Source organism: Sphingomonas sp. URJC2, from assembly GCF_059803575.1.
The window spans coordinates 1-47,810 of sequence record NZ_JAPFGX010000023.1; the positions used below are offsets into that span (position 1 = coordinate 1).

The window sequence follows — 47,810 nt, forward strand, 5'->3', positions numbered from 1 at the left end:
CCCCCACCCGGCCTCCCAACGGCAGGTTACGCTATGGGAGGCCGGGTGGGGGTGCGGGCCGGTGCCGTTCTTCCCAAACGAACAACTTCCGGTGCCGCTGTTACCAAGCGAACACGCGCGACTGTCCGCTTCAGCCGATGCTCTGGCCCGACTTGGCCCAGTCGGCCAGAAAGCCTTCAATGCCCTTGTCGGTCAGCGGATGGCGGACGAGCTGGCGGATCACCGAGGGCGGCATCGTCGCCACATCGGCACCGATGCGCGCCGATTCGAGCACATGCACCGGGTGGCGGACGCTCGCGACCAGGATCTCGGTGTCGAAACCGTAATTGTCGTAGATCAGCCGGATGTCGGAAATCAGCTGCATCCCGTCAAAGCCGTTATCGTCATGCCGGCCGACGAACGGCGAGATGAAGGTCGCGCCCGCCTTGGCGGCGAGCAGCGCCTGATTGGCGGAAAAGCACAGGGTGACGTTCACCATCGTGCCCTCCTCGGTCAGGCGGCGGCACGTCTTCAGCCCGTCGAGGGTCAGCGGCACCTTCACCGTCACATTGTCGGCGATACGGCGCAGGATATCGGCCTCGCGCATCATGCCGTCATGGTCGAGCGCGACCACTTCGGCCGACACCGGGCCGGGGACGATCGCGCAGATCTCGCGCACCACGTCGAGGAAATCGCGCCCTGCCTTGTGGATCAGCGACGGGTTGGTGGTCACGCCGTCGAGCAGGCCGGTTTCGGCCAGTTCGCGGATGTCGGCGGTATCGGCGGTGTCGACGAAGAATTTCATGGGGTGCATCCTGCTGCTGGGCTGGCCGGGCCATAGCCGCGCCCCGGCCCGGCGAACAAGCAGGATTGCGTCCGGGGACAATCGCAGAAGAATGATTGCCGGGCGCGTCCCCCCGATTATGGTGACGGCATGGCAAGCATGACGATGGACGGCCGCGTCGCCCAGCTGGTGAACGCGGCGCGGCAGGCGCAACAGGCGGGGCGGCTGGACGAGGCGGCGCAGCTGATGGAGCAGGCGCTGGCGCTGGCGCCGGACGATCCCCGCATTCTCAATGCGCTGGGCACGATCCGGCTGGGGCTGGGCCAGCCACAGGCAGCGCATGGCCTGTTCACCCGCGCGGCGGCGGCCGATCCGGGCGAACCGATCCTGTGGCTGAACGTCGCCCGCGCCTGCCGCGACATGGGCGACCATGGCGGCGAACAGGAGGCGCTCGACCGGGTGCTCGCCATCGATGCGCGCCATTTCGTCGCGCTGATCCGCAAGGGCCATCTCGCCGAACGCCGGGGCGAGGACAGCCGCGCGGCCGCGCTCTACGGTCAGGCGGCGGCCGTCGCCCCGCCCGAGACGCAGCTGCCGGCCGAGCTTGCCGCGCTGCTCGCCCATGGCCGCGATTTTGCCAGCGCCCGCCAGAGCGCGTTCGGCGCGGTCATCGACACGGCGATGGCAGAGGCGATGCAGGACCGCCCCCCGGCAGAGACGCGCCGGGTGCGCGCCGCGATCGACCGGATGCTCGGCCGCCGGCAGATCTACGCCAATGACTGTGCGGCGATGCACGTGCCGTTCCTGCCCGCCGACGAGTTTTTCGACCGCAGCCATTTTCCGTGGCTGGACGAGCTGGAAGCGGCGGCACCGGCGATCCGCGCCGAGCTTCAGGACCTGCTGGCGCATGGCGACACCGGGTTTGCGCCCTATGTCCAGTTTCCCTCCGGCTATCCGGAGAGCAAGTGGAGCGAGCTTGACCATTCCAAGCGGTGGAGCGCCTATTTCCTGTGGCGGCACGGCAAGAGGGTCGATGATCACTGCGCCCGCTGCCCGCAGACGGCGGCGCTGCTCGACCGGCTGCCGCTGGCCGACCATGCCGGGCGCGCGCCGACAGTGTTCCTCTCGCTGCTCCATCCGCGCACGCGCATCCCGCCGCACACCGGCGTCACCAATGCGCGCAGCATCGTCCATCTCGCGCTGATCGTGCCCGAGGGCTGCGGCTTCCGCGTCGGCGGCGAAACCCGGCAATGGGTGGAGGGCGAGGCGTTCGTGTTCGACGACACGATCGAGCATGAGGCGTGGAACGACAGCGACCAGCTGCGCGCGGTGCTGATCCTCGATACCTGGAACCCGCACATCCGCGCCGATGAGCGCGATCTTATCAATCGCTTCTTCGCCGCCGCCGACACCAGCGGCATGGACCCGTTTCCCGAAGAACACTGATCGCGGCGGCCGGGGGCGGGGCCGGCGGAAAGATCAGCCCGGCAAGGCTTCGGCGGCGGCGACCAGCCGGTCGCGCAGCTGCCCCAGCGCGGTGCGCAGCGCCCGCAGCTCGTCGACCGGGCAGCCGGTCGCGGCAAAGACGTGCAGCGGCACCCGCCCGGCCCGGTCGGCCAGCGCGCGCCCGGCCTCGGTCAGCGCCACCCGCACCTGCCGGCCATCGGCGGCACCGCGCCGGCGGACGATCAGCCCGGCCCGCTCGATCCGCTGGAGCAGCGGGGTGAGCGTGCTCGTCTCCAGCATCAGCCGCTCGCCGATCGCGCCCACCGTCTGATCGTCCTCGGCCCAGAGCACGAGCATCACCAGATATTGCGGATAGGTCAGCCCCAGCCGGTCGAGCAGCGGCTTGTAGAGCCGGTTGAACGCATGGGCGGTCGAATAGACGGCAAAGCACAGCTGGTTGTCGAGCGCGAGCGCCGTGCGCGCGGGATCGGCATCGGACATGGCAGGATCGGGCGGAACGGCATCGACCATCGCCCTATCCTATCGCCGCCGCCCCGGCTTGGCGAGCGGCACGGGCGGGACGGGGAATGTCCGGACGGGCGCGATCCGGGGACGGGTCTTGAAATGTGTCGTGCACGATATATCTTGCAGGCAGCGGCGGGCGGCAGGCCCGCGCCCCACCCCGATCAGGGAGATTTTCGATGGCCATTCTCTACACCGCCCATGCCAGCGCCACGGGCGGCCGCACCGGCAGCGCGCGCAGCGACGATGGCGCGCTCGATGTCCGGCTCGACACGCCGCGCGCGCTCGGCGGTCAGGGCGGGGCCGGCACCAATCCGGAGCAATTGTTCGCCGCCGGCTATGCCGCCTGTTTCCTGAGCGCGACCCGCTTCGTCGCCCAGCAGCAGGGCATTGCGGTTGCCGAGGATGCAGCGGTTGCCGCCAGCGTCGGCATCGGCCCCAATGCCGCGGGCGAAGGCTTTGGCCTGACGGTGGCGCTGTCCGTCACCCTGCCCGGCATGGAGCGCGCCGCCGCCGAGGCGCTGGTCGCCGCCGCCCACCGCGTCTGCCCCTACAGCAACGCCACGCGCGGCAATGTCGAGGTCAGCCTGACCATCGCCTGATCGCGGCATCATGTCAGCGCTTTTGCTGCGCGCGGCTTTGTAACCGCCGCGCGCAGCGCTATCTGCGGACGGCGATGTCGCGCGCCCGCATCCTCCTGACCAACGCCGCCCTCGGCCCGCTCGATTACCGGGTGCCCGCCGGCATGGCTGCGCCGCCCGGCACGATCGTGGTCGCGCCGCTCGGCCCGCGCCAGCTGACCGGGGTGGTGTGGGAGGCCGAGCACATGCCCTCGGCCGGCGAAGTCGGCGACAACCGGCTGCGCAACCTGATCGGCGTGCATGACGCGCCGCCGCTGCGCCCGGCGCTGCGCCGGCTGATCGAATGGACGGCCGATTATTATCTCGCGCCGCCCGCCGCCGTGCTGCGCATGGCGCTGCCCTCCACCTCGGCGCTGGATGGCGGGCGGACGGTGCTCGAATACCGGCTGACCGGCACCGCGCCCGACCGGCTGAGCCCGCAGCGCGACCGCGCGCTCGCCCGGCTGGTCGGCCGGCAGGGGCTGGTGCGCGAACTGGCCGCCCATGCCGAGGTGTCGGACGCGGTCATTCGCGGGCTGATCAAGGCCGGCGCGCTGGAAGCGGTCGAGGTCGCGCTCGACGCGCCCTATCCGCCCCCCGATCCCGACCATGCCCCGCCCGTGCTGTCGCCGGTGCAGGCCGAGGCGGCGGGGCAGCTGGCGGCGGCCGTGGACGCCCGCGCCTTCCAGCCCGTGCTGCTCGACGGCGTCACCGGATCGGGCAAGACCGAGGTCTATTTCGAGGCGATTGCGGCGGCGCTGCGCGGCGGGCGGCAGGCCTTAGTGCTGCTGCCCGAAATCGCGCTGACCGAGCCATTCCTCAAGCGCTTCGCCGCCCGGTTCGGGGTGATGCCGGTCGCCTGGCATTCCGATCTGCGCCAGTCCGAACGGCGGCGGGCCTGGCGGGCGATTGCGCAGGGGCAGGCCAGCGTCGTCGTCGGCGCGCGCTCGGCCCTGTTCCTGCCCTATGCCGATCTGGGCGTGATCATCGTCGATGAAGCGCATGAAACCAGCTTCAAGCAGGAAGAGGGCGTCGCCTATCACGCCCGCGACGTCGCGGTGATGCGCGGGCGGTTCGAGGCGATTCCGGTCATTCTCGCCTCGGCCACCCCGGCCATCGAGACCCGCCATCAGGTCGAGCTGGGCCGCTATCGCGAGCTGCGCCTGCCCGGCCGGCATGGCGGGGCGGAACTGCCCGCGATCACCGCCATCGACCTGATCGCCCAGCCGCCGCCGCGCGGCAGCTGGCTGGCCCCGCCGCTGGTCACCGCGCTTGGCGAGACACTGGCGCGCGGCGAGCAGGCGCTGCTGTTCCTCAACCGCCGCGGCTATGCCCCGCTCACCCTGTGCCGCAGCTGCGGCCACCGGTTCCAGTGCCCCAATTGCACCGCTTGGCTGGTCGAACACCGGCTGATCCACCGGCTGCAATGCCATCATTGCGGGCTGGTCGCGCCGCCGCCCGCCCAATGCCCGGAATGCAAGGCCGAGGACAGTCTGGTCGCCTGCGGGCCGGGCGTGGAACGCATCGCCGATGAGGTCGCGGCCCTGTTTCCCGATGCGCCGCGCGCCGTCGTCACCTCCGACACGCTCTGGTCGCCGGCGCGGGCGGCGGAGTTCGTCCGGCGGATGGAGGCGGGCGAGATCGCGGTGGTGATCGGCACCCAGCTGGTCACCAAGGGCTATCATTTCCCCAACCTCACGCTGGTCGGCGTGGTCGATGCCGATCTGGGGCTGGCCGGGGGCGATCTGCGCGCGGCCGAGCGGACGTTCCAGCAGATCGCCCAGGTCGCCGGGCGTGCCGGGCGCGGGGCCAAGCCGGGGCAGGTGTTCATCCAGACCCATGATCCGGCCGCCCCGGTGATCCAGGCGCTGGTCAGCGGCGATGCCGACAGCTTCTATGCCGCCGAAACCGAGACGCGGCGGCTGGCCGGGGCGCCGCCCTTTGGCCGGATGGCGGCGATCATCGTGTCGTCCGAACAGGCCAATGCCGCAGTCGAGACGGCGCGGATGATCGGCCGCGCCGCGCCCGATGACGGGCAGATCCATGTGTTCGGGCCGGCCCCCGCGCCGCTGGCGATGCTGCGCGGCCGCCACCGCCACCGGCTGCTCGTCCATGCGCCGCGCAGCGCCGATCTGCAGGGGATGATCCGGGGCTGGCTGGGCGGGCTGAACTGGCCGGGGAGCGTGCGGGTGGCGGTCGACGTTGATCCATACAGCTTTCTTTGACCGCGCACCCGGCCTAGAAGTGGCGGCGCAACCCATGGAAAAGGCCGACCGATCATGCGTCACCTGCTTGCCGCCCTTGCCCCTGTCGCCATTCTGGCGAGCGTCGCTGCACCGGCGGCCGCCGCCCCCTTCGCCTCCGACCGGATCAGCGTGACCGTCAGCGGCAGCGGGCCGGACGTGATCCTGGTGCCGGGGCTGACGTCCAGCCCGCGCATCTGGACCGATCTGACCGCGGCCCTGCCCGGCTATCGCTATCATCTGGTGCAGGTGCGCGGCTTTGCCGGCACGCCGGCCGGCGGCAACCAGAGCGGCGAGGTCGTCGCGCGCGTCGCCGACGAGGTCGCCCGCTATGCCGCCGACCAGAAGCTGACCGCGCCCGCGCTGATCGGCCATTCGATGGGCGGCACCATCGGCATGATGGTCGCCGCCCGCCATCCCGGCCGTATCGGGCGGCTGATGGTGGTCGACATGGTGCCGTTCATGGGCACGTTCATCGGCGGCCCGGCGGCGACGGTCGAGAGCATCCGGCCGATGGCGCAGCAGATCACCGCGCAGATGGCCAAGGCCCCGCCCGAGCAGCGCCGCCAGAATGCGGTGATGACGCTTGCCACGATGATCAAGACCGAGGCCGCGCGCCCCGGCCCGATCGAGGACAGCGAGAAGAGCGACCCGGCGGTGGTCGCCAGCGCCTATGCCGAGCTGATGCTCACCGATCTGCGCCCCGAACTGGCGCGCATCGCGGTGCCGACCACGGTGCTGTATGTGAAGCCGCCGCAGCTGCCGATCACCGACCAGCAGATGGCGTCGTTCTACGAAACCCAGTTTGCCGGCATTTCCGGGGTGAAGCTGGTGCAGGTGCCCGACAGCTATCACTTCATCATGCTCGATCAGCCGCAGCGCTTCCGCGAGGATGTGAAGGCGTTTCTCGCCAACTGACGGCACGGGTGACGGCGATGTTTCCACAGCGGCGCGGGTGGCGGGCGATGCGGCTGGCCCCGGCGCTGCTGCTTGCCCTGCTGCCGGGAATGCCGGCACGGGCGCAGGACAATCTCGACGTGCAGGCGGCAAGCCGCAGCGTCGTGCGCGTCGTCGTCGTCGGGCTTGAGGGCGGCAGCCCGAGCGGCATCGGCACGGGCAGCGGCGTTGCCGTCGCGCCCGACCGGATCCTGACCAACGCCCATGTGCTTGCCGACGCCGCCGATGGCAATGCGATCATCGGCATCGTGCCGTCCGAGGGGCGGCAGCGTTTCACCGGCCGGCTGGTCGCCATCGACACACGCCGCGATCTGGCGCTGATCCAGCTGACCGAGGGGCGGGTCGAACCCGCGACCATCGCCACCGGGGCGGTGCCCGACGGCGCGGCGGTGGCGGCGGTGGGCTATCCCTATTCGGTCGACCGGGCGCGCGAGCTGTCCGCCGAAGGCTTTGTCACTCCTCAGGCTCCGGTCAAAAGCTGGGGGCGGGTGTCGTCGGGCGCGTCGTCGCAGCGGTTCGACACCGTGCTCCACGACGCGTCGATCGGGCGCGGCAACAGCGGCGGCCCGCTGGTCGACAGCTGCGGCCGCGTGGTCGGCATCAACAGTTTCGTGAGCAATTCCGAAGGCATTGACGCGGTGTTCGGCTTTGCGGTGTCGGCGCGCGAGTTGGTCCCGTTTCTGCGCGAGGCCGGGGTCAAGCCGCGCACCACCGCGATTGGCTGCCGCTCGGCAACCGAACAGGCGGCGCTCGACGACCGGCTGGCGCGCGAGGAAGCCGAACAGGCCGCCGCCGAGCGCGACCGGGCGGATACGGCCGAAGACCGGGACGAAGCCCGCCGCCAGACGATCCGCGACCGGATCGCGGCGGAGCGCGAGGCGCGGATCGGCATCGCGATGCTCGCACTGGCTTTTGCGACCTTCGGGGCCAATGCGGCGCTGATGATGGCGCTGCAGCGCGACCGGCGGCTGGCGCTTGCCGCTCTGGCCGGCACCGGGCTGATGCTTGCCGGCGGGGCGATTGCCTGGGGCACGCGCCCCGATTTCGACGAGGTCGATGCAAGGCTGGCCGCCGAACGCCGGACGGCCACGCCCCCGGCCCGCGCCGCCGCCGCGCCCGGCGGCACCGGGCCGCGCCGGTGCCGGCTCGACCTTGCCCGCAGCCGGGTGACGATTTCCGACCCGGCCGATTTCACGCTCGACTGGGGGGCGGCAGGCTGTGCCGATGGCAGCAGCCAGTTTGCCGAGGTCGAGGGCACATGGCTGCGCGCCGAACTGCCCGCCGGGCAGGCGGCGGCCGATATCCGCAGCTTCGATCCCGCAACCGGGGGCTACCGCATCGACCGCTATCTGCTGTCGGCCGATCAGGCGGCGGCGGCGCGCGCGCTTGCCGCCCGCTATCCGGCACGCACGTGCAGCCCGGAGACCGTCGGAATGGTGGCAACGCTCGCCACCGCGATCCGCGACGTGCTGCCGCCCGCGCCCAATGAACGGCTGATCTATCGCTGCGACACGCAACAAGGGGCTGGACCGGCAAAACCGGCGCGCTAATCTCTTCCCCGGGGATGGGGGAGATTAGGGGCATGCTGCGCGCGGTTCTGCTTGGCATTTTTCTGTCAATTTCGGCACATGCTGATGCCGCATGGAATATCTCCAGATCGGATCATTTTACGATCTACTCTGAAGATTCACCGGAAAAACTCCGCAGATTTGCCGAAGATCTTGAACGCTTCGACGCCGGGATGCGGCTGCTGCGCAATATTCCCCAATTCGCTGACAGCCCGTCCAACCGCCTGACGATCTTTCTCCTCGGCTCCACGAGCGAAGTGGCGCAGCTTTACGGCAAGGGCGGATCATATGTCGCGGGCTTCTACGTCGCCCGCGCCGGGCGCTCGTTTGCCGTCGTGCCGCGGCGAGGCGGGCTGGAGGAAGAGGATCTGACCACGACGAACGTGCTGCTGCACGAATATGGGCATCATTTTCTCGCGCGACAGACGGTGGCAGCGCTGCCGGCCTGGCTCAAGGAAGGGCTGAGCGAATTCGGTTCGACCACCAAGTTCGCCGACGATGGATCGATCGAGGTCGGGCGCCCCGCGGTCCACCGGGCGGCGGAGCTGATGGGCGGTCCGCGTGTGTCCATCGCCGATCTTCTTTCGGGCAGCTTTCGCGGCCTGCATCCCGATCAGCTGGCGACAGCCTATGGCCAGGGCTGGCTGCTGACCCATTTCCTCACCTTTACCGACACGCGCCAGGGCCAGCTGGTCGACTATTTGAAGCGGATGAATGCCGGCGAAGACCCCGTGGCCGCGGCCAGGGCGGCATTTGGCGACATCAAGCGGCTGGGCATCGAGTTGCAGAAATATCTGACCAACAACCGGTTCCGGTATCTGCGCATCCCCGCCGAATCGCTGAAGATCGGACCGGTCTCGGTCGAGCCGCTGTCCGCCGGGGCCTCGGCGATGATGCCCGTCTACATGCGGGTGCGGCGCGGCGCGGAGGGGCCGCGCGCGGCAGAGCTCGCCACCCGTGCGCGGGCAATCGCTGCCCTTCATCCCGACGACGCCTTCGTCCAGCTGGCGCTGGCGGAAGCGCTGCTCGGCGCAGGAGACGCCGCCGCCGCCGAGCAGGCGGCGGAGCGGGCACTGGCTGCCGAGCCGAAATCGGTTGCAGCGCTGATCGCGCGCGGATCGGCGGCACTGGCGCGACTGGCCGAAGCGGCCAAGGCGGGAGCCCCCGCTCCGGATGCAGCGCAGTGGGACAGCGCACGGCGCTGGTTGTTGCGGGCGAACCGGATCGAACCGGATTCGCCCGAAACGCTGATGCTTTTCCATCGCAGCTTCCGGATGCAGGGCATCGAGCCGCCCGCCAATGCCGCCGACGCGCTCTACCGTGCCGCCGAGCTTGCCCCCGAGGACCGCCTTTTGCGGCTGGTGGTCGCCGCGCAATATCTGGCGGCCGGGCGCCCTGCCGAGGCGCGGCGGGCGCTGGCCACCAGCGCAAATGATCCGCACCCAGGCCAGCTCGGGGCCTTTGCCGGCCGGCTGATCGAGGCGATCGACGGCAACAGGCCCGGCGAGGCCGCCCGGCTGGCCGCCATGGTGGACGGCACGCCTGCCGGTCAGGCGGATGAAGGGGCGGGAGAGAGCACGGGAGACGGGGCGAAAACCGGCGACGGGCCGGCGGATTGATTAACGGCTTGCCGCAGGTGCAGGCCGGGATGAGCCACCTGGCCGGGCCAGCGCGACACCGCCGTGCCCGACTGCTCAATCCAACTCATCAGTCCGGCGCATCCCCGGCCTCGCCGCGAACCGGCGCGCCTTCGCGCACCAGCAAGGCCGCTTTGCGGTCCAGCCCCCAGGCATAGCCGCCCATGCTGCCATCGCCGCGCAGCGCGCGGTGGCAGGGGATGAGCACGGCGACCTGATTGGCCCCGCACGCGCTGCCCGCCGCGCGTGCGGCACCGGGGCGACCGGCGCGCGCGGCGAGGGCGGCATAGCTGACCGTCTCGCCCGGGGGCACGCGCGCCAGTTCGCGCCAGACGGCCTGCTGAAACGCGGTGCCGGCGATGTCGAGCGGCAGATCATGCGCCGCCCCGGGCCGGGCGACCGCTGCCACCGCCGCCGCGACCAGCCCGTCAAGCGCCGGCCCGCCCGGTTCGATCACCGCATGGGGAAAGCGCGCGCGCAACGCGGCTGCATCCTCTTCGAACGCCAGCCGGCAAATCCCCCGGTCGGTGGCGGCGAGCAGCATCGGCCCCAGCGCCGTCTCCGCCACGGCCCAGCGGATGGTGACGCCGCGCCCGCCATCGCGCCATGCGCTCGGGCTCATGCCAAGCCGGTTCTTCGCATCGGCATAAAAGCGGCTCGGGCCGGAATAGCCGGCTTCGTAAATCGCATCGGTCACGCGGGCGTCTCCGAGAAGGGCGGCTTCGGCGCGGCGGGCGCGCAGGGCGCGGGCATAATCGGCCGGGGTGATCCCGGTCGCGCGCCGGAACAGCCGGTGGAAATGGGCGGGCGAATAGCCGGTGGCGGCGGCCAGCGCGGCCAAGGGCACCGGCGCATCGGCCGCCGCGATCACATCGACTGCGCGGGCGAGCGCCGCCGCATCGCGCGCCACCTCGTCCGGGCGGCAGCGCCGGCACGGGCGCAGCCCCGCCGCCCGCGCCGCCGCGCCATCGCCGAAGAAGCGGACATTGGCCCGCCCCGGATGCCGCGCCGTACAGCTTGGCCGGCAATAAATGCCCGTGGTCAGCACGCCGGTCACGAACCGCCCGTCAAAAGCCCGGTCGCGGCGCAGCACGGCGGCCCAGGCAAGGTCGGCGTCGATCGGCTCCGCGCCCGATCCGGCGGGCAGGTCGACAGGAACTTTGGCAGGCGCGGACATGACCGCGCCCTTGTGCGCCGCCGCCGGTCGGGCGGCAAGCGCGCAGGGGGCGGTGGGCAATGGGGCCGGCGGGCGACGGTTGGGAGCGGACATGGCGGCGACCCTTTGATTGAGCGGGCGTCCGTGATGCCCGCCCGGCGCGGCCGCCGCATCCCGCGGCTTGCGGTCAAAAGAAACCGGCCGGGATCAGGCCGCCCTGACCGACGCCATCAGATCCTGCACCTCGCGGCTGAGCAGATCGGACTGGCGGGCGATTTCCTCCGACAGCGCCGACAGATCATCGGCATTGCGGCGTGCGGCAAGCGCGCGGCCCTGCAACTGGCCCATGCCGGCGGCGACATTGCTCGTCCCCTGTTCGACATCGGCGATGGCGGTCGAAATCGCCGCACTCGCCCCGCTTTGCTGGGCGACAGCCTCGGCGATCCGGCACGCCGCCCCGTCCAGCGCCTCGACCAGTCGCTGCACATCGCTGCTCGACTGGACGACGCCGCGCGCCATGCCGTCAATCTCGCGCAGCCGGGTGTCGATCTGCGCGGCGGCGGCCTGGGTCTGGCGGGCCAGCGCCTTCACCTCATCGGCGACGACCGCAAAGCCGCGCCCCGAATCGCCGGCGCGGGTCGCCTCGATGGCGGCGTTGATCGCGAGCATGTTGGTCTGGCTGGCAATCGCGCCGATCAGCGACAGCACATCGGCCACCTCGCGCAGCAAAGCATCGAGCGCGGCGGCGCGGGCGCGATTCGCCGCCGTCTGGTCGCGCACCACCGCGACATGGCCGCGCGTCTGATCGGCCTCGGCACTGATCCCGCCAATCGCCTCGACCAAGGCGGCGGCATTGGTCGAAATCACCCGCATCCCCGCCGCCGTATGCCCGGCCATGTCGGCAGCGAGCCGGGCGCTCGCCTCGGTATCGTCGGCGCGTTGCAGCGTGGCGGAGGCGGCCTCGCGCATCTGCCGGCCGGCCGCCGCCAGCGTGCCGACGATGCGCGCCAGATCCTGCCCGAAACGCGCGAACAGCGCATCGAGCCGCGCCGCGCGTTCATCGCGCGCCAGCAGCGCCGCGCGCTCGCGCTCGGCCAGGTCGCGGGCCATGCGCTCGCGCTGCTTTTCCAGCCGCCGCGCCTCGATCGCCCGGTCGCGGGCATAAGCCAGCGCGCGCGCCAGCTCGCCAATCTCGTCGTCACGGTCGAGGAACGGGATCGGCTGGTCGCGCGAATCGATCCGCCGCGTCGCCTCGGCAATCGCGGCCAGCGGGTCGCTGATCCGCCGCCGCCCGACCCCGGCCGCCCACCACGCCACCCCCGCCGCCCCGGCGAGCAGCACCGACACGGCAATGCCGGCGATCAGGAAAAACCGGTTGAGCCGCGCCTTTTCATGCGCGGCATCGGCGCGCAGCGCGGCGATCAGCAGCCCGCTCGACACGGTCAGCGGGTCGATCCCGGCATAAAGTTCGCCGTTCACGAAGAAATCCAGATCCTCGACCTGCCCCCGGCGCAGCATCTTGAGCAGCGCCCGGGTCGCGGCGCGGGCGGTGACGATATCGTCGCTGACCAGCCGAACGGCGTTGCGATGCGCGCGCGGCATCGGCCGGGCGGCAAAGCGCCGCCACTGCGCATCGATGCGCGGCAGCGAGCTGTTGATCGCGCTGATCGCCCCCGCAGGTGCCAGCAGCCCGCCCTTAACCTTGTGGGCGAGCGCCAGTGCATCGGTATAGCCGTCGACCACCGCCTGAAGCTCGCCAATCGGCTCGATCCGGTCGTCGACCAGCGTGTAGAGCGTGTGCCGCGCGGTCAGCGTGCCGGCCGCCAGCGCCAGCGCGAGCAGCGCCTGAAGCGCGATCATCGCCGCCGTCAGCCGGGCGATTCGCCCGCGAATGGACCGGTCGCGGACAAGTCTGGTCAAGATTGCGTTCACCGCATTCATGCCCCGTCCCTGCCGCGCCAATGGCCAATAAAGCGTTATCCGGGCGTGACGATTTGATGAAAGGCGCGAACCCCGGCGGATGCGCGCATCGGCGGCCGCCGACGCGAGCGGCTTGCATCGCGGGGGGCGCTTTGCTAACCGCGCCGCGACCTCGCCGGGCGCGTCCGCGCGCACCCTTTGTCGCGGGGAAGCTATCCTGTCTTGGAGGACATTGAGCGCGTGGAGACATCCGGCGGCATTGGGGCCAGCCTCGCAGGGCGCTATGCGACGGCATTGTTCGAGCTTGCGCGCGAACAGGATCGCATCGGCCCGGTCGAAACCAGCCTGGCAACGCTCAGCGACGCGCTCGCCCAGTCGGCCGAACTGCGCGCGCTGACCACCAGCCCGGTGCTGTCGCGCGCCGACGCGCTGAAGGGCGTGGCGGCAATCGCCGCGCCGCTCGGCCTTGATCCGCTCGCGGCCCGCTTCCTCGGCGTCCTCGCGCAGAATCGCCGGCTGGCTGAACTGCCGGCGGTGATCCGCGCGTTCGGCATCCTCGCCCGCCAGCATCGCGGCGAAACCAGCGCCGAGGTCGTCTCGGCCCATCCGCTCGACGACGCGCAGGTGGCAAGCCTCAAGGCCGAACTGGCCCGGCGGGTCGGCCGCGACGTCTCGGTCTCGCTCAAGGTCGATCCTGCCCTGCTCGGCGGTCTGGTCGTGCGCATCGGCAGCCAGATGATCGACAGCTCGATCCGCACCCGTCTCTCCTCCCTCGCGCACGCGATGAAAGGCTAATCATGGATATCCGCGCCGCAGAAATCTCGAAGGTCATCAAGGACCAGATCGCCAGCTTCGGCACCGAGGCCCAGGTTTCGGAAACCGGCCAGGTGCTGTCGGTCGGCGACGGCATCGCGCGCGTCTGGGGTCTGGACAATGTGCAGGCCGGCGAAATGGTCGAGTTCGCCAACGGCATCCAGGGCATGGCGCTCAACCTTGAAGCCGACAATGTCGGCGTCGTGATCTTCGGCTCCGACGCCGGCATCCGCGAAGGCGACACCGTCAAGCGCACCGGCACCATCGTCGACGTGCCGGTGGGCAAGGGCCTGCTCGGCCGCGTGGTCGACGGCCTTGGCAACCCGATCGACGGCAAGGGCCCGATCGAGTTCACCGAGCGCCGCCGCGCCGATGTGAAGGCGCCGGGCATCATCCCGCGCAAGTCGGTGCACGAGCCGGTGCAGACCGGCCTGAAGGCGATTGACGCGCTCGTCCCCGTCGGCCGCGGCCAGCGCGAGCTGATCATCGGCGACCGCCAGACCGGCAAGACCGCCGTCGCGATCGACACCTTCATCAACCAGAAGACGGCGAACGCCGGCACCGACGAATCGAAGAAGCTGTATTGCATCTACGTCGCCGTCGGTCAGAAGCGCTCGACGGTCGCGCAGATCGTGCGGATGCTCGAAGAAAATGGCGCGATGGAATATTCGATCGTGGTCGCCGCGACCGCGTCAGACCCCGCCCCGCTGCAGTTCCTCGCGCCCTATACGGCGTGCGCGATGGGCGAATATTTCCGCGACAACGGCATGCACGCGCTGATCGTTTACGACGATCTGTCGAAGCAGGCGGTTGCCTATCGCCAGATGTCGCTGCTGCTGCGCCGTCCGCCGGGCCGCGAAGCCTATCCGGGCGACGTGTTCTACCTGCACAGCCGCCTGCTCGAGCGCGCCGCCAAGCTCAACGACGACAATGGCAATGGCTCGCTGACCGCGCTGCCGATCATCGAGACGCAGGCGGGCGACGTGTCGGCCTATATCCCGACCAACGTGATCTCGATCACCGACGGCCAGATCTTCCTTGAAACCGACCTGTTCTTCGCGGGCATCCGCCCGGCGATCAACGTCGGCCTGTCGGTCAGCCGCGTCGGCTCGTCCGCGCAGACCAAGGCGATGAAGAAGGTGTCCGGCTCGATCAAGCTGGAGCTGGCCCAGTATCGCGAAATGGCCGCCTTCGCCCAGTTCGGCTCGGACCTCGACGCCTCGACCCAGAAGCTGCTCAACCGCGGCGCGCGCCTGACCGAGCTGCTCAAGCAGCCGCAGTTCAGCCCGCTGCCGTTCGAAGAGCAGACCGTGTCGATCTTTGCCGGCACCAGCGGCTATCTCGACGCGATCCCGGTCGATGCGGTCACCCGCTATGAAGCCGCGATGCTGGCCGACATGCGCGCCAACCATGCCGGCATTCTGGCGGCGATCCGCGACAGCCGCGATCTGGGCGACGATGTGAAGACGAAGCTCAAGGCCGCGCTCGACCAGTTCGCGAAGACCTTTGCGTAAACTCTGAACGGGAGGGGCGTTCCCTCCCGTTTGCGGCAGGCGGCCGGGGCGACAGCGCACCCGGCCCGCCCGCCAGACCGGAAGCTTGACCAGATGGCCAGTCTCAAGGCGCTCAAAATCCGCATCGGCTCGGTGAAGTCGACGCAGAAGATCACCAAGGCGATGAAGACCGTCGCCGCCGCCAAGCTGAAGCGCGCGCAGGACGCGGCCATGGCCGGCCGCCCCTATGCCGAGCGGCTGGGCGCGGTGATGGCCTCGCTTGCCGGGCGGGTGACGATCAGCGCCGCCACGCCGCGGCTGCTGGCGGGCACCGGCCGCGACGCCGTGCACCTGATCGTCGTCGCAACGTCCGAGCGCGGGCTGGCCGGCGGCTTCAACACAAACATCGTCCGCCTCGCCCGCCGCAAGGCCGAGGAGCTGATCGCGGCCGGCAAGACGGTGCGGTTCTACATTGTCGGCCGCAAGGGCCGGGCGGCGATCCGCCGCTTCTTCCCGTCGATGATCCTTGCCGATCACGACATGAGCCATGCCAAGACCGCGCGGTTCGACGATGCGCAGGCAATCGCCCGCGACCTGATCGCCCGCTTCGACGCCGGCGAGTTCGATGTCGCGCACCTGATCTTCTCGCGCTTCCAGTCGGCGCTGGTGCAGGAACCGGTCGCGCGGCAGATCATCCCGGCGGCGATCGACACCGGCGGCGCGGCCGCGGGGGCCGGCGCGTCGGCGGCAGTCGAATATGAACCCGACGAGGAAGCGATCCTCGCTGATCTGCTGCCCAAGAATGTGGCGATCCAGATCTATTCGGCGCTGCTTGAAAACCAGGCTGGCTTCTTCGGCGCGCAGATGACCGCGATGGACAATGCGACCCGCAATGCCGGCGACATGATCAACCGCCTGACCATCCAGTATAACCGCACGCGCCAGGCGGCGATCACCACCGAACTGGTCGAAATCATCTCGGGCGCGGAAGCCCTGTAACTTTAGCGAACATCCCCTGCCGCACCGGCACGGGGCGACAGGAACGAAGGCAAGGACAACGCGATGGCTAGCGCAGCAGCAGAAACCACCCCCAATGTCGGCCGCATCTCGCAGGTGATCGGCGCCGTCGTCGACGTCGCCTTCGATCAGACGCTGCCGGCGATCCTGTCGGCGCTGGAGACCGACAATAACGGCCAGCGCCTCGTGCTCGAGGTCGCCCAGCATCTGGGTGAGAATCTCGTCCGCACCATCGCGATGGACTCGACCGAGGGCCTGACCCGCGGCCAGCCCGTGACCGACACCGGCGCGCAGATCCGCGTTCCCGTCGGCCCCAAGACGCTCGGCCGCATCATGAACGTGGTCGGCGAGCCGATCGACGAGCGCGGCCCGATCGGTGCCGACACCCATGCCCCGATCCATGCCGAGGCGCCGGCGTTCATCGACCAGTCGACCGAGGCGAGCATCCTCGTCACCGGGATCAAGGTCATCGACCTGCTCGCGCCTTATGCCAAGGGCGGCAAGATCGGCCTGTTCGGCGGCGCGGGCGTCGGCAAGACCGTGCTCATCCAGGAGCTGATCAACAACATCGCCAAGGGCCATGGCGGCACCTCGGTGTTCGCGGGCGTGGGTGAGCGCACCCGCGAAGGCAATGACCTGTATCACGAGTTCCTCGATGCCGGCGTCATCGCCAAGGATGCGGACGGCAACCCGACCAGCGACGGCTCGAAGGTCGCGCTCGTCTATGGCCAGATGAACGAGCCGCCGGGCGCGCGTGCCCGCGTCGCCCTGTCGGGCCTGACCATCGCCGAATATTTCCGCGACGTCGAAGGCCAGGACGTGCTGTTCTTCGTCGACAACATCTTCCGCTTCACCCAGGCGGGTTCGGAAGTGTCGGCGCTGCTCGGCCGCATCCCCTCGGCGGTGGGCTATCAGCCGACGCTCGCCACCGACATGGGCGCGCTGCAGGAACGGATCACCTCGACCAACAAGGGCTCGATCACCTCGGTGCAGGCGATCTACGTGCCCGCGGACGACCTGACCGATCCGGCCCCGGCCACCTCGTTCGCGCACCTCGACGCGACGACCGTGCTCAGCCGTGCGATTTCGGAACTGGGCATCTACCCGGCCGTCGATCCGCTCGATTCGACCAGCCGCGTGCTCGAACCGCGCGTCGTCGGCCAGGATCATTACGAAACCGCGCGCGCCGTGCAGTCGATCCTGCAGAAGTACAAGTCGCTGCAGGACATCATCGCCATCCTCGGGATGGACGAGCTGTCGGAAGAGGACAAGCTGACCGTCGCCCGCGCGCGCAAGATCCAGCGCTTCCTGTCGCAGCCCTTCCACGTCGCCGAAGTGTTCACCGGCATTCCGGGCAAGTTCGTCCAGCTGGAAGACACGATCCGGTCGTTCAAGGCGGTGGTCAACGGCGAATATGACCATCTGCCGGAATCCGCCTTCTACATGGTCGGCGGCATCGACGAGGCGGTCGAAAAGGCCAAGAAGCTGGCTGAAGCGGCGTAATGGCAGCGGCGGTTCTGTTGGCGCTCGCCGCGTCGCAGGCCGCCCCGGCCAGCGGGCCTGCTGCCCCGCTGGAAGCGTTCAGGTCTGCGGCCGCATTCTGTGAGGGTGCAGTCCAGACCTCGGACGTCACGGTCCCCTTTGACGTCGCCGAGTTCTACGTCGGCAACTTCCAGAGCGGGGTCGTCAAGCCAGTCTCCAAGGTACCGCCGCTCGTGCAGCGGTTCGCGGCGGCTCAGCCGGCGGCGCGAGCGTATCCGTTGCAAGCCTATCTTCGCTTTCCCAGCACGGCGGGATCGGCCTGGGCGGTGCTTTATGCCGGCGGCGCGTGCGACGTGATGCTGACCGGCGCGGACGACGCACCCGCGCTCGGGCGGCAACTCGGCGAACAGCTGACCGGGGCGGGGTGGACGCTGTTTAAATCGGTCGAATCCGGGCCGGGTGTCGCTATGGTGCAGTGGCTTTGGTACAAGCGTCTGCCGAGGCCTGATGAGCCGGCCTTCGGCATTCGAATGTTGATGCAATGGCCGACTCTGACGGCCGAAGAACGCGATGTTGTCCAGCTGGAAGTCAGCTTCCTGGCGGGTGACCTCAAAGTGTCCAACCAGTCCAACTGACAGGTCTTTCCATGCCCCTGCGCTTCGAACTCGTGACTCCCGAAAAGCTCGTCCGTTCGGCGGACGTGCATATGGTGACGGTGCCCGGCACCGAGGGCGACTTCGGCGTGCTCGAAGGCCATGCGCCCTTCGTCTCGACGCTGCGCGACGGTGTGCTGCTGGTGTTTGCCGCGCCGGGCGCCGAGCCGGTGGCGATCCCGGTCGAGGGCGGCTTTGCCGAGATCAACGATCGCGGGCTGACCGTGCTCGCCGACCGGGCGGGCTGAACCGCCGCGCCCGGCGGGGCCGCGCCACGGTCCCGCAGCCGGCCCAGAGCATTTGCAAGCCGGGTAGACTCACCCGGCGACCCGGAAAATGCGGCAAACCAAAGGCCTGGAGCGGCCGATCCGATGCAATCGGATCGGAGACCTTTCTCGGGCGGCGCATCTGTCCCGTGGCGGTGCAGTGCCGCCGGCCGTCATCAAAGCTTAACCATTTTCCTTGCCAGCGGCGTGATCGCTCCGCACCTTTTCTCCCGAAAACAACAAGGAGAGGAGGACGATCATGATCCGTGCCCTGAAGATGGCGGCCACAGCCTGCGCAGCTTTGCTGGCGGCCCATGGCACTGCCGCTACGGCAAACCCGCGATTCTCGTCGCTTTATGTGTTCGGCGACAGCCTGGTCGATGCCGGCAACATCGCCGTCGTGACCGGGGGCGCGACGCCGAATCAGGCCGCCGGCTATTTCCCCGGCCGGTTCACCAACGGCTATAACTATGTCGATTACATCAACTATCAGCTGTTCGGCACGGCCACGACCGCATCCCTGCGCGGCGGCAATAATTTCGCGTTCGGCGGCGCGCGGATCGTCAGCGACACGACCGACACCATCCCCGACCTGACGCCGCAGCTGGGCGCATATATCGCACGACAGGGGGCAGCTGCCGGCGATGCTAACGCGCTCTACATCCTCAACATGGGGGGGAACGACATCTTCGCGCTGGGCCGCTTTGCCGCGGGCAACCCCAATGCGCTCAATCCGATCGGCGATGCCGAGGCCTATATCGAAGCACTGGTCAGCATCTATGCCAATGCGGTGACGACGCTTGACCAGCTGGGCGCGCGCAACATCCTCATCACCGGCATCCCGAACTCGACCGATCCGCTGGCGCTGAAGGTCGACCAGCTGCTTCAGGCGCGGCTCGACGGGCTGACGCTGGCGTCCGATACCAACCTGATGCGCTATTCCTATATCGACTTTTTCGGCCGGGTCGCGACCGATCCGGGCTCGCTGGGCCTGCCCAGCCTGCGCACCGACACGACCTGCATCCAGGCCCGCGCCCAGGCGACCGGCTGTGCCGGCATCTTCTCGTTCGACGGCGTCCACCCGACCGCCGCCGTCCAGTCGGCGCTGTTCCGCGACATGGTCACCCAGTTCAACCTCGCCCCGGTGCCGGAGCCGGCCAGCTGGGCGATGATGATCGCGGGCTTTGGCGTGGTCGGCACCGCGATCCGGCGGCGTCGGACCGGCATGGCCGCCGTGAAGGCTCCCGCCTTCGCGCGCGCGCACGCGTAGAGGCCCCCCGCTTCCCCCGCTTTGTCCGCCTGATCCCGGTTAGCACTTCCGTAAAAGTTTCCGGTCTATTCACCGGGACAAGCATGGAAGGTGACGCACGGGGATGAGCGCTTTTGGCAAACGCGGGGGAGCGGCCGGCCTGCCCAGCCGTCCCGCTTTCGGGGTTGCCCGGCCGATGCAGGGGGGCGCGCCCGCGCCCGCACCGCGCCCGGTCGAGACCCCACCCAGCGCCGAGCAGTTTCCGCCGCTGCCCAGCATTGACGGCGATGCCCCGCCGCCGGTGCAGATGGACGCGATGGCCCGGCTTGCGAGCCGCGAGGCCGCATCCGGCGAGGCCGCCGCATCCCGCCAGGAAGGGTTCGAGGCCTCGATCCACCGCATCAAGGAACAGGTGCTGCCGCGCCTGCTCGAGCGTGTCGACCCTGAAGCCGCGGCCGCCCTGTCCAAGGACGAGCTGGCCGAGGAGTTCAGCCCGATCATCGGCGAAGTGCTCGCCGAGCTGAAGCTGACGCTCAACCGCCGCGAGCAATTCGCGCTCGAAAAGGTGCTGGTCGACGAGCTGCTCGGCCTCGGGCCGCTCGAGGAGCTGCTCGCCGATCCCAACATCTCCGACATCATGGTCAACGGCCCCGACCAGACCTTTGTCGAGCGCAAGGGCAAGCTGGAAGTCGCCAACATCCAGTTCCGCGACGAGGAGCATCTGTTCCAGATCGCGCAGCGCATCGTCAATCAGGTCGGCCGCCGCGTCGACCAGACGACGCCGCTCGCCGATGCGCGCCTGAAGGATGGCAGCCGCGTCAACGTGATCGTGCCGCCGCTGTCGCTGCGCGGCACCGCGATCTCGATCCGCAAATTCTCCGCCAAGCCGATCACGCTCGACATGATGGCCGGCTTTGGCTCGATGAGCCCGAAAATGGCGACCGCGCTCAAGATTGCGGGGGCGTGCCGGTTCAACATCGTCATCTCGGGCGGCACCGGCTCGGGCAAGACGACGATGCTCAACGCCTTGTCCAAGATGATCGATCCGGGCGAGCGCGTGATCACCATCGAGGACGCGGCCGAACTGCGGCTCCAGCAGCCGCACTGGCTGCCGCTTGAAACCCGCCCGGCCAATCTGGAAGGTCAGGGCGCGATCACCATCCGCGATCTCGTCATCAACGCGCTGCGTATGCGCCCCGACCGGATCATCCTGGGCGAAATCCGCGGCTCGGAATGTTTCGACATGCTCGCGGCGATGAACACCGGCCATGACGGATCGATGTGCACCCTGCACTCCAACAGCCCGCGCGAGGCGCTGGCGCGTATGGAGAACATGGTGATGATGTCCGACATCAAGGTGCCGAAGGAAGCGATCAGCCGCCAGATCGCGGATTCGGTCGACCTGATCGTGCAGGTGAAGCGCCTGCGCGACGGCTCGCGCCGCGTGACCAACATCACCGAGGTGATCGGGATGGAAGGCCCGGTGATCGTCACCCAGGAATTGTTCAAGTTCGAATATCTGGACGAAACCGCCGACGGCAAGATCATCGGCGAATACCGGGCGATGGGGCTGAGGCCCTATACGCTGGAAAAGGCCAAGCAATTCGGCTTTGAACAGCCCTTCCTCGAGGCCTGTCTGTAACGCGAAGGTTTGCCCCGCCACATGCGTTGAGGCATGCGGAGGTGACATGATCCGGACCATCGCTCCCGCCCTGATGCTCGCGCTCGCCCTGCCCGGCTGTGGCGGCGGCGGCGCGCCTGCGCCCTCACCCGCGCCGGCACCAGCCCCCGCCCCCGCACCACCGACGCTGCCGCCGCCGACCCTGCCCCCGCCCGGGCCGACACCGGCCCCGTCGCCTGCCCCCTATCCAGCGGGGCTGAGCGCGGCGACGATCCGCGTCGACGGGGTCGAGCGCAGCTTTCTGGTCCATATGCCGCCGACCGGGCGGCCGCGCGCGCTGGTGCTGGTGCTGCATGGCGGCGGCGGCAGCGGGCTGAACGCGGCCACCCAGTCCGCCCAGTCGGTGTTCCGCACGGTCGCCGACCGGGCCGGCTTTGCCGCCGTCTATCCCAGCGCGATTGACGGCAATTGGAACGACTGCCGCAGCGACGCCCCGGCGGTGGAGGAACAGGCGCGCGACACCGCCTTTCTCGACGCGCTGATCGCCCGGCTGCAAAGCGAGCTGGGGCTGGGCGCGGGGGCGGTGTTCATGACCGGCCATTCCAATGGCGCGCTGATGACCTTCCGCTACGCCTTTGAACGCGCCGACCGCATCGCCGGCATCGCCACTTCGGCGGGGCAGCTGCCCGAGCGGCCGGAAGCGGGGCTGTGCACATCGGGGCCGCAGCGCGCGGTGCCCGCGCTGATGACGATGGCGACCGGGGATACGGTGCTGATGCCCTATCCGGGCGGCTGTGTTGCCGATGCGCCGCTGTGCGTGCGCGGGCGGGTGATTTCGGCGGTGGCGACGCGCGACCGGTTTCTGGCGATCAACGCGCTTACCGGCGTCACGCCGGTCATCCGCACGGTCGACCGCGATACCAGCGATGGCGGCCCGGCGGTCGAACATGTCTATGCCGGCACCGCCCCGGTGATCTGGTGGCGGCTCGACGGCGGCGGCCACAAGGTGCCAAGCCTGTCGGTGCGCCAGGATGCCGACACCGCGCCGCAGAATCGCGACATCGAGTTCGCCGAGGAGGCCTGGGCGTTTTTCGACCAAAGGATGCGCTGACCGACAAACCGCACCGGCCCGCCTTGCAACTGTCATGGCCAGACACCAATGTCGGCCGCACAGCGATAATGGAGGAATGCCGATGCGTGCGAAGATCATCGCGGCCCTGCTTGCGGCCGTTGCCCTTGGCGGGGCCGGAGCGACCATGGCCGGGGCCGCGGCCAAATCGGGCGTGGAGCGCAAGGCGCTGGAACTGGCGGCGGCGGGCGCGCACCGCAGCGCCGCCAACCGCGCGCGCGACCAATATCGCCACCCGGTCGAGACGCTGAGCTTTTTCGGCGTGAAGCCGACCGACACGGTGGTCGAAATCTGGCCGATGGGCGGCTGGTATAGCGAGATCCTGGCCCCCTATCTGGCGGCCAAGGGCAAGCTGATCGGGGCGCAGCCGCTGCGCGCGGCCGACCGTTATGCCAAGTTCCTCGCCACCGACGCCGCGCTTTACGGCAAGGTCGGCCAGGCGAGCTTTCCGGGCTTTCTGGGCGGCACCCCGGTTGCGCCCGGCACCGCCGATGTCGTGCTGACGTTCCGCAACGTGCATAACTGGCGGATGGGTTCGGGCGATCCGGCCAAAGCCGATTATGCCGAAAAGGCATTCCGCGAGATGTTCGAGATGCTGAAGCCGGGCGGCGTGCTGGGCATTGTCGAGCACCGGCTGCCCGAGACGGCGGATGCGGCGCGCGAACAGTCGAGCGGTTATCTGAAGACCTCGACCGTCCGCCGCCTTGCCGAAGCCGCCGGTTTCCGCTTTGCCGGTGCGTCCGAGGCCAATGCCAATCCCAAGGACACCGCCGATTATCCCAAGGGCGTGTGGACGCTGCCGCCGAGCTTTGCCGAAGGCGACACCGACCGCGCCCGCTATGCCGCGATCGGCGAGAGCGACCGGATGACGCTCAAGTTCGTCAAGCCCGCCAAGTGACGCAAGGGGCCGGGCCGCGCACGACATGCTGCGGCCCGGCCAACCCTGACGCGGCTGGCCATGATGCCGCCGCACCCGCTGCTTCGGGGCCGCCATGATGATCGCCTGGGACGATTTCGAACGCGTCGACATCCGCGTCGGCACCATCGTTTCCGCCGAGCCGTTTCCCGAAGCACGCAAGCCCGCGCTCCGGCTGGTCATCGATTTCGGCCCCCAGCTGGGGCGGAAAAAATCGAGCGCGCAGATCACCCGCCATCACACCCCGGAGCAGCTGATCGGCCGGCAGGTGCTGGCGGTGGTCAACTTTCCCCCGCGCCAGATCGGCCCGATGATGTCGGACGTGCTGACGCTCGGCCTGCCCGATGCTGAGGGGGCGGTGGTGCTGATCGCCCCCGACCGGCCCGTTCCGGACGGTGGGCGGTTGTTCTGAACCGCAACCCCCTTTAGCAGATGGGCAAAGCGACAAGCAGTGGGACAGGGGGGATAAACCGCGTGGCAAGCCTGGCAGCCCGACCGGCGGAGGAACTGAGCACCAGCGATGTGCGGCTGGTGATCACCGCCTCCGCACTCGGCACCGTGTTCGAATGGTATGATTTCTTCATCTACGGCACGCTGGCCGCGATCATCGGGCGCACCTTCTTTCCCGCCGACAGCGAGGTCGCGCAGCTGCTGCTCGCGCTGGCGGGCTTTGCCGTCGGCTTCGGCGTCCGGCCGCTGGGCGCGGTGCTGTTCGGCTATCTGGGCGACCGGCTGGGGCGCAAATACACCTTCCTCGTCACCATCACGCTGATGGGGCTGGCGACGGCGGCGGTCGGCATGGTGCCGTCGGCCGCGACCATCGGGGTGGCAGCGCCGGTGATCCTGCTGCTCCTGCGCGTCGTGCAGGGGCTGGCGCTGGGCGGCGAATATGGCGGCGCGGCCATCTATGTCGCCGAACATGCCAGCGCCGCGCGGCGCGGCTTCTACACCAGCTTCATCCAGGGATCGGTGGCCGGCGGTTTCATCCTGTCGCTGGCCGTGGTGCTGGCGACCGAGGCGGCGCTGGGCGAGGCGGCGTGGAATGCCTGGGGCTGGCGCATCCCGTTCCTGTTCTCGCTGGTGCTGCTGGCGATTTCGCTGTGGATGCGGCTGAAGCTGTCGGAAAGCCCGGTGTTCCGCGCGATGAAGGAAGCCGGGGAAACGGCGCAGAACCCGCTCAAGGAAACCTTCAACTATCCGGGCAATGGCCGGCGGCTGTTCGTCGCCCTGTTCGGCATCGCGGCGGGGCTGACCGTGATCTGGTACACGGCGATGTTCCAGGCGCTCTATTTCCTGCAAAATGCGATGAAGCTCGAACCGGCGGTCGCGCAGCTGCTGGTCGGGCTGGGCGCGGCGGCGGGGCTGATCTTCTTCGTGCTGTTCGGCTGGCTGTCGGACAAGGTCGGCCGCAAGACGCCGATTCTGGTCGGCTATCTGCTGACGCTGCTGTTCCTGTTCCCGATCTTCACGATGATGGGCAATGCCGCCAATCCGGGGCTGTCGGATGCCGCGCGGCGCGCGCCGATCGTCGTCGGCGGGGCCGATTGCCGCTACAATCCCTTCGCCAAGACGCAGGCGACGCCGTGCGGGCAGGCGCTCGACATGCTGTCGAAACGCGGCGTCCCCTATGCGACCGATGCCAGCCTGACCGGCGTGATCATCGGCGATGCGCGGATGAGCGCGGGCGACTATCCGACCGCCGACGAACTGGACAGGGCGCTGGCCGAGGCCGGCTATGATCTTGGCCGGGTGCGGCCGGGCACCGCCGACATCCTGATCATCCTTGCCGGCATCATGGCGCTCAGCGCGCTGTCGGGCATGACCTATGGCCCGGTCGCGGCGCTGCTGACCGAGCTGTTTCCGGCGCGCATCCGCTACAGCTCGATGTCGATCCCCTATCATATCGGCACCGGCTATTTCGGCGGCTTCCTGCCCTTTGTCAGCCAGCTGATCATCGCCAAGACCGGCGATCCCTATTCGGGCCTGTGGTATTGCTGGGCGGTGGTGGCGATGGCGGCGCTGGTGACGGCGCTGTTCCTGAGGCGCGGCGATCTCGACCTGCATGGCTGAGGGGACGGGACGGCAGCGCCGCGCCGGCCCGACCCGGCACAGCTGCCCCCTCGACCTTGGGCGCTCTGCGCGCTAGCGCCGGGGGTGTGACCATCCCCGCCCCGCTCCGCCTGCGCCTCGACGGTGCCGCCCTTGTCGCCAATTGGCGCTGGCTGCGCGCACGCGGCGGTGCCGCGGCCTGCGGGGCGGCGATCAAGGCCGATGGCTATGGGCTGGGCGCGCGGGCGGTCATGGACCGGCTGGCGGCCGCCGGATGCCGCGATTTCTTCGTCGCGACCTGGGCCGAGGCGGCGGCGCTGATGCCGTTGCCGGAGGGCGTGACGCTGTCGGTGCTGCACGGTGTCCGCGTCGAAGACATGGCGCTTGCGGCAAGCATCTCCGCGCGGCCGGTGCTCAACAGCCCCGAACAGGTGCAGCGCTGGCGCGCCGCCGGGGGCGGGCCGTGCGACGTGATGGTCGATACCGGGATCAACCGGCTGGGCCTGTCGCCGGCCGATATCGCCGCCGGGCTGCTCGACGGGATCGCCGCCGACACGCTGATGAGCCACCTCGCCTCGGCCGATGAGGACCGGGCGTCGAACGCGGCGCAGCGGGCAGAGCTGCTCGCCGTCGCGCCGCGCGTCGCCCATCAGCGGCTGAGCCTTGCCAACTCGGCGGGCATCTGTCTGGGGCCGGATTATGCGCTGGACCTGACCCGGCCCGGCCTTGCGCTCTATGGCGGCGTGCCGCGCGGCGAGGCGGCCGGAGCCATCGCGCAGGTCGCCTTCCCCGAAGCGCAGATCCTCCAGCGCCGGCGCGTGCCGGCGGGGGCGGGCGTCGGCTATAACGCGCTGTGGACCGCGCCCGGCGACAGCGAGATCGCGATCCTCAATCTCGGCTATGCCGATGGCTATCCGCGCGCGCTGACCGGGCATGGCACGGCGCTGGCCGGCGACCGGCGGCTGCCGCTGCGCGGGCGGGTGTCGATGGATCTGGTCGCGGTCGACGTGACCGATGCGCCCGAGCTGCGCGAGGGCGACTGGCTGGGACTTGATTTCGCCCTCCCCGCCACTGCTCAGGCAGCAGGCGTCAGCCAATATGAGCTGCTGACCGGGCTGGGCGACCGTTTCGCGCGCATCTGGGGCTGATCCGGTTTTGCCGTCGCCCCGCCGCGGTGGGGCGACGCCTGTTGCCCGCCACGTGCCGGAATAGCGGGGCAACGTATTTCGCAGCTGACTCCGCGTTTTCCAGACCGCCGAGCGATACAGCCCGGCATGCAGACCCTCCGTCGCCGGGCGCAAAAAAGAAGGGGCGCGCCTCGCGGCGCGCCCCCTGCCCTTGGGCATGATGCCAGAGCTTAGAAGCGGACGTTTGCCGACAGCTGGAAACGCCGGCCGATCTGGTCGAAGAACGCGCCCTGGAACAGACCGATATCGTCATAGAAGCGCTGGTTGGTGAGGTTGAACACCACCCCCTGCAGCATGATCTTGTCGGTCACGTTCACGCCCACCGCCAGATCGAACTGGCTGATCGACGGATAGGTGTTGAGCGGATTGTTCTCGATCGTCGCCGGCGCACCGTTGACGAAAATCCGGGTCTTCTGACGCCAGTTCCAGGTCAGCTGGGTGAACAGGTCCTTGCGCTCATAGCGGACACGGGCCTGGGTTTCCCACTTCGGCCGGTTGAACGTCCCGTCGGAGCGGATCACGTCGGTGAACGTGCCGGCCGCCGACTCGGCGAACCGCCGCAGATGATAGGCGTTCCCCGACAGGTTCAGCCTGCCCAGATCATTCGGCAGGTCGAAGCCATAACGGGCCGAGATGTTGAACGCCCGCAGCCGCGTCGCCGCCAGGTTGATGAAGCCCGAGGAGAAGCCCGGCGCGACCTGGAAGTCAGCCTGACGCGAGAAGAAGTTGCAGGTGTTCGAACCGGTCTGCGCCGACGAATCCGGGAAGGTCGCGGAGTCGTAGCAGAAGTTGAGCGCCTGGGTCAGGTTGGTCGGCTGGATGATGTTGCTGAGGTTGAGGTGGAAATAATCCACCGAGACCGTCAGCCCCGGGATGAAGCGCGGCGCGAGGATCGTGCCGACCGTCCAGGAGCGGCTGCGCTCCGGCGACAGGCCGGTCCCACCAGAGAAGGTGCCCGGCAGCGAGGCCGTGTTGGGCACGAAGGTCTGGAGGAACGAATCCGCCGCCGTGGCCGAGCCGGCGAGGCCGGCCGCGATCACTGCCGCACGGCAGTTGGCCCGGCGATTGGCCGCGCTCGACCCGCCGCCGATATTGTTCGGGCCGCACGGATCGGTCGGCGCGGCAAAGGCCGGCTGACCGCCCAGGAACAGCTCGACGATCGACGGCTGGCGGATGGCGCGGGTGATGTTGCCGCGCAGCGTGATGTCCGGGATCGGACGCCAGGTGCCGGCAATCGTCCAGATGGTCGCCGGATCGCCGCTCGACCGCGGCGTCACCAGCTGGCCGGCCAGGTTGCGATATTCGGCCGCAGCCCCGCTCTGCTGGGTCACGCGGATGGCGGGATCGATCGACAGATCGCCGAGGAAATCCAGGAAGCCGTTGCCGGTGATCGGGATCCGCATTTCACCGCCGGCTTCCCACACTTCGATGCGGCCGTTGGTCTGTGCCGACGGCGCCGCGCGGTAACGGCCCAGCCGGTTCAGTTCGTCCGACTGGAAGTCCATGGTCTCACGGCGATATTCACCGGTGCCCGAGATGCCGACCGGGCCGGCCGGCAGGTCGAACAGGGTGGTGGTGAACGACGCCTGCAGGAACAGCTGTTCAGCCACGTTGCGGAAGCGGACATCGCCCCGGACATAGCTCTTGGCCGCTTCGCTCATGTTGTTGAAGCCGAACGGATTGAGCGGCTGGCACCCGTTGATCAGATCCTGGGTGACGGTCGGCGTGATGACGACTTCGCGCGGGATGCCGTCGGCACCGACCACGCGGGTCAGGTTCGAGGCGATGCCGGTCGGCGTCCGGCCGAGGAACGAGGCCGGATCGACCTGGGCGCGGCAGCGGATATTGCCGCTGGCATCGCGCACCGTGTCCACGGCCAGAACATATTCGAGGTCGCGGATCTGGCTGGTCTTGGTCTGCGTCGTCACCCGGCCATAGGTGGCGGACAGTTCGGCGGTCAGCTTGCGGCCGAACAGTTCGCCCTCGCTGCGCACCCCGGTCGAGGTGCGGAACGTCTCGGCGGTGTTGGTGAACGGATTGTCGCCGAAGATATCCTGATTCTGGCGGGTGATCAGGAAGTTGCCATTGTTGACCGCCGACGAGATGCCGGCCTGGGCCAGCGTCGCGCGCGACGCGTCGCTCAGGAACGGATTGTTGACGTTGACGATCAGCGGCGCATTTTCATCCCCGGTCGACAGGAAGTTCTGCGACGTCGCGTTCCGCTTCGAAATGCTGCGCGTATAGGCGTAGATGTTTTCGGAGAAGATCGTGATGTCCGGCGTCAGCTTGAAGTTGATGAAGCCGTTGGCAATGTAACGATCCTGCTGCACGCGCAGCACGGTGTTGCGCAGATTGGGTGCAAAACCGCCGGTCGGGTTGCGCGCCGAACCGAAGGTGCCCGGCTCGTTCGGGCCGAAGGTGGTCGACAGGTTGAACTGGCGCACAGAGCCGTCGGGATTGAACTCCAGCGGCACGGCGACGAACGGCAGCACCTGGTTGACCGGCACCTGCACGGTGGTGCCGCCCGGGCGGCCGACCGTGACCAGCGTCGTGTCGGTGTTGGCGATGCGCGGCAGCTGCGGATTGAACGTGCCGGCGAAATAATTGAGCGGGACGTTCGGGTTGGCGGCGAAGAACTCACGCGCCGTCGGCCGGTTGGCCTGCAGCACATTGACCGCCAGCGCCGTCAGCTGGGCCGCCGTCGCACCGGCCGGCGCGGTGACCCCGAACTGGGTGAACACCTGGGCCGGCGTGACGCCGGTCGGCAGCGCCGTGGGCGCGAAGGTGGTGAAGGGCAGGCCGGTGATCGGCGTGGTGCGGCCGTTCAGACCATTGCCGCTGATCGCGCTGCCCGCGGTGGTGAAGGTCAGCGGCGCGCCCGGCAGACCATTGACCAGCTGGGCATTGGGCACGTTCGGATTGAACTGGTTGAGCGCGGCGATGCCGTTCTGGGCAGCCACGACCGGTCCGGTTGCACGGAAAATCGTGCCCGGGAAGCTGATCGTGGTGTTGATCAGGCCGAACGCATAGGCGTTGGCCGGCACACCGTCGTCGCTGTTGCGCAGGAACGCGGCATTGTTCGCGCCGACCGCATCGATGATCGCCGCCGCAAAGGCCGGGTTGCGCCGCGCGCCATTGGCGAAGTTGTTGATCACCCCACCACGGCGCAGGCGGAAATCGCGGTCAAAGGCATCGAGCGCGTCGATGCGGTTATATTCGAACGACAGGGTCAGGTTCAGGCGGTCGTCGAAGAAGTTCTTCCCCCACAACCCGCGCAGATTGACCTGCGGCGCATCGCCTTCCTGGCTGATCCCGGCCAGAGCGTTGACTTCAGCGCCTTCATAGTCGTTCTTGAGGATGACGTTGACGACGCCCGCAATGGCGTCGGCGCCATAGGCCGCAGCACCGCCGACGGTCAGCACGTCGACGCGCGCGATCATGCCGACCGGAAGGCTGTTCAGGTCGACCTGACCGCCCGTGGTGTTGCCTTCGACGAACAGGGTCGCCGAGTTGCCCGAAACGAAGCGCCGGCCATTGACCAGCGTGACGGTGCGGTTTGTGCCGAGATCGAGCAGGTCGACGAACGACGCCCCGAGGCTCGCGGCCTGGCCGCCATTGTTGCCGTTGAACGACGCGCCGGGACCGACCAGCGGCAGATCGTTCAGCGCTTCGAGCACGTTGGTGAAGCCGCGCGTCTGGAGCTGCTGCGAATCGAGCTGCACGCCCGGCAGGATGCCGTCAAACTCCGGCCGCGGAATGCGCGAGCCGGTGATGGTGATCAGCTTGGTATCGTCGTCATCCGCCGCTGCCGTGGCGGGCGCGGCCTTGTCGGCCGCCTGCGCAAGGGCAGGGCTGGAGACTGCAATCAGCGAAACGCTGGCGAGCGCCGTGGCCGCCAGAAAGCGATAAGATGACATAAAACCCCCGGACTTAAGCAGCGCAGCTGCGCCACGTGCGGGGAGAACGAACGAAAATTTCACAAACATTGCAAGATCGTGAATCCGGGCAAATTCACAAAGCGTTCATAACCCGTCGAAGTGTTGCATTTCGGCAACGCAAAACGCCCCGGCCGCGCAGGGGCGCGACCGGGGCGACATTCAAAAACAACAACTTAAGTTAAGGCCTGCTGCCAATCGCAGCAATCAGCGACATCAATGCATCAGCGCTCGACGCAGAGCGCGACGCCCATGCCGCCGCCGATGCACAGCGTCGCCAGCCCCTTGCGCGCATCGCGGCGCTGCATTTCGTGCAGCAGGGTGACGAGGATTCGCGCGCCGCTCGCGCCGATCGGATGGCCGATGGCGATTGCGCCGCCATTGACGTTGACCCGTTCCGGGTCCCAGCCCAGCTCGCGGCCCACCGCCAGCGCCTGGGCGGCGAACGCCTCGTTCGCCTCGATCAGGTCGACATCGCCGATGCTCCAGCCGGCACGGGCGAGCGCACGGCGGCTGGCCGGGGCGGGGCCGATGCCCATCACCGCCGGATCGACGCCCGCCGACGCCCAGCCGGCGATGCGCGCCAGCACCGGCGCGCCGCGCCGTTCGGCCTCGGCGCGGCTCATCAGCACCAGCGCCGCCGCGCCGTCATTGAGGCCCGAGGCATTGCCCGCGGTGACGCTGCCGTCCTTCTTGAAGGCCGGGCGCAGGCCCGACAGGCTGTCGGCGGTCACGCCGTCGCGGATGAACTCGTCACGGTCGACCACGACATCGCCCTTGCGCCCCTTGACGGTGACCGGCGCGATCTCGCCCGCGAACCGGCCTTCGGCGCGGGCGCGCTCGGCCTTGTTCTGCGACTGGGCGGCAAAGGCATCCTGCTCCGCGCGGCCGATCTGGTAGCGCTCGGCCAGATTTTCGGCCGTGATGCCCATGTGATAGCCGTTGAACACATCGGTCAGGCCGTCCTTGATCATCGTGTCGACCAGCTCGACCGCGCCCATCTTCGCCCCGGCGCGCAAGGCCTGGGCATGGGGGCTGAGCGACATGTTTTCCTGCCCGCCCGCGACCATGATCGTCGCATCGCCGGCAGCGATCATCTGGGCGGCGGTCGCCACCGCGCGCAGGCCCGACCCGCAGACCTGATTGACGCCCCATGCCGGCACTTCCTGCGGGATGCCGGCGGCCATCGCTGCCTGACGGGCCGGGTTCTGCCCCTGGGCGGCGGTCAGCACCTGGCCCAGAATCACTTCGGACACATCCTCCCCGGCCACCCCGGCATCGGCGAGCGCGGCGAGGATCGCCACCCGGCCCAGTTCATGCGCGGGCGTGGCGGCAAAGCTGCCCATGAAGCTGCCGACGGGCGTGCGCCGCGCGGCGGTGATCACAATGTCCTGATTGCGGTCGGTCATGGCGAGGGTCCTCAAGCGTTCGGTGCGGCAATCTGTTGTCGGCCGGCCGCGTATCAGCTTTGTCGCACCTGCGAAAGCCAGTCGGCCAGCGGCTCCCACAGCATCGCCCGCGCCCGCCCGCCGACGATCATCCCGACATGGCCGAGATCGATCTGCCGCGCCCCCGCAAGCCCCGCCGCCGCGCCGGGCGGCACGATCCGGTCGGTCTGCGACACGAACTCGGTCATCGGGCAGGTAATCGCATCGGGTGTCACCGCCATGCCGCCCACCCGCCAGCGGCCGCTGCCGGGCAGATCGGCGGCGTAGAAATCATCGAACAGTTCGCGCCCGGCCGCAAAGGTCAGCGGCGCGCCGCCATTCGCCCAGTCCTCGAGCGCGATGAACGCCCGCGCCGCGGCGCTGTCCGGCGGCATCGCGGCAAAGCGCGCATATTTGGCAACCGTGCGGACCGGATCGAGCCGCCAGAAGCCGGTTTGCAGCACCTCGACCGGCACCAGCCCGAGCGCCGCACAGGCCGCGTGCGCGGCATCCCACAGCGCCGAGATCGCCGCCCGCGCGCCATCGTCATAGCCGGCAAAACGCCAGGGCGCGGCGATCAGCGTCAGGCTGAGCGGCCGGGCATGCACCGCCGCCGCCAGCGCCATCGTGCCGCCCAGACAATAGCCGGCAAGATGCAGCGGCGTGCCGAGCGCGGCGATCAGCGGCAGCAACAGCGCCTCGACATGGCCGGCAATGTCATGCGGCTCATGCGGCGCGGGCGTGCCCCAATCGACCAGCAGCGGGCGCACGCCCCGGCCTGCCAGCCCCCGACCCGCCAACCAACGCAGCAGCGACTGGTCCGCCGTCAGGTCGAGGATCGTCGGCGGATTGATCAGCGAGGGCACGAACAGCACGGGCGCACCCGCACCGCCATAATCGCGGATGCAGGCACGGCCGACCCGCGCGACCTCGGGCATGGCGGGCAGCGGCGCGGCGCGCGGCGCGGCCTGAAACGCGCGCAGCCCGGCGAGCGCGGCGGCCAGCTGCGCCGCGTCCGCCCCCAGCTCGGCGCGGAGCAGATCGATAAACAGAGGTAATGGACGCGGGCCATGTTGCGCCGCATCAACAGCCGGTGCTACCGGGCCTGAACCTTCTTGCGGGACAATCTGCATGGCCAAGAATCCGAACCGCGCCCAGGGCGTTGTGATCATCAAGAAATACGCCAACCGCCGGCTCTACAACACCGAAACGTCGAGCTATATCACGCTCGATCATCTGGCCCAGATGGTCCGCGACGGCCGCGACTTCGAAGTCCGCGACGCCAAGAGCGACGAGGACATCACCCACAGCGTCCTGACCCAGATCATCATGGACGAGGAACAGCGCGGGCAGACGATGCTGCCGGTCAGCTTCCTGCGCCAGCTGATCGCCATGTATGGAGATTCGATGCAGGCGATGGTGCCGCAATATCTGGAAGCGTCGATGGAGGCGTTCCGCCGCAATCAGGCGCAGTTCCACAAGGCGATGCAGGGCGCATTCGCCGGTGGCCCGTTCGCCGAAATCGCGCGCCGCAACATGGAAATGTTCGAAGCCGCCGCCAGCGCCTTCCAGCCCCGCCCGGACCAGGACGACGCCCCGGCCGGCGCGCGCAAGGACGACGACATCGCCGCGCTCAAGGACCAACTCGCCGCCCTTCAGGCCAAGATCGACCGGCTGAGCTGACCCCTCTGCCGGCCCGACCGGATGGCGGCGTCACTCGACGGTGACGCTCTTCGCCAGGTTGCGCGGCTGATCGACATCGGTGCCCTTGGCGACCGCGACGTGATAGGCGAGCAGCTGCACCGGCACCGCATAGACCAGCGGGGCGATCAGCGGGTGGACGCGCGGCATTTCGATCGAGGCGAGCAGCCCGTCGCCCGCCTGCGCCAGCCCGTCGGCGTCGGAGATCAGCACCACCTTGCCGCCGCGCGCGCGGACCTCCTGCATGTTCGACACCGTCTTGTCGAACAGCGGCCCTGACGGCGCGATCACCACCACCGGCACCTGATCGTCAATGAGCGCGATCGGGCCGTGCTTCATCTCGCCGGCGGCATAGCCTTCGGCGTGGATGTAGCTGATTTCCTTGAGCTTCAGCGCCCCTTCCAGCGCCAGCGGGTAATCCGGCCCGCGCCCCAGATACAGCACGTCGCGCGCGCCCGCGATGGTCGGGGCCATCGCCTCGATCTCCGCGTCATGGGCGAGCGCCGCGTTCATCGCCGCCGGCACCTCGGCCAGCTGGCGGACGATTTCGGCTTCCTCGGCCGCATCCAGCCGCCCGCGCGCGCGGGCGAGATTGACGGCCAGCGCCGCCATCACCGCCAGCTGGCAGGTAAAGGCCTTGGTCGAGGCGACGCCGATTTCGGGCCCGGCATGGGTCGGCAGCAGCAGATCGACCTCGCGCGCCATCGAGCTGGTCGGCACGTTGATGATGCCGGCCACCGTCACCCCATGCGCCTTCATGTGGCGCAGCGCAGCGAGCGTGTCCGCCGTCTCGCCCGACTGCGAGATGACGAGGCCGAGCATGTCGGGGCCGAGCACGGGATCGCGGTAGCGGAACTCCGAGGCGACATCGACCTCGACCGGCACGCGCGCCAGCTGCTCGATCCAGTATTTGCCGATCGCGCCGACATAGGAGGCGGTGCCGCAGGCGACGATGGCGACGCGGCCGATGCGGCCGAGATCGAAGCCGAGATCGGGCAGCGCCACCTGTTCCTCGACCGGGCGCAGATAGGAGCTGAGCGTCTGGGCGACGACGACCGGCTGCTCGTAAATCTCCTTCTGCATGAAATGGCGGTGATTGCCCTTGTCGATCAGCGCGCCGGTGATGCCCGACAGCGTCACGGGGCGATCGACCGGGCGGTTGTCGCGGTCATGGATGGTCGCGCCGCCGCGCCGGATCACCACCCAGTCGCCTTCGTCGAGATAGGCGATTTTCTGGGTGAGCGGGGCGAGCGCCAGCGCATCGGAGCCGAGATAGATTTCGCCCTCGCCCTCCCCTTCGCCATAGCCGAGCACGAGCGGCGAGCCGAGCCGCGCGCCGATCAGCAGATCGGGATGATCCTGGAACAGCACGGCGAGCGCGAACGCGCCGTGCAGGCGCGGCAGCACGCGGCGCACCGCGGTTTCGGGATCATGGCCCGCCGCCAGTTCGCGGTCGATCAGATGGGCGACGACCTCGGTGTCGGTCTGGCTGGTGAACACCCGGCCATCGGCGATCAGCTCGTCGCGCAGCGGCTTGAAATTCTCGATGATGCCATTGTGCACCAGCGTCACGCGCCCGGCGGCATGGGGATGGGCATTGTCCTCGGTCGGCGCGCCATGCGTCGCCCAGCGGGTATGCGCGATCCCGACCAGCCCGGGCAGCGGATCGGCGGCCAGCTTACGCGCCAGATTGACGAGCTTGCCCTCGGCGCGGCGGCGTTCGATGCGGCCGCCATGCACGGTCGCGACGCCGGCGGAGTCATAGCCGCGATATTCAAGCCGCCTCAGCCCGTCGACCAGCCGGTCGGCGACGTCATGGCTGCCGAGGATCGCGATGATGCCGCACATAGTCTCAAACTCTTTCGGTTAAATGGTCTCAAATCCGCGCGCGTCACCGCATAGCCGCGCCGCCCGGCCCGCGCCAGCCGCCAGCCGCCAACGCCGCGCGCCGGGCTTGCTCAGCCGCCGCGCCGCGCCGCCATCATCGCGCGGAACCGCGCGGCCCAGCCGGGCTTGACCGACTGTCCGGCGCGGCCAAGCGCCAGCGCGTCGGCGGGCACATCGGCGGTCACCACCGACCCGGCGGCGACGATCGCGCCGTCACCGACCGCGACCGGGGCGACGAGCGCGCTGTTCGAGCCGATGAACGCCCCCGCGCCGATGACCGTGCGGTGCTTGAGGAAGCCGTCATAGTTGCAGGTGATCGTCCCCGCGCCGATATTGGCCCCCGCGCCGATCTCCGCATCGCCCAGATAGGACAGGTGATTGGCCTTGGCCCCGTCGGCAAGGCGCGTCTTCTTCACCTCGACGAAATTGCCGATCTTTACGCCGCGGCCCAGCACCGCGCCGGGGCGCAGCCGTGCATAGGGGCCGATTTCCGCCCCCGGGCCGACCGACGCGCCCTCCAGATGGCTGAACGCGCGGATCACCGCCCCGTCGGCGATCTCGACCCCGGGGCCGAACACGACATGCGGTTCGATCACCACGTCGCGGCCAAGCCTGGTGTCGTGGCAGAACCACACCGTGTCGGGCGCGACCAGGGTCACGCCGTCAGCCATCGCGGCTGCACGCCGGGCCTGTTGCCAGCGCGCCTCCATCGCCGCCAGCTCGCCCCGGCTGTTGACACCCGCAACCTCGTCGGCATCGGTTTCGATGACCGCACAGGCCCGGCCATCGGCGGTCGCCAGCATGACGATGTCGGGCAGATAATATTCCCCCGCCGCATTGTCGTTGCCGACACGGGCGAGCAGCGCGAACAGATCGGCGGCGCGCACCGCCATCAGCCCGGAGTTGCACAAGGTCACCGCCCGTTCGGCGGGCGAGGCGTCCTTGTGCTCGACCATCTTTTCGATCCGCCCCTCGGGCGTCGCGATGATCCGGCCATAGGCCCCCGGATCGGCGGGCCGGAAGCCGAGCACCGCGACCGCCGGCCGGTCGGCCGCGTCGAGCCGCGCCGCCAGCCGCGCCATGGTGTCGGCAGTCACCAGCGGCGCATCGCCGTAGAGGATCAGCACCGTGCCATCGAAGCCGGCAAGCGCGGCTTCCGCCTGCTGCACGGCATGGCCGGTGCCCAGCTGCGGTTCCTGCACGGCCAGGCTGACATCGCGCCCGGCCAGCGCCCGTTCCAGCTGGTCGCGGCCGCTGCCGACCACCGTCACGACGCGCGCCGGGCGCAGCGCCGCCAGGCTGTTGAGCAGATGCATCAGCATCGGCCGCCCGGCGAGCGGATGCAGCACCTTGTGCAGCGCGGATTTCATCCTCGTGCCCTTGCCGGCGGCGAGCACGATGGCGGCGAGATTGGCTGGCTGTGTCACATGGCGGCGCTTGCCATGGCGGGCCGGGGCGGGGCAAGGGGCGGCGATGGGCAGCGGGCGGATCGCGTTGCACCCGGCCCATCAGGGAGAACCCATGGCGACAGTCCCGGCCCCGGATTTCGACGAGAACGGCTTTGCTATCGTCGGTTTCGATCTCGACGGCACGCTGATCGACACCAGCGCGACGCTGGCGCGTGCGGTCAACCATGCGCTGGCCGCCGGCGGCCGGCCGCTGATCGCGCCCGATCAGGTGCGGCCGATGATCGGCGGCGGGGCCAAGCTGATGCTGGAGCGCGGGCTTGCGCTGAGCGGTGGCGCGGACGAAGCCGAGTTTCGCCGCCTCTACCGGCTGCTGCTCGACTGGTACGGGGCCAATCTGGCCGATGGCTCGGTGCCCTATCCGGGGATGGTCGAGGCGCTCGACACCCTGTCGGCGCGCGGCGTCAGGCTCGCGGTCGTGACCAACAAATTCGAAAGCTTCGCGCGCACCCTGCTGACCGATCTGGGGCTGATCGACCGGTTCGACACGCTGATCGGCGGCGACACGCTGGGCAAGGGCAATGCCAAGCCCAGCCCCGCGCCGATCCATGCGATGATCGACCGGCTGGGCGGCGGGCGCGCCGCGTTTCTGGGCGATTCGAGCTATGACGTCGCCGCCGCCCGCGCCGCCGGGGTGCCGGTGATCGCGGTCAGTTTCGGCTTTCTGTCCGGCCCGGTCGAGGATCTGGGCGCGGATGCGGTGATCGACGGCTATGACGAGCTGGTGCCCGCACTCGCCCGGCTGGCGCGGGGCCGGGCCGGCAGCATTTCCGCCGGGGAGCCGGGCTGATGGACCGCATCCTGCTGGCCGTGCTGATCCAGCTGGGCGGGCTGGTCGCGGGCGCGCTGCTCGGCGCGCCGGGACTGGTGCTGGGGGCCAATCTGACCGTCGGCATCGCAATGCTGGTCGCGCTGTGGCCGCATGAACGCCCGCAGCCCGCACCGGCACCATCGGCCCCTGTGATCCTGCCCGGCGGCGACGGCTCCATCGGCGCGATCCTCGATGCGGTCGGCGATCCGGTGCTGCTGGTCGGCGACGGGCGGGTGGCGGCGGCCAACCGCGCCGCGCGCGCGCTGCTTGGCGAACATGTGGTGGGCGAGGACGCGCGCATCGCCATCCGCCACCCGGCGGCGGCGGAGCGGCTGCTGGCCGGCACATCGCCCGGCGATGCGCAGCCGACCGAGCTGGTCGGCCTTGGCGGCCGCGACACGCGCTGGGAAATGCAGGTGGCGGCGCTGCCCGACGGCCGCCGCCTCGTCCATCTGGTCGACCGCAGTGCCGGCCATGCGGCCGAAAAGATGCGCGTCGATTTCGTCGCCAATGCCAGCCACGAACTGCGCACGCCGCTGTCGGCCATTCTCGGCTATGTCGAGACGCTGGACGATGAAAAGGCCGGCGGCGACGTGGCCGTGCGCAAGCGGTTCCTGAAGATCATGCATGACGAGGCGCAACGGATGCAGCGGCTGGTCGATGATCTGATGTCGCTGTCGCGGATCGAGGCGGAGAAATATCGCGCCCCCGAAACGGCGATCGACATGGCCGGGCTGATCGCCGAAACCCATGCCGTGCTGCGCGACCAGCGCGGCGAGCGCGGCCGCGACATCGTGACCGATATCGATGAAAGCCTGCCCTTTGTCGCCGGCGACCGGGCGCAGCTGTCGCAGGTGCTGCACAATCTGATCAACAATGCGATGAAATATGGCCGGCCGGGCACGCCGATCACCGTCAGCCTGTCGCGCGGGCCGGGATCGATGATCCGGCTGAGCGTCGACGACGAGGGCGAGGGAATCGCCCCCGAACATCTGCCGCGCCTGACCGAGCGTTTCTACCGCGTCGATTCGAGCCGCAGCCGGGCGCTGGGCGGCACCGGCCTCGGGCTCGCCATCGTCAAGCACATCATCGAGCGGCATCGCGGGCGGCTCGACATCCAGTCGACGCTGGGCAAGGGCACCACGGTCACGGCGCTGTTGCCGCCCGCGCCGCTGCGACTGTCATCAAACGGTAACAGCGCTGTAACAGGAACGGTCTGATTGGCTGCTAGCCGCGAATGACGGGGCAGGCGGTGCGCGAACCGCCGCCAAGCGATTGGGACTGATTTTCGGATGAAAGTGACCAGGGCGTTTCTGGCCGCGGGCCTTGCTGTTGCCGCGGTTGCGCTGCCGGCCTGCCAGGATGCGGCCGATGACGGCGGCACCGGCGCGCGCGCGCAGATCCGCGTTGTCGGGTCGTCGACCGTCTATCCGTTCACCACGGCGGTCGCCGAACAATTTGTGCGCAAATACACGCAGTTCCAGTCGCCGATCGTCGAATCGACCGGGACCGGCGCGGGGATGAAGCTGTTCTGCGCCGGGGTGGGGGCCGCCTATCCCGACATCGAAAACGCCTCGCGCCGGATCAAGGCGTCCGAATATGCCGATTGCGCGCGCAACGGCGTGACCGAGGTGATCGAGCTGCAGATCGGCGTCGACGGCCTTGCCTTTGCCCAGGCGAAAAACGGCCCGCGCCTCGCGCTCAGCGAGGCCGATGTCTATCGCGCCATCGCCGCCGCGCCGTTCGGGCGGCCCAACACCGCGCGGACATGGCGCGACATCAACCCCGCGCTGCCGGCGGTGCCGATCAAGGTCTATGGCCCGTCGAGCACATCGGGCACGCGCGATTCGCTGGTCGAGCTGGTGCTGAAACCCGGCTGCGAGACCGATCCCGCGACCCGCGCGCTCAAGAGCAGCGATCCGAAAAAGTTCGAGAATATCTGCGCCAAGCTGCGCGACGACGGCGCCTATGTCGATTCGGGCGAAAACGACAATCTGATCGTCCAGAAGCTCAATGTGAATCCGACCGCCATCGGCGCGTTCGGCTACAGCTTTCTGGAGGAAAATCTCGACACGCTGCGCGGCGTGGCGATCCAGGGGGTGATGCCCTCGGTCGCGACCATCCAGGATGGCAGCTATCCGGGCGCGCGGCCGCTGTTCGTCTATGTCAAGAAAGCCCATCTGGGCGCGGTGCCGGGGCTGCGCGAGTTCATCGCCGAATATGCCAATGGCTGGCGGCCCGGTTCCTATCTGTCGCGCCGTGACCTGATCCCCGCCCCGCCGGCGGTGATGGCGGCCAATGCGCGCGTCGCGACCGAGCTGACCGCGCTCGACCCGGCGGAGCTGAAGTGACGATGACGCCGCTGTCGACCCTGATCCTCGTTCTCGGCCTCGGCCTGGTCGGCTGGGCCGCCGGGCGGGCCCGCGCCCGGGCGCGCGCGGCCGCTCCCGGTGTGCGCGCGCATTCGCTGCCCGGCTATCATGGCTGGTATGTCGCGATCTGGACGGTGGTGCCCGCGCTCGCCTTCATCGCGCTGTGGAGCAGCTTTGCGCCCGCGCTGGTCACAGATGCCGTGCTCCAGACGCCGGCCGCGCAGCTGCTGCCCGCCGAGACGGTCGATCGCGCCGCGATCCTGAGCGAGGCGCGGCGCATCGGCACGGGCGGGCAGGCCAATGCCTTCAACCCGCTGTCGGCGCGGCTCGCCCCGGCCTATGCGGAGGCGACGGCGCGGTTCAGCTTTTACGGCGGTGCGACCGCGATCCTGATCGCCTTTGCCTGTGGAGCGTTCGTCTTCACCCGCATCCGCGCCGATTTCCGCGCGCGCACCCGCGTCGAACGGCTGGTGATGGGCGGGCTGCTGCTCGCCTCGCTGATCGCGATCCTGACCACGGTCGGGATCATCGCGTCGCTGCTGTTCGAATCCGCGCGCTTCTTCCAGATGGTGTCGCCCGCCGGCTTTCTGTTCGGCACCAGCTGGAGCCCGCAACAGGCCGGGTTCGGCGACATCAACCGCGTGTTCGGCGCGGTGCCGCTGTTCTGGGGCACGATCTTCATCGGCGCGATCATCGCGATGCTGGTGGCGATCCCGCTCGGGCTGATGAGCGCCATCTATCTGACCCAATATGCCGCCCCCCGGGTGCGCGCCTGGATGAAGCCGGTGCTGGAGATCCTCGCCGGCGTTCCCACCGTCGTCTATGGCTATTTCGCCGCGCTGACCGTGGCGCCGGCGGTGCGCGATGCCGCCGCCGCGCTCGGCCTGGCCAGCGCGACATCGGAAAGCGCGCTCGCCGCCGGGCTGGTGATGGGGGTGATGATCATCCCGTTCGTGTCGTCGATGGCCGACGACTCGATCGCCGCCGTGCCGCGCGCGATGCGCGACGGCTCGCTCGCCATGGGGGCCACCCAGTCCGAAACGATCAGCCGGGTGCTGCTGCCCGCGGCGCTGCCGGGCGTCGTCGGCGGCGTGCTGCTCGCGGTCAGCCGCGCGATCGGCGAGACGATGATCGTAGTGATGGCCGCCGGGCTGACCGCCAATCTGAGCGCCAACCCCTTTGCCAGCGTGACCACCGTCACCGTCCAGATCGTCCAGCTGCTGACCGGCGATCAGGAGTTTGACAGCCCCAAGACGCTCGCCGCCTTCGCGCTCGGGCTGGTGCTGTTCATCGTCACGCTTCTGCTCAACATCGTCGCCCTGCGCGTCGTCAAAAAATATCGGGAAGCCTATGAGTGACACGGTTCTTGCCGGCGTGCCGCCGCGCGGCACCGAGGCCGGGCGCGCGCCGACCGACTGGAAGGGCGCGGCGATGCAGCGCCGGATCCGGCGGCGCTATGCGGCCGAACGCCGGTTCCGCCTGGCCGGGCTGGGCGCGGTCATGCTGTCGGCGGCGTTCCTTGCGTTTCTGCTGGTGGTGATGATCGCCAATGGCTGGCGCGGCTTCACCCGCACCGAAATCCGGCTGGATGTCGATTTCGCGCGCGCCGGGCTGGCGGTGACGCCGGCGATGCTGGGCGGCGCGGATGCCGACCGGCTGCTGGCGACCGCCGGGCTGGAGGATCTGGTCAACCGCACCGCCGTGCGCCAGTTCGGGCCGGGCGGCGAGCGGCTGCTGTCCGAGGCGGCATGGCTGGAGCTGCGCCGCGCGATCAAGGCCGATCCGGCGGTGCTGTCGCGCACCGCTCCATTGTGGCTGCCGGCGGCCGATCCGATCGACGTCGCCGCCAAGCATCAGGGCACGGCGCGCGCCGAGGCCGATTATGCGCGGCTGACCGCGACGGGCGCGGTGCGCACCGGCTTCAACCTCACCTTCCTGACCGATGCCGACGCCACCGATCCGGCGATGGTCGGCATCTGGGGGGCGCTCAAGGGATCGCTGCTGACCATGCTGGTCACACTCGCCCTCGCCTTTCCGATCGGCGTGCTGTCGGCCGTCTATCTGGAGGAATATGCGCCGCGCAACCGCTGGACCGACCTGATCGAGGTGTCGATCAACAATCTGGCGGCGGTGCCCTCGATCATCTTCGGGCTGCTCGGCCTCGCCATCTTCCTCAACACCTGGCATCTGCCGCGCTCGGCCCCGCTTGCCGGCGGGCTGACGCTCGCGCTGATGACGATGCCGGTGATCGTGATTGCCGGGCGCAACGCGATCAAGTCGGTGCCGCCCTCGATCCGCGACGCCGCACTCGGCATCGGCGCCAGCCGCATCCAGGTGGTGTTCCACCATGTCCTGCCGCTCGCCTTGCCGGGCATCCTGACCGGCACGATCATCGGCATGGCGCGCGCGCTCGGCGAGACGGCCCCGCTGCTGATGATCGGCATGCGCGCGTTCATCGCCTCGCCGCCCGGCGGCATTTCCGATCCGGCGACCGTGCTGCCGGTGCAGATCTTCCTCTGGTCCGACGAGGTCAGCCGCGGGTTCGTCGAAAAGACCTCGGCCGCGATCATCGTGCTGCTGGTGTTCCTGCTCGCGATGAACGCCGTCGCCATCTATCTCCGCAACCGCTTCGAACAACGCTGGTGATCCATGTCTGAGCCGACCACCCCCACCCGTCCCAAGATGACGGCGCGCGACGTCAGCGTGTTCTATGGCGCCAAGCAGGCGATCCGGAACGTGTCGATCGATGTCGACATGGAAAATGTCACCGCGTTCATCGGCCCGTCGGGCTGCGGCAAATCGACCTTCCTGCGCACGCTCAACCGGATGAACGACACCATCGGCAACGCCCGGGTCGAAGGCCGGATCGCGCTTGACGGCGAGGATATCTACGCGCCCGAAATGGACGTGGTGCAGCTGCGCGCACGCGTCGGGATGGTGTTCCAGAAACCCAATCCCTTTCCCAAGTCGATCTTTGAAAACGTCGCTTACGGGCCGCGCATCCACGGCCTGTCGCGCAGCAAGAGCGAGCTTGAAGGGATTGTCGAACAGTCGCTGCGCCGCGCCGGGCTGTGGGACGAGGTGAAGGACCGGCTGTCGGACAGCGGCACCGCGCTGTCGGGCGGCCAGCAGCAGCGGCTGTGCATCGCCCGCGCCATCGCGGTCGACCCCGAAGTCATCCTGATGGACGAGCCGGCATCGGCGCTCGATCCGATCGCCACCGCCAAGATCGAGGAGCTGATCCACGAGCTGCGCGGGCGTTATGCGATCGTGATCGTGACGCACAATATGCAGCAGGCCGCGCGCGTGTCGCAGCGCACCGCCTTTTTCCATCTGGGCGAATTGATCGAATATGGTGTGACGTCGGAACTGTTCACCAATCCCCGGCAGGAACGCACCAAGGACTATATCACCGGACGCTATGGCTGAGGACGCGGAACATGCAGGAACATACGGTCAAGGCGTTTGACGAAGACATCGTCAAGCTGCGCGGCCTGATCTCGGAAATGGGCGGTCGCGCCGAGGCGGCGATCGACCATGCGATGGCCGCGCTGACGCGGCACGATCTGGAGGCCGCGAGCCGCATCGTCGCCGAGGACAAGCGCATCGACGAGCTGGAGGCGGCGGTCGAAAAGCTCGCCGTCCAGATCATCGCCCTGCGCGCGCCGCTGGCCGACGATCTGCGCGAGGTGGTCGCCGCGCTCAAGATCGCGGCGGTCATCGAACGCATCGGCGATTATGCCAAGAACATCGCCAAGCGCGTGCCGCTGATCGGCCGCCAGCACCAGATCGAGGCGCTGTCGGTGCTGCCGGCAATGGCGCAGCTGGCGAGCGACATGCTGCACGACGTGCTCGACGCCTTTGCCGCGCGCGACTGGGAAGCGGCGATCGAGGTCAACAAGCGCGACCGTGCGGTCGATGATTTCTACAACAGCCTGTTCCGCACGCTGCTGACCTTCATGATGGAAAATCCAGCGACCATCGGCGAGGCGGCGCACCTGCTGTTCATCGCCAAGAATCTGGAACGGATCGGCGACCATGCGACCAACGTCGCCGAAATGGTCTATTTCGCCGCCAAGGGCGTGCACATGGCCGAGCGCGAACGCGGCGATGATGTGACGGAGACGCAGTGATGGCCCGGGCCAAGATGCTGCTGGTCGAGGACGATGCTGCACTGGCCGAACTGCTGGTCTGGCATTTCCAGCGCGAGGATTTCGAGATCCGCCACACCGCCGATGGCGAGGAAGCGCTGCTGATCGCGCAGGAAAACACCCCCGATCTCGTCCTGCTCGACTGGATGATCGAGGGACTGTCGGGGATCGAGGTCTGCCGCCGCCTGCGCCGGATGCCCGAGACGCAGAATGTGCCGATCATCATGCTCACCGCGCGCGGCGAGGAAGAGGACCGGGTCCGCGGGCTGGAAACCGGCGCCGATGATTATGTGACCAAGCCGTTTTCGCCGCGCGAGCTGGTCGCGCGCGTCGGCGCGGTGCTGCGCCGCGTGCGCCCGGCGCTGGCGGGCGAGCAGCTGACCTATGCCGATCTGGAAATGGACACGGTCGGCCACAAGGTGCGCCGCGGCGGCCAGCTGGTCGCGCTCGGCCCGACCGAGTTCCGCCTGCTCAAGCATTTCCTCGAACATCCGGGCTGGGTGTTCTCGCGCGAGCGGCTGCTCGACAGCGTCTGGGGCCATGACGCCGATATCGAGCCGCGCACCGTCGATGTGCATATCCGCCGGCTGCGCCAGGCGATCAATGCCGGCGGGCGGCCCGACATCATCCGCACGGTGCGCAGCGCCGGCTATGCGCTCGACGCCGACGGCAAGCTCTGAGCGGCGGCGTCCGCTGCCGCGGGCCGCGCACCGGAAACAGGGGCGGTGCAGGGCGGGCCACGCCAAGGCGGCGGCCCAAAGATTGCAGCCTGTGGCCAGCCATTTCGGTTCCGACGCGCCTATAGGGTGAGGCATGGTTGCCCAATCCCCCGATCTCGCCCGCATCGTCGCCCGCCTTGCCGCCGACATGGCGCACGAACCGCAGCGCGGCCGCGTTGCCGACTACATCCCCGCCCTCGCCCGCGCCGATGCCGACCGGTTCGGCATCGCCGTGCTGACCGCGGATGGGCAGATGCATGTCGGCGGCGATGCCGATCACGGCTTTTCGATCCAGAGCATTTCCAAGGTCTTCACCCTGACGATGGCGCTCAACCGCATCGGCGCGCGGTTGTGGCAGCGCGTCGGCCGCGAGCCGTCGGGATCGGCGTTCAACTCGATCGTCCAGCTCGAACATGAACAGGGGCTGCCGCGCAATCCGTTCATCAATGCCGGGGCCATCGTCGTCAGCGACGTGATCCTGGCCGGGCGCACGGCAGAGGCGGCGACCGCCGAGATCCTCGATTATCTGCGGCTGCTGGCAAATGATCCGGGCATTGCCATTAATGCCGAGGTCGCCTGTTCGGAGGCCGAGACCGGGCACCGCAACGCCGCGCTTGCCAGCTATATCAAGAGCTGCGGGCGGCTCGACCATGCGGTCGCCGATGTGCTGCAGGTCTATTTCGCCCAGTGCGCGATCACGATGAGCTGCCGCCAGCTGGCGCGCGCCGGCCATTATTTGATGGCGGGCGGGCGCGGCCCGCATGGCGAGGTGCTGGTGCCGCCCGACCGGGCGCGGCGCATCAACGCACTGATGCTGACCTGCGGCCATTATGACGGATCGGGCGAGTTCGCCTACCGCGTCGGCATTCCCGGCAAATCGGGGGTGGGCGGCGGCATTCTGGCGATCGTGCCGGGCCGCGCGTCGATCGCGGCCTGGTCGCCGGGCCTCAATGCGCGCGGCAGCTCGATGATCGGCAGCCTCGCGCTTGAGCGGCTGGCCGAGGCGATGGGCTGGTCGGTGTTCGCGGCCTGAGCGCCGGCGATCAATAAGCGCGGGCGACGGCGAAGGCGACGGCTTCGGTGAGCGCGGCCTTGGCCGCCCCCTGCGCGAACCCGCCCAGCGCATCGACCGCGCGCTGGCCATAGCGGCGCGCCGCCGCCAGCGTGTCGTCGATCGCCCCGGTCGCGCGCAGCAGCGTCTGGGCGTGGGCGAGATCGGCATCGCTCGCGCGGAAGCCCATCATCGCGTCGCGCCAGAACGCCTTGTCCTCGGCCGATCCGCGCGCATGGGCGAGGATCACCGGCAGCGTCACCTTGCCGTCGCGGAAATCGTCGCCCACGCCCTTGCCCATCGTTTCCGCGTCGGACACGAAATCGATCGCATCGTCGACCAGCTGGAACGCGATGCCGAGATTGCGGCCATAGGCGTCGAGCGCCAGCTCCTCCGCCTCGCTGCGTTCGGCAACGACGGCGGCGATCCGGCAGGCGGCGGCGAACAGCGCCGCGGTCTTGGCGCCGATGATGTCGAGATAGCGTTCCTCGCTGGTCTCGACCTGGCGCTGCGCGGTCAGCTGATTGACCTCGCCCTCGGCGATCACAGCGCTGGCGTTGGACAGGATGCGGAGCACCTTCAGGCTGCCATCCTCGACCATCAGTTCAAAGCTGCGGCTGAACAGGAAATCGCCGACCAGCACGCTCGCCGGGTTGCCCCAGATGATGTTGGCGGTGCGCTTGCCACGCCGCAGGTCCGATCCGTCGACAACATCGTCGTGCAGCAGCGTCGCGGTATGGATGAACTCGACCGCCGCCGCGAGCCGGTGATGACGCGTGCCCGGATAGTCGAGCAGCCGCGCACAGGCGAGGGTGAGCATCGGGCGCATCCGTTTGCCGCCGCCGGCGATCAGATGCCCGGCCAGTTCCGGGATCAGCGGCACGTCCGACTGCATCCGGTCAAGGATCACTGCATTGACCGCATTCATGTCGGGCGCGACCAGCGCCATCATCGGGTCGAGCGATGGCGGCCGACCCGCGTCGATACGGTGGAGTGTTGCGCTCATGCCCCGCCCCTGTGGCCGAGCGGGGCGCGAAAGACAAGGTAAAGCGGCGGCCGGACCGGGCGAAGACGGGCGCGCGCCTGAGAAAAGCCTTGCGCCCCCGCCGGCCAGCGTCTTGTCTGGCGCCGATGGGCATCAGATGGGGATGATGATGACGGCCGATGAACAGCTGCGCCGGTATCGCGAGAGCATCGACAATATCGATGCCGCGCTGGTGTTCATGCTCGCAGAACGGTTCAAGATCACCCAGGCGGTCGGGGCCTACAAGGCCGAGCACGGCCTGCCGCCCGCCGATCCCGGCCGCGAAGAACAGCAGATCGCCCGGCTGCGCACCCTGGCCGCCGAAGCACGGCTGGACCCCGAGTTTTCCGAGAAATTCCTGCGCTTCGTGATCGACGAGGTGATCCGCCACCATGCGCGGATGCAGCAGGGGTAAGGGGAGGTTGTGGTGCCGCGCCTTGTGGCGCGGGGGCGGGGTTGTTTGTGGTGCGCCTCTCGGCGCACGGGCGGCACCGGCCCGCACCCCCACCCGGCCTCCCACAGTGTATCCTGCCGTTGGGAGGCCGGGTGGGGGTGCGGG

General features: G+C 69.0%; 39 protein-coding genes and 2 pseudogenes. 31 read left to right on the forward strand and 10 right to left on the reverse strand.

What is annotated here, in order from left to right; genetic code table 11:
- Positions 1 to 130: 130 nt before the first annotated feature.
- Positions 131 to 784, reverse strand: coding sequence for a fructose-6-phosphate aldolase (fsa, locus tag OPU66_RS09715; RefSeq protein ID WP_498553429.1), 654 nt, complete (start codon positions 782 to 784; stop codon positions 131 to 133).
- A gap of 129 nt (positions 785 to 913) precedes the next feature.
- Here fsa and OPU66_RS09720 point away from each other — a divergent pair, with 129 nt between their 5' ends.
- On the forward strand, positions 914 to 2,209 hold the full coding sequence (locus OPU66_RS09720) for an aspartyl/asparaginyl beta-hydroxylase domain-containing protein (protein WP_498553430.1): 1,296 nt from the start codon (positions 914 to 916) through the stop codon (positions 2,207 to 2,209).
- 33 nt (positions 2,210 to 2,242) lie between these two features.
- On the opposite strand, the gene OPU66_RS09725 is transcribed toward OPU66_RS09720, so the two are convergent.
- Positions 2,243 to 2,740: a MarR family winged helix-turn-helix transcriptional regulator gene (locus OPU66_RS09725; protein ID WP_498553431.1), complete on the reverse strand. Its 498-nt coding sequence runs from the start codon at positions 2,738 to 2,740 to the stop codon at positions 2,243 to 2,245.
- A gap of 170 nt (positions 2,741 to 2,910) precedes the next feature.
- Between OPU66_RS09725 and OPU66_RS09730 the strand changes: the two genes are divergently transcribed.
- From OPU66_RS09730 to OPU66_RS09750, 5 genes are all read left to right on the forward strand, one after another.
- Entirely contained in the window at positions 2,911 to 3,333 is a 423-nt protein-coding gene (locus OPU66_RS09730) for an organic hydroperoxide resistance protein (protein ID WP_498553432.1), read from the forward strand.
- A gap of 74 nt (positions 3,334 to 3,407) precedes the next feature.
- Entirely contained in the window at positions 3,408 to 5,576 is a 2,169-nt protein-coding gene (locus tag OPU66_RS09735; RefSeq protein ID WP_498553433.1) for a primosomal protein N', read from the forward strand.
- Between the two features lie 54 nt (positions 5,577 to 5,630).
- A complete protein-coding gene (locus OPU66_RS09740; RefSeq protein WP_498553434.1) occupies positions 5,631 to 6,512 on the forward strand; it encodes an alpha/beta fold hydrolase in 882 nt (293 codons plus the stop codon).
- A gap of 17 nt (positions 6,513 to 6,529) precedes the next feature.
- Positions 6,530 to 8,101, forward strand: coding sequence for a S1C family serine protease (locus OPU66_RS09745; RefSeq protein WP_498553461.1), 1,572 nt, complete (start codon positions 6,530 to 6,532; stop codon positions 8,099 to 8,101).
- A 191-nt stretch (positions 8,102 to 8,292) separates the two neighbouring features.
- On the forward strand, positions 8,293 to 9,738 hold the full coding sequence (locus OPU66_RS09750; protein ID WP_498553435.1) for a hypothetical protein: 1,446 nt from the start codon (positions 8,293 to 8,295) through the stop codon (positions 9,736 to 9,738).
- A gap of 88 nt (positions 9,739 to 9,826) precedes the next feature.
- Here the strand turns inward: OPU66_RS09750 and ada are convergent, their stop codons facing one another.
- Entirely contained in the window at positions 9,827 to 10,933 is a 1,107-nt protein-coding gene (gene ada / locus OPU66_RS09755; RefSeq protein ID WP_498553436.1) for a bifunctional DNA-binding transcriptional regulator/O6-methylguanine-DNA methyltransferase Ada, read from the reverse strand.
- A gap of 186 nt (positions 10,934 to 11,119) precedes the next feature.
- Positions 11,120 to 12,832 (reverse strand): methyl-accepting chemotaxis protein, encoded by a 1,713-nt coding sequence (locus OPU66_RS09760; protein WP_498553437.1) that lies wholly within the window; start codon positions 12,830 to 12,832, stop codon positions 11,120 to 11,122.
- A gap of 240 nt (positions 12,833 to 13,072) precedes the next feature.
- Between OPU66_RS09760 and OPU66_RS09765 the strand changes: the two genes are divergently transcribed.
- From OPU66_RS09765 to OPU66_RS09830, 14 genes and pseudogenes are all read left to right on the forward strand, one after another.
- Complete coding sequence (locus tag OPU66_RS09765) at positions 13,073 to 13,627, forward strand: F0F1 ATP synthase subunit delta (RefSeq protein WP_498553438.1); 555 nt, start codon at positions 13,073 to 13,075, stop codon at positions 13,625 to 13,627.
- A 2-nt stretch (positions 13,628 to 13,629) separates the two neighbouring features.
- Complete coding sequence (gene atpA / locus OPU66_RS09770; RefSeq protein WP_498553439.1) at positions 13,630 to 15,159, forward strand: F0F1 ATP synthase subunit alpha; 1,530 nt, start codon at positions 13,630 to 13,632, stop codon at positions 15,157 to 15,159.
- 93 nt (positions 15,160 to 15,252) lie between these two features.
- The gene (locus OPU66_RS09775; RefSeq protein WP_498553440.1) at positions 15,253 to 16,137 is read left to right on the forward strand and encodes a F0F1 ATP synthase subunit gamma; all 885 of its coding nucleotides are present in this window, start codon (positions 15,253 to 15,255) and stop codon (positions 16,135 to 16,137) included.
- A 63-nt stretch (positions 16,138 to 16,200) separates the two neighbouring features.
- The gene (atpD, locus tag OPU66_RS09780; RefSeq protein WP_498553441.1) at positions 16,201 to 17,658 is read left to right on the forward strand and encodes a F0F1 ATP synthase subunit beta; all 1,458 of its coding nucleotides are present in this window, start codon (positions 16,201 to 16,203) and stop codon (positions 17,656 to 17,658) included.
- Complete coding sequence (locus tag OPU66_RS09785; RefSeq protein WP_498553442.1) at positions 17,658 to 18,272, forward strand: hypothetical protein; 615 nt, start codon at positions 17,658 to 17,660, stop codon at positions 18,270 to 18,272. Before atpD ends, OPU66_RS09785 begins: the two co-directional genes overlap by 1 nt.
- Before the next feature lie 11 nt (positions 18,273 to 18,283).
- Positions 18,284 to 18,538: an ATP synthase F1 subunit epsilon gene (locus OPU66_RS09790; protein WP_498553443.1), complete on the forward strand. Its 255-nt coding sequence runs from the start codon at positions 18,284 to 18,286 to the stop codon at positions 18,536 to 18,538.
- A gap of 295 nt (positions 18,539 to 18,833) precedes the next feature.
- Positions 18,834 to 19,658, forward strand: a pseudogene (locus OPU66_RS09795) (SGNH/GDSL hydrolase family protein); the annotation flags it as partial.
- A gap of 36 nt (positions 19,659 to 19,694) precedes the next feature.
- Positions 19,695 to 19,826 (forward strand): annotated as a pseudogene (locus OPU66_RS09800) (PEPxxWA-CTERM sorting domain-containing protein); the annotation flags it as partial.
- 103 nt (positions 19,827 to 19,929) lie between these two features.
- Positions 19,930 to 21,447 carry a TadA family conjugal transfer-associated ATPase gene (locus OPU66_RS09805; protein ID WP_498553444.1) on the forward strand — a complete coding sequence of 506 codons (1,518 nt, stop codon included), beginning with the start codon at positions 19,930 to 19,932 and terminating at the stop codon, positions 21,445 to 21,447.
- Positions 21,448 to 21,493: 46 nt separating this feature from the next.
- Positions 21,494 to 22,537 (forward strand): CE1 family esterase, encoded by a 1,044-nt coding sequence (locus OPU66_RS09810; RefSeq protein WP_498553445.1) that lies wholly within the window; start codon positions 21,494 to 21,496, stop codon positions 22,535 to 22,537.
- A gap of 82 nt (positions 22,538 to 22,619) precedes the next feature.
- Complete coding sequence (locus tag OPU66_RS09815) at positions 22,620 to 23,453, forward strand: class I SAM-dependent methyltransferase (RefSeq protein WP_498553446.1); 834 nt, start codon at positions 22,620 to 22,622, stop codon at positions 23,451 to 23,453.
- Positions 23,454 to 23,550: 97 nt separating this feature from the next.
- A complete protein-coding gene (locus tag OPU66_RS09820) occupies positions 23,551 to 23,883 on the forward strand; it encodes a tRNA-binding protein (RefSeq protein WP_498553462.1) in 333 nt (110 codons plus the stop codon).
- 62 nt (positions 23,884 to 23,945) lie between these two features.
- Positions 23,946 to 25,541 (forward strand): MFS transporter, encoded by a 1,596-nt coding sequence (locus tag OPU66_RS09825; RefSeq protein ID WP_498553447.1) that lies wholly within the window; start codon positions 23,946 to 23,948, stop codon positions 25,539 to 25,541.
- A 92-nt stretch (positions 25,542 to 25,633) separates the two neighbouring features.
- Positions 25,634 to 26,668 (forward strand): alanine racemase, encoded by a 1,035-nt coding sequence (locus OPU66_RS09830; protein WP_498553463.1) that lies wholly within the window; start codon positions 25,634 to 25,636, stop codon positions 26,666 to 26,668.
- Positions 26,669 to 26,877: 209 nt separating this feature from the next.
- Here OPU66_RS09830 and OPU66_RS09835 read toward each other — a convergent pair whose 3' ends face one another.
- The 3 genes from OPU66_RS09835 to OPU66_RS09845 all read right to left on the reverse strand — a co-directional run bounded on the left by OPU66_RS09835 (position 26,878) and on the right by OPU66_RS09845 (position 33,202).
- Positions 26,878 to 30,624, reverse strand: a complete 3,747-nt coding sequence (locus OPU66_RS09835) for a TonB-dependent receptor domain-containing protein (RefSeq protein ID WP_498553448.1) — start codon at positions 30,622 to 30,624, stop codon at positions 26,878 to 26,880.
- 242 nt (positions 30,625 to 30,866) lie between these two features.
- Entirely contained in the window at positions 30,867 to 32,051 is a 1,185-nt protein-coding gene (locus tag OPU66_RS09840) for an acetyl-CoA C-acetyltransferase (RefSeq protein ID WP_498553449.1), read from the reverse strand.
- A gap of 53 nt (positions 32,052 to 32,104) precedes the next feature.
- On the reverse strand, positions 32,105 to 33,202 hold the full coding sequence (locus OPU66_RS09845; RefSeq protein WP_498553450.1) for an alpha/beta hydrolase: 1,098 nt from the start codon (positions 33,200 to 33,202) through the stop codon (positions 32,105 to 32,107).
- Between OPU66_RS09845 and phaR the strand changes: the two genes are divergently transcribed.
- Positions 33,201 to 33,752: a polyhydroxyalkanoate synthesis repressor PhaR gene (gene phaR, locus OPU66_RS09850; RefSeq protein ID WP_498553451.1), complete on the forward strand. Its 552-nt coding sequence runs from the start codon at positions 33,201 to 33,203 to the stop codon at positions 33,750 to 33,752. The two genes, OPU66_RS09845 and phaR, sit on opposite strands and share 2 nt — an antisense overlap.
- 30 nt (positions 33,753 to 33,782) lie before the next feature.
- On the opposite strand, the gene glmS is transcribed toward phaR, so the two are convergent.
- Both glmS and glmU read right to left on the reverse strand, forming a co-directional pair.
- Positions 33,783 to 35,618 carry a glutamine--fructose-6-phosphate transaminase (isomerizing) gene (glmS, locus tag OPU66_RS09855; RefSeq protein ID WP_498553452.1) on the reverse strand — a complete coding sequence of 612 codons (1,836 nt, stop codon included), beginning with the start codon at positions 35,616 to 35,618 and terminating at the stop codon, positions 33,783 to 33,785.
- 110 nt (positions 35,619 to 35,728) lie between these two features.
- A complete protein-coding gene (gene glmU / locus OPU66_RS09860; RefSeq protein WP_498553453.1) occupies positions 35,729 to 37,084 on the reverse strand; it encodes a bifunctional UDP-N-acetylglucosamine diphosphorylase/glucosamine-1-phosphate N-acetyltransferase GlmU in 1,356 nt (451 codons plus the stop codon).
- A 94-nt stretch (positions 37,085 to 37,178) separates the two neighbouring features.
- Here glmU and OPU66_RS09865 point away from each other — a divergent pair, with 94 nt between their 5' ends.
- The 9 genes from OPU66_RS09865 (at position 37,179) to OPU66_RS09905 (ending at position 46,209) form a co-directional block, all read left to right on the forward strand.
- Positions 37,179 to 37,913 carry an HAD-IA family hydrolase gene (locus OPU66_RS09865; RefSeq protein ID WP_498553454.1) on the forward strand — a complete coding sequence of 245 codons (735 nt, stop codon included), beginning with the start codon at positions 37,179 to 37,181 and terminating at the stop codon, positions 37,911 to 37,913.
- Positions 37,913 to 39,154 (forward strand): ATP-binding protein, encoded by a 1,242-nt coding sequence (locus OPU66_RS09870; protein WP_498553455.1) that lies wholly within the window; start codon positions 37,913 to 37,915, stop codon positions 39,152 to 39,154. The genes OPU66_RS09865 and OPU66_RS09870 overlap by 1 nt, the downstream gene beginning before the upstream one ends.
- Before the next feature lie 72 nt (positions 39,155 to 39,226).
- Positions 39,227 to 40,285: a substrate-binding domain-containing protein gene (locus OPU66_RS09875; RefSeq protein WP_498553456.1), complete on the forward strand. Its 1,059-nt coding sequence runs from the start codon at positions 39,227 to 39,229 to the stop codon at positions 40,283 to 40,285.
- Positions 40,286 to 40,287: 2 nt separating this feature from the next.
- Positions 40,288 to 41,664: a phosphate ABC transporter permease subunit PstC gene (pstC, locus tag OPU66_RS09880; protein WP_498553464.1), complete on the forward strand. Its 1,377-nt coding sequence runs from the start codon at positions 40,288 to 40,290 to the stop codon at positions 41,662 to 41,664.
- Positions 41,657 to 42,952, forward strand: coding sequence for a phosphate ABC transporter permease PstA (gene pstA, locus OPU66_RS09885; RefSeq protein ID WP_498553457.1), 1,296 nt, complete (start codon positions 41,657 to 41,659; stop codon positions 42,950 to 42,952). Before pstC ends, pstA begins: the two co-directional genes overlap by 8 nt.
- Before the next feature lie 3 nt (positions 42,953 to 42,955).
- Complete coding sequence (gene pstB / locus OPU66_RS09890; protein WP_160592225.1) at positions 42,956 to 43,735, forward strand: phosphate ABC transporter ATP-binding protein PstB; 780 nt, start codon at positions 42,956 to 42,958, stop codon at positions 43,733 to 43,735.
- An 11-nt stretch (positions 43,736 to 43,746) separates the two neighbouring features.
- A complete protein-coding gene (gene phoU, locus OPU66_RS09895) occupies positions 43,747 to 44,439 on the forward strand; it encodes a phosphate signaling complex protein PhoU (protein WP_498553458.1) in 693 nt (230 codons plus the stop codon).
- Positions 44,439 to 45,137 (forward strand): phosphate regulon transcriptional regulator PhoB, encoded by a 699-nt coding sequence (phoB, locus tag OPU66_RS09900; protein WP_160592223.1) that lies wholly within the window; start codon positions 44,439 to 44,441, stop codon positions 45,135 to 45,137. Before phoU ends, phoB begins: the two co-directional genes overlap by 1 nt.
- Before the next feature lie 133 nt (positions 45,138 to 45,270).
- Entirely contained in the window at positions 45,271 to 46,209 is a 939-nt protein-coding gene (locus OPU66_RS09905; RefSeq protein WP_498553459.1) for a glutaminase, read from the forward strand.
- A 10-nt stretch (positions 46,210 to 46,219) separates the two neighbouring features.
- Here the strand turns inward: OPU66_RS09905 and OPU66_RS09910 are convergent, their stop codons facing one another.
- The gene (locus tag OPU66_RS09910) at positions 46,220 to 47,233 is read right to left on the reverse strand and encodes a polyprenyl synthetase family protein (protein ID WP_498553460.1); all 1,014 of its coding nucleotides are present in this window, start codon (positions 47,231 to 47,233) and stop codon (positions 46,220 to 46,222) included.
- Positions 47,234 to 47,381: 148 nt separating this feature from the next.
- Here OPU66_RS09910 and OPU66_RS09915 point away from each other — a divergent pair, with 148 nt between their 5' ends.
- Positions 47,382 to 47,666 carry a chorismate mutase gene (locus OPU66_RS09915; RefSeq protein WP_498553465.1) on the forward strand — a complete coding sequence of 95 codons (285 nt, stop codon included), beginning with the start codon at positions 47,382 to 47,384 and terminating at the stop codon, positions 47,664 to 47,666.
- The last annotated feature ends 144 nt before the right edge of the window (positions 47,667 to 47,810 follow it).

Coding starts and splice junctions, on each gene's coding strand:
- fsa (WP_498553429.1), bottom strand. CDS start 784: ATGAAATTCTTCGTCGACACCGCCGATACCGCCGACATCCGCGAACTG.
- OPU66_RS09720 (WP_498553430.1), top strand. CDS start 914: ATGGCAAGCATGACGATGGACGGCCGCGTCGCCCAGCTGGTGAACGCG.
- OPU66_RS09725 (WP_498553431.1), bottom strand. CDS start 2,740: ATGGTCGATGCCGTTCCGCCCGATCCTGCCATGTCCGATGCCGATCCC.
- OPU66_RS09730 (WP_498553432.1), top strand. CDS start 2,911: ATGGCCATTCTCTACACCGCCCATGCCAGCGCCACGGGCGGCCGCACC.
- OPU66_RS09735 (WP_498553433.1), top strand. CDS start 3,408: ATGTCGCGCGCCCGCATCCTCCTGACCAACGCCGCCCTCGGCCCGCTC.
- OPU66_RS09740 (WP_498553434.1), top strand. CDS start 5,631: ATGCGTCACCTGCTTGCCGCCCTTGCCCCTGTCGCCATTCTGGCGAGC.
- OPU66_RS09745 (WP_498553461.1), top strand. CDS start 6,530: ATGTTTCCACAGCGGCGCGGGTGGCGGGCGATGCGGCTGGCCCCGGCG.
- OPU66_RS09750 (WP_498553435.1), top strand. CDS start 8,293: ATGCGGCTGCTGCGCAATATTCCCCAATTCGCTGACAGCCCGTCCAAC.
- ada (WP_498553436.1), bottom strand. CDS start 10,933: ATGTCCGCGCCTGCCAAAGTTCCTGTCGACCTGCCCGCCGGATCGGGC.
- atpA (WP_498553439.1), top strand. CDS start 13,630: ATGGATATCCGCGCCGCAGAAATCTCGAAGGTCATCAAGGACCAGATC.
- OPU66_RS09775 (WP_498553440.1), top strand. CDS start 15,253: ATGGCCAGTCTCAAGGCGCTCAAAATCCGCATCGGCTCGGTGAAGTCG.
- atpD (WP_498553441.1), top strand. CDS start 16,201: ATGGCTAGCGCAGCAGCAGAAACCACCCCCAATGTCGGCCGCATCTCG.
- OPU66_RS09785 (WP_498553442.1), top strand. CDS start 17,658: ATGGCAGCGGCGGTTCTGTTGGCGCTCGCCGCGTCGCAGGCCGCCCCG.
- OPU66_RS09790 (WP_498553443.1), top strand. CDS start 18,284: ATGCCCCTGCGCTTCGAACTCGTGACTCCCGAAAAGCTCGTCCGTTCG.
- OPU66_RS09805 (WP_498553444.1), top strand. CDS start 19,930: ATGAGCGCTTTTGGCAAACGCGGGGGAGCGGCCGGCCTGCCCAGCCGT.
- OPU66_RS09810 (WP_498553445.1), top strand. CDS start 21,494: ATGATCCGGACCATCGCTCCCGCCCTGATGCTCGCGCTCGCCCTGCCC.
- OPU66_RS09815 (WP_498553446.1), top strand. CDS start 22,620: ATGCGTGCGAAGATCATCGCGGCCCTGCTTGCGGCCGTTGCCCTTGGC.
- OPU66_RS09820 (WP_498553462.1), top strand. CDS start 23,551: ATGATCGCCTGGGACGATTTCGAACGCGTCGACATCCGCGTCGGCACC.
- OPU66_RS09835 (WP_498553448.1), bottom strand. CDS start 30,624: ATGTCATCTTATCGCTTTCTGGCGGCCACGGCGCTCGCCAGCGTTTCG.
- OPU66_RS09840 (WP_498553449.1), bottom strand. CDS start 32,051: ATGACCGACCGCAATCAGGACATTGTGATCACCGCCGCGCGGCGCACG.
- phaR (WP_498553451.1), top strand. CDS start 33,201: ATGGCCAAGAATCCGAACCGCGCCCAGGGCGTTGTGATCATCAAGAAA.
- OPU66_RS09845 (WP_498553450.1), bottom strand. CDS start 33,202: ATGCAGATTGTCCCGCAAGAAGGTTCAGGCCCGGTAGCACCGGCTGTT.
- glmS (WP_498553452.1), bottom strand. CDS start 35,618: ATGTGCGGCATCATCGCGATCCTCGGCAGCCATGACGTCGCCGACCGG.
- OPU66_RS09865 (WP_498553454.1), top strand. CDS start 37,179: ATGGCGACAGTCCCGGCCCCGGATTTCGACGAGAACGGCTTTGCTATC.
- OPU66_RS09870 (WP_498553455.1), top strand. CDS start 37,913: ATGGACCGCATCCTGCTGGCCGTGCTGATCCAGCTGGGCGGGCTGGTC.
- OPU66_RS09875 (WP_498553456.1), top strand. CDS start 39,227: ATGAAAGTGACCAGGGCGTTTCTGGCCGCGGGCCTTGCTGTTGCCGCG.
- pstC (WP_498553464.1), top strand. CDS start 40,288: ATGACGCCGCTGTCGACCCTGATCCTCGTTCTCGGCCTCGGCCTGGTC.
- pstA (WP_498553457.1), top strand. CDS start 41,657: ATGAGTGACACGGTTCTTGCCGGCGTGCCGCCGCGCGGCACCGAGGCC.
- pstB (WP_160592225.1), top strand. CDS start 42,956: ATGTCTGAGCCGACCACCCCCACCCGTCCCAAGATGACGGCGCGCGAC.
- phoU (WP_498553458.1), top strand. CDS start 43,747: ATGCAGGAACATACGGTCAAGGCGTTTGACGAAGACATCGTCAAGCTG.
- phoB (WP_160592223.1), top strand. CDS start 44,439: ATGGCCCGGGCCAAGATGCTGCTGGTCGAGGACGATGCTGCACTGGCC.
- OPU66_RS09905 (WP_498553459.1), top strand. CDS start 45,271: ATGGTTGCCCAATCCCCCGATCTCGCCCGCATCGTCGCCCGCCTTGCC.
- OPU66_RS09910 (WP_498553460.1), bottom strand. CDS start 47,233: ATGAGCGCAACACTCCACCGTATCGACGCGGGTCGGCCGCCATCGCTC.
- OPU66_RS09915 (WP_498553465.1), top strand. CDS start 47,382: ATGACGGCCGATGAACAGCTGCGCCGGTATCGCGAGAGCATCGACAAT.